The 56,819-nt window shown below is 68.0% G+C and carries 53 protein-coding genes (2 of these 53 running past the window's edge); 32 read left to right on the top strand and 21 right to left on the bottom strand.

Annotated features, from left to right (window positions below; all coding sequences use genetic code 11):
- On the top strand, window positions 1-100 hold the 3' end of the coding sequence (locus tag IE302_RS04350; protein ID WP_191251931.1) for a hypothetical protein. It extends 185 nt beyond the left edge of the window; only the last 100 of its 285 coding nucleotides appear in the window; the start codon falls outside the window, past its left edge; its stop codon occupies window positions 98-100.
- Window positions 101-112: 12 nt separating this feature from the next.
- Here IE302_RS04350 and IE302_RS04355 read toward each other — a convergent pair whose 3' ends face one another.
- Window positions 113-271 carry a hypothetical protein gene (locus tag IE302_RS04355; RefSeq protein ID WP_191251932.1) on the bottom strand — a complete coding sequence of 53 codons (159 nt, stop codon included), beginning with the start codon at window positions 269-271 and terminating at the stop codon, window positions 113-115.
- Between the two features lie 30 nt (window positions 272-301).
- A complete protein-coding gene (locus IE302_RS04360; RefSeq protein WP_191251934.1) occupies window positions 302-499 on the bottom strand; it encodes a hypothetical protein in 198 nt (65 codons plus the stop codon).
- Window positions 500-619: 120 nt separating this feature from the next.
- Between IE302_RS04360 and IE302_RS04365 the strand changes: the two genes are divergently transcribed.
- Window positions 620-1,567 (top strand): methylenetetrahydrofolate reductase, encoded by a 948-nt coding sequence (locus tag IE302_RS04365; RefSeq protein WP_191251936.1) that lies wholly within the window; start codon window positions 620-622, stop codon window positions 1,565-1,567.
- 45 nt (window positions 1,568-1,612) lie between these two features.
- Here IE302_RS04365 and IE302_RS04370 read toward each other — a convergent pair whose 3' ends face one another.
- Window positions 1,613-2,452, bottom strand: a complete 840-nt coding sequence (locus IE302_RS04370) for an alpha/beta fold hydrolase (protein WP_191251938.1) — start codon at window positions 2,450-2,452, stop codon at window positions 1,613-1,615.
- A gap of 128 nt (window positions 2,453-2,580) precedes the next feature.
- Between IE302_RS04370 and IE302_RS04375 the strand changes: the two genes are divergently transcribed.
- Window positions 2,581-2,979: a winged helix-turn-helix transcriptional regulator gene (locus IE302_RS04375; protein WP_191251940.1), complete on the top strand. Its 399-nt coding sequence runs from the start codon at window positions 2,581-2,583 to the stop codon at window positions 2,977-2,979.
- Window positions 2,980-3,107: 128 nt separating this feature from the next.
- Here the strand turns inward: IE302_RS04375 and IE302_RS04380 are convergent, their stop codons facing one another.
- The gene (locus tag IE302_RS04380) at window positions 3,108-3,758 is read right to left on the bottom strand and encodes a lamin tail domain-containing protein (protein WP_191251942.1); all 651 of its coding nucleotides are present in this window, start codon (window positions 3,756-3,758) and stop codon (window positions 3,108-3,110) included.
- Window positions 3,759-4,017: 259 nt separating this feature from the next.
- On the opposite strand from IE302_RS04380, the gene IE302_RS04385 reads away from it, so the two are divergent.
- From IE302_RS04385 to IE302_RS04395, 3 genes are read left to right on the top strand one after another with little or no spacing between them, the layout of a single operon-like run.
- Window positions 4,018-5,358: an MFS transporter gene (locus tag IE302_RS04385; RefSeq protein WP_229907586.1), complete on the top strand. Its 1,341-nt coding sequence runs from the start codon at window positions 4,018-4,020 to the stop codon at window positions 5,356-5,358.
- 2 nt (window positions 5,359-5,360) lie between these two features.
- Window positions 5,361-6,503, top strand: coding sequence for an ROK family transcriptional regulator (locus IE302_RS04390; RefSeq protein WP_229907587.1), 1,143 nt, complete (start codon window positions 5,361-5,363; stop codon window positions 6,501-6,503).
- Entirely contained in the window at window positions 6,500-7,216 is a 717-nt protein-coding gene (locus IE302_RS04395; RefSeq protein WP_191251946.1) for an SDR family NAD(P)-dependent oxidoreductase, read from the top strand. Before IE302_RS04390 ends, IE302_RS04395 begins: the two co-directional genes overlap by 4 nt.
- Before the next feature lie 12 nt (window positions 7,217-7,228).
- On the opposite strand, the gene IE302_RS04400 is transcribed toward IE302_RS04395, so the two are convergent.
- Window positions 7,229-8,224 (bottom strand): phage baseplate protein, encoded by a 996-nt coding sequence (locus tag IE302_RS04400; protein WP_191251948.1) that lies wholly within the window; start codon window positions 8,222-8,224, stop codon window positions 7,229-7,231.
- Window positions 8,225-8,429: 205 nt separating this feature from the next.
- On the opposite strand from IE302_RS04400, the gene IE302_RS04405 reads away from it, so the two are divergent.
- Complete coding sequence (locus IE302_RS04405) at window positions 8,430-8,972, top strand: DUF4232 domain-containing protein (RefSeq protein ID WP_191251950.1); 543 nt, start codon at window positions 8,430-8,432, stop codon at window positions 8,970-8,972.
- Between the two features lie 105 nt (window positions 8,973-9,077).
- On the opposite strand, the gene IE302_RS04410 is transcribed toward IE302_RS04405, so the two are convergent.
- Window positions 9,078-9,560 carry a hypothetical protein gene (locus IE302_RS04410; RefSeq protein WP_191251952.1) on the bottom strand — a complete coding sequence of 161 codons (483 nt, stop codon included), beginning with the start codon at window positions 9,558-9,560 and terminating at the stop codon, window positions 9,078-9,080.
- Window positions 9,561-9,654: 94 nt separating this feature from the next.
- On the bottom strand, window positions 9,655-10,731 hold the full coding sequence (locus tag IE302_RS04415; protein ID WP_191251953.1) for a hypothetical protein: 1,077 nt from the start codon (window positions 10,729-10,731) through the stop codon (window positions 9,655-9,657).
- Between the two features lie 153 nt (window positions 10,732-10,884).
- Between IE302_RS04415 and IE302_RS04420 the strand changes: the two genes are divergently transcribed.
- From IE302_RS04420 to IE302_RS04430, 3 genes are all read left to right on the top strand, one after another.
- Window positions 10,885-13,593 carry an AfsR/SARP family transcriptional regulator gene (locus IE302_RS04420; protein WP_191251955.1) on the top strand — a complete coding sequence of 903 codons (2,709 nt, stop codon included), beginning with the start codon at window positions 10,885-10,887 and terminating at the stop codon, window positions 13,591-13,593.
- Window positions 13,594-13,643: 50 nt separating this feature from the next.
- Window positions 13,644-14,123, top strand: a complete 480-nt coding sequence (locus IE302_RS04425) for a hypothetical protein (RefSeq protein WP_191251957.1) — start codon at window positions 13,644-13,646, stop codon at window positions 14,121-14,123.
- A 113-nt stretch (window positions 14,124-14,236) separates the two neighbouring features.
- Window positions 14,237-15,586 (top strand): MFS transporter, encoded by a 1,350-nt coding sequence (locus IE302_RS04430; protein WP_191251959.1) that lies wholly within the window; start codon window positions 14,237-14,239, stop codon window positions 15,584-15,586.
- Window positions 15,587-16,110: 524 nt separating this feature from the next.
- On the opposite strand, the gene IE302_RS04435 is transcribed toward IE302_RS04430, so the two are convergent.
- The 3 genes from IE302_RS04435 to IE302_RS04445 all read right to left on the bottom strand — a co-directional run bounded on the left by IE302_RS04435 (window position 16,111) and on the right by IE302_RS04445 (window position 22,363).
- Window positions 16,111-20,268, bottom strand: coding sequence for an NACHT domain-containing protein (locus tag IE302_RS04435; RefSeq protein ID WP_191251961.1), 4,158 nt, complete (start codon window positions 20,266-20,268; stop codon window positions 16,111-16,113).
- The gene (locus IE302_RS04440) at window positions 20,265-21,143 is read right to left on the bottom strand and encodes an antibiotic ABC transporter ATP-binding protein (RefSeq protein ID WP_191251963.1); all 879 of its coding nucleotides are present in this window, start codon (window positions 21,141-21,143) and stop codon (window positions 20,265-20,267) included. Before IE302_RS04440 ends, IE302_RS04435 begins: the two co-directional genes overlap by 4 nt.
- Before the next feature lie 71 nt (window positions 21,144-21,214).
- On the bottom strand, window positions 21,215-22,363 hold the full coding sequence (locus IE302_RS04445; RefSeq protein ID WP_191251965.1) for an FAD-dependent monooxygenase: 1,149 nt from the start codon (window positions 22,361-22,363) through the stop codon (window positions 21,215-21,217).
- 167 nt (window positions 22,364-22,530) lie between these two features.
- Between IE302_RS04445 and IE302_RS04450 the strand changes: the two genes are divergently transcribed.
- Window positions 22,531-22,863 carry an ArsR/SmtB family transcription factor gene (locus IE302_RS04450; protein WP_191251967.1) on the top strand — a complete coding sequence of 111 codons (333 nt, stop codon included), beginning with the start codon at window positions 22,531-22,533 and terminating at the stop codon, window positions 22,861-22,863.
- 90 nt (window positions 22,864-22,953) lie between these two features.
- Here IE302_RS04450 and IE302_RS04455 read toward each other — a convergent pair whose 3' ends face one another.
- Window positions 22,954-23,598 (bottom strand): lytic polysaccharide monooxygenase auxiliary activity family 9 protein, encoded by a 645-nt coding sequence (locus IE302_RS04455; protein WP_191251969.1) that lies wholly within the window; start codon window positions 23,596-23,598, stop codon window positions 22,954-22,956.
- A 147-nt stretch (window positions 23,599-23,745) separates the two neighbouring features.
- Between IE302_RS04455 and IE302_RS04460 the strand changes: the two genes are divergently transcribed.
- Window positions 23,746-25,185, top strand: coding sequence for a HEAT repeat domain-containing protein (locus tag IE302_RS04460; RefSeq protein WP_191251971.1), 1,440 nt, complete (start codon window positions 23,746-23,748; stop codon window positions 25,183-25,185).
- A gap of 210 nt (window positions 25,186-25,395) precedes the next feature.
- Window positions 25,396-26,331, top strand: coding sequence for an alpha/beta fold hydrolase (locus IE302_RS04465; protein ID WP_229907588.1), 936 nt, complete (start codon window positions 25,396-25,398; stop codon window positions 26,329-26,331).
- 666 nt (window positions 26,332-26,997) lie between these two features.
- Here IE302_RS04465 and IE302_RS04470 read toward each other — a convergent pair.
- Window positions 26,998-27,315 (bottom strand): hypothetical protein, encoded by a 318-nt coding sequence (locus IE302_RS04470; protein ID WP_191251975.1) that lies wholly within the window; start codon window positions 27,313-27,315, stop codon window positions 26,998-27,000.
- A 301-nt stretch (window positions 27,316-27,616) separates the two neighbouring features.
- The gene (locus IE302_RS04475) at window positions 27,617-28,480 is read right to left on the bottom strand and encodes an enoyl-CoA hydratase/isomerase family protein (RefSeq protein ID WP_229907589.1); all 864 of its coding nucleotides are present in this window, start codon (window positions 28,478-28,480) and stop codon (window positions 27,617-27,619) included.
- Window positions 28,481-28,557: 77 nt separating this feature from the next.
- Here IE302_RS04475 and IE302_RS04480 point away from each other — a divergent pair, with 77 nt between their 5' ends.
- From IE302_RS04480 to IE302_RS04510, 7 genes are all read left to right on the top strand, one after another.
- A complete protein-coding gene (locus IE302_RS04480) occupies window positions 28,558-28,965 on the top strand; it encodes a winged helix-turn-helix transcriptional regulator (RefSeq protein WP_229907590.1) in 408 nt (135 codons plus the stop codon).
- 396 nt (window positions 28,966-29,361) lie between these two features.
- Window positions 29,362-30,420: a methyltransferase gene (locus tag IE302_RS04485; RefSeq protein ID WP_191251977.1), complete on the top strand. Its 1,059-nt coding sequence runs from the start codon at window positions 29,362-29,364 to the stop codon at window positions 30,418-30,420.
- A 45-nt stretch (window positions 30,421-30,465) separates the two neighbouring features.
- Window positions 30,466-31,737, top strand: a complete 1,272-nt coding sequence (locus tag IE302_RS04490) for a cytochrome P450 (RefSeq protein WP_229907591.1) — start codon at window positions 30,466-30,468, stop codon at window positions 31,735-31,737.
- Entirely contained in the window at window positions 31,734-32,150 is a 417-nt protein-coding gene (locus tag IE302_RS04495) for an SCP2 sterol-binding domain-containing protein (protein WP_191251978.1), read from the top strand. The genes IE302_RS04490 and IE302_RS04495 overlap by 4 nt, the downstream gene beginning before the upstream one ends.
- 49 nt (window positions 32,151-32,199) lie before the next feature.
- Window positions 32,200-32,520, top strand: coding sequence for a hypothetical protein (locus IE302_RS04500; protein ID WP_191251980.1), 321 nt, complete (start codon window positions 32,200-32,202; stop codon window positions 32,518-32,520).
- 97 nt (window positions 32,521-32,617) lie between these two features.
- Window positions 32,618-33,544: a glucose-1-phosphate thymidylyltransferase RfbA gene (gene rfbA / locus IE302_RS04505; RefSeq protein WP_191251982.1), complete on the top strand. Its 927-nt coding sequence runs from the start codon at window positions 32,618-32,620 to the stop codon at window positions 33,542-33,544.
- On the top strand, window positions 33,544-34,509 hold the full coding sequence (locus tag IE302_RS04510) for an NAD-dependent epimerase/dehydratase family protein (protein WP_191251984.1): 966 nt from the start codon (window positions 33,544-33,546) through the stop codon (window positions 34,507-34,509). The genes rfbA and IE302_RS04510 overlap by 1 nt, the downstream gene beginning before the upstream one ends.
- 29 nt (window positions 34,510-34,538) lie before the next feature.
- Here the strand turns inward: IE302_RS04510 and IE302_RS04515 are convergent, their stop codons facing one another.
- Window positions 34,539-35,117 (bottom strand): TetR/AcrR family transcriptional regulator, encoded by a 579-nt coding sequence (locus IE302_RS04515; protein WP_191251986.1) that lies wholly within the window; start codon window positions 35,115-35,117, stop codon window positions 34,539-34,541.
- Window positions 35,118-35,258: 141 nt separating this feature from the next.
- Here IE302_RS04515 and IE302_RS04520 point away from each other — a divergent pair, with 141 nt between their 5' ends.
- Window positions 35,259-36,131: a sugar phosphate isomerase/epimerase family protein gene (locus IE302_RS04520; protein WP_191251988.1), complete on the top strand. Its 873-nt coding sequence runs from the start codon at window positions 35,259-35,261 to the stop codon at window positions 36,129-36,131.
- A gap of 53 nt (window positions 36,132-36,184) precedes the next feature.
- Here the strand turns inward: IE302_RS04520 and IE302_RS04525 are convergent, their stop codons facing one another.
- A complete protein-coding gene (locus IE302_RS04525; RefSeq protein ID WP_191251990.1) occupies window positions 36,185-37,336 on the bottom strand; it encodes a nucleotide disphospho-sugar-binding domain-containing protein in 1,152 nt (383 codons plus the stop codon).
- Window positions 37,337-37,656: 320 nt separating this feature from the next.
- Between IE302_RS04525 and IE302_RS04530 the strand changes: the two genes are divergently transcribed.
- The gene (locus tag IE302_RS04530; RefSeq protein WP_191251992.1) at window positions 37,657-39,168 is read left to right on the top strand and encodes an MFS transporter; all 1,512 of its coding nucleotides are present in this window, start codon (window positions 37,657-37,659) and stop codon (window positions 39,166-39,168) included.
- 168 nt (window positions 39,169-39,336) lie between these two features.
- Window positions 39,337-40,764, top strand: a complete 1,428-nt coding sequence (locus IE302_RS04535) for an FAD-binding oxidoreductase (RefSeq protein WP_191251994.1) — start codon at window positions 39,337-39,339, stop codon at window positions 40,762-40,764.
- A 38-nt stretch (window positions 40,765-40,802) separates the two neighbouring features.
- Here IE302_RS04535 and IE302_RS04540 read toward each other — a convergent pair whose 3' ends face one another.
- Window positions 40,803-41,225, bottom strand: a complete 423-nt coding sequence (locus IE302_RS04540) for a nuclear transport factor 2 family protein (protein ID WP_191251996.1) — start codon at window positions 41,223-41,225, stop codon at window positions 40,803-40,805.
- A 140-nt stretch (window positions 41,226-41,365) separates the two neighbouring features.
- On the opposite strand from IE302_RS04540, the gene IE302_RS04545 reads away from it, so the two are divergent.
- The 5 genes from IE302_RS04545 (at window position 41,366) to IE302_RS04565 (ending at window position 46,095) form a co-directional block, all read left to right on the top strand.
- A complete protein-coding gene (locus IE302_RS04545; protein ID WP_191251998.1) occupies window positions 41,366-42,283 on the top strand; it encodes an MBL fold metallo-hydrolase in 918 nt (305 codons plus the stop codon).
- 124 nt (window positions 42,284-42,407) lie between these two features.
- Window positions 42,408-43,673 (top strand): beta-ketoacyl-[acyl-carrier-protein] synthase family protein, encoded by a 1,266-nt coding sequence (locus tag IE302_RS04550; protein WP_191252000.1) that lies wholly within the window; start codon window positions 42,408-42,410, stop codon window positions 43,671-43,673.
- Window positions 43,670-44,887 (top strand): ketosynthase chain-length factor, encoded by a 1,218-nt coding sequence (locus IE302_RS04555; RefSeq protein ID WP_191252002.1) that lies wholly within the window; start codon window positions 43,670-43,672, stop codon window positions 44,885-44,887. The genes IE302_RS04550 and IE302_RS04555 overlap by 4 nt, the downstream gene beginning before the upstream one ends.
- Before the next feature lie 2 nt (window positions 44,888-44,889).
- Window positions 44,890-45,141, top strand: a complete 252-nt coding sequence (locus tag IE302_RS04560; RefSeq protein WP_191252003.1) for an acyl carrier protein — start codon at window positions 44,890-44,892, stop codon at window positions 45,139-45,141.
- A gap of 12 nt (window positions 45,142-45,153) precedes the next feature.
- Window positions 45,154-46,095, top strand: coding sequence for an aromatase/cyclase (locus tag IE302_RS04565; protein ID WP_229907592.1), 942 nt, complete (start codon window positions 45,154-45,156; stop codon window positions 46,093-46,095).
- Between the two features lie 115 nt (window positions 46,096-46,210).
- Here the strand turns inward: IE302_RS04565 and IE302_RS04570 are convergent, their stop codons facing one another.
- The 3 genes from IE302_RS04570 to IE302_RS04580 all read right to left on the bottom strand — a co-directional run bounded on the left by IE302_RS04570 (window position 46,211) and on the right by IE302_RS04580 (window position 48,262).
- Window positions 46,211-46,621 carry a lipocalin-like domain-containing protein gene (locus IE302_RS04570; protein WP_191252007.1) on the bottom strand — a complete coding sequence of 137 codons (411 nt, stop codon included), beginning with the start codon at window positions 46,619-46,621 and terminating at the stop codon, window positions 46,211-46,213.
- Between the two features lie 27 nt (window positions 46,622-46,648).
- Window positions 46,649-47,434: an SDR family NAD(P)-dependent oxidoreductase gene (locus IE302_RS04575; protein WP_191252009.1), complete on the bottom strand. Its 786-nt coding sequence runs from the start codon at window positions 47,432-47,434 to the stop codon at window positions 46,649-46,651.
- A gap of 90 nt (window positions 47,435-47,524) precedes the next feature.
- Window positions 47,525-48,262: an AfsR/SARP family transcriptional regulator gene (locus IE302_RS04580; protein WP_191252011.1), complete on the bottom strand. Its 738-nt coding sequence runs from the start codon at window positions 48,260-48,262 to the stop codon at window positions 47,525-47,527.
- A 992-nt stretch (window positions 48,263-49,254) separates the two neighbouring features.
- On the opposite strand from IE302_RS04580, the gene IE302_RS04585 reads away from it, so the two are divergent.
- Both IE302_RS04585 and IE302_RS04590 read left to right on the top strand, forming a co-directional pair.
- Window positions 49,255-50,895: a sensor histidine kinase gene (locus tag IE302_RS04585; protein ID WP_191252013.1), complete on the top strand. Its 1,641-nt coding sequence runs from the start codon at window positions 49,255-49,257 to the stop codon at window positions 50,893-50,895.
- Window positions 50,882-51,589, top strand: coding sequence for a response regulator (locus IE302_RS04590; RefSeq protein WP_229907593.1), 708 nt, complete (start codon window positions 50,882-50,884; stop codon window positions 51,587-51,589). Before IE302_RS04585 ends, IE302_RS04590 begins: the two co-directional genes overlap by 14 nt.
- 322 nt (window positions 51,590-51,911) lie before the next feature.
- Here IE302_RS04590 and IE302_RS04595 read toward each other — a convergent pair whose 3' ends face one another.
- Window positions 51,912-52,391, bottom strand: a complete 480-nt coding sequence (locus IE302_RS04595) for a DUF3592 domain-containing protein (protein ID WP_191252015.1) — start codon at window positions 52,389-52,391, stop codon at window positions 51,912-51,914.
- A gap of 140 nt (window positions 52,392-52,531) precedes the next feature.
- Between IE302_RS04595 and IE302_RS43035 the strand changes: the two genes are divergently transcribed.
- Window positions 52,532-52,696 (top strand): CGNR zinc finger domain-containing protein, encoded by a 165-nt coding sequence (locus IE302_RS43035; protein WP_268246733.1) that lies wholly within the window; start codon window positions 52,532-52,534, stop codon window positions 52,694-52,696.
- A 367-nt stretch (window positions 52,697-53,063) separates the two neighbouring features.
- Entirely contained in the window at window positions 53,064-56,057 is a 2,994-nt protein-coding gene (locus tag IE302_RS04605) for an amino acid adenylation domain-containing protein (protein WP_191252017.1), read from the top strand.
- A 59-nt stretch (window positions 56,058-56,116) separates the two neighbouring features.
- On the opposite strand, the gene IE302_RS04610 is transcribed toward IE302_RS04605, so the two are convergent.
- Window positions 56,117-56,819: the 3' portion of a Glu/Leu/Phe/Val dehydrogenase family protein gene (locus IE302_RS04610; protein WP_268246727.1), read on the bottom strand. 365 nt of this gene lie beyond the right edge of the window; only the last 703 of its 1,068 coding nucleotides appear in the window; its start codon lies beyond the right edge, outside the window — the gene reads right to left on this strand; it ends in the stop codon at window positions 56,117-56,119.

Raw genomic sequence — 56,819 nt, forward strand, 5'->3', positions numbered from 1 at the left:
CCGGCTGGCTCCGCAGACGACGCGGACCACGGCGCATCGCTCCACGACGACCGCGCAGCGCCCGACGCCCCCGCGCCGCACGCCCACCCGGAGACGCTGAGCAGCCGACGGGCTACCCGACCTCGTCCGCGTACTTCGCCAGCTGGTCCAGAACCGAGGCGGGATGCGGCATCGCCGCGATCCGCGCGGCGAGGGACACGTCCACTCTCGGTCCGGCCCCGGTCTCGGCCATCACGGTGACCACGTACGCCAGCTTCTCGTCCGGCGACATCACGGCGAGTTCGGCGGGCGAATACCTGCCTCAGGCCCGACGGGTGGCCGCTTCGTCGGCCTGTCCGTCCACCCCGATCGTCGGCAGGCCGGACGCCCGCGAATGCTCGACCGCGCCCGGTCCGGTCGCGAACACCACGTCGTGCCCGCGATCCCGAGCCGCCACGGCCAACGGCAGCAAGGGGGCGATGTGGCTGTAACCCGCTCCGGCGGAGAAGAACAGACGCATCGCCGAAGGCTACTGCCTGTCGTAGGTCTCACGGGGTAACGAGGGGTGAGGCGAACGGACTGGTAGTCGCCCCTCGGTAACACTCGTCTGCCCGGCGGGCGAACTGCTAGCTTCCGCGTCATGGTGGACGACAGCGACAGCGCGACCTTCCGGACGCTGGTGGCCAATGCCGAGAGCGGCCTTCTCCTGTTCGGCATCACGCCGCCTCGCCTGAGCACGGCTTCAGAGCGGATCCGGGAGATCACCGCGGCCACCCTGGGACGCTTGGCCGCCCTCGACGTGGACGGGCTGGCGCTCTACGACATCGACGACGAAAGCGACCGGAATCCGGCGGAGCGGCCGTTTCCGTACCTGCCGACCATGGATCCCGCCAGCTACCATTCGGAATACCTCGATGGGTGGGACCGCTCCGCGATCATCTACCGGTGCGTCGGCAAGTACGCCGAGGCCGAACTGCGGACCTGGTTGCGGACCGCGGATCCGGACCGTGTGCACGCTGTCTTCGTCGGTTCGTCCTCGAAGGGCAAGCCGGTACTGACCAGCTTGCCGGAGGCACAGGACCTGCGCCGGGAAATCCGTCCGGACCTGCTGCTCGGCGGCGTCGCCATCACCGAACGTCCCGAGGAGCACCTGCGACTGATCACCAAGCAGGAGGCCGGATGCGCGTACTTCATCTCGCAGGTCGTCTACAACGCCGACGCGGCGAAGAGCATGGTCTCCGACTACTTCTACGCCTGCCGCGAGCGACGACTCACGCCGAAGCCCGTTCTGTTCACGCTCTCGGTGTGCGGGTCGATGAAGACGTTGGCATTCCTCAAGTGGCTCGGCGTGGATGTCCCGCGCTGGCTCGAGAACTCCCTGCGTCACGCGGACGACACGCTGGCCGAATCCTACGGGCACTGTGTGGCGACCGCGCGCGACTTGATCGCCTTCTGCCGCAAGCTCGGCATGCCGTTCGGCTTTCTCGTCGAGAGCGTGTCCATCCGCAAGGTCGAGATCGAGGCATCGGTCGCCCTCGCCGACGAGCTGAGCCGGCTGCTCGAACCAGTCCGGACGCGGCGACGCTGACTTCCCGAGGCCCACGCGAAAAGGAAGGCCGCCGAGGCGCCGGGCTCACGTCGAACGTGTTTGCTCGCCCGATGTCCGTGTTTCGGTGAGAAACGCGCTGAGCAAAGGGATCAGCGTGTTCGGGCGGTCGAGAGGGATGATGTGGCCGCAGTCGTCGATGAGGTGCTCGGTCAACTCGTCGGCGATGGGGCGCAGTTGGCGGGCGAGGTTCCGGCCGACGGGGTGCGCGCCGATGGCCATGGTGGGCATGGTCAGCCTGCCACGGGCGGCATCGGCGATCTGACGGGCGCTGACGGGCATCGCCCGATAGTGGGCGAACGCGGCGCGGAGGGCTTCGCGTCCGGCGTACGCGGCGAGGAAGCGTTCCCGGATCTGGGGTGGTATTCCGTCGCCGCGAGTGCCGGTCGTGAGGAACCAGTCGATGTACTCGGTCTCGTGTCCGACCAGGACTGTTTCGGCGAGTTCGGGGACGGCGTGGAAACCGAACCACCAAGGCGGGCCGGTGTCGAGGAACTTTTCGGCGCCGGGCAAGGTACCCAGGACCGCTTCCATGAGCACGAGCCGTCGCACCCGCTCAGGTCGTCGCATGGCCAGCAGGAAGGCGGGCGGTGCGCCCAGGTCGATACCGACGACGGAAGCCGTCGGCTCGTCAAGGGAATCGAGCAGCGCTTCAGCGTCGGAGGCCAGCATGCCCGCGTCGTAGCCGTCGGTGGTGCGTGTGGTGCGGCCGAGGCCGCGCAAGTCCGGCGCGATCACGCGATGGTGCCGCGCTAGCCGGGGGATCACCGCGGTCCAGAGTTCCCAGGTATGCGGAAAGCCGTGCAGCAACAGGACGGCCGGGCCGGTTCCGCTGATCGCGACATTGACGTCGATGCCGTTGGCCATGACCCGATGCCGAGTCGGCTGGGGAGACAAGGGGAACCTCCTGCGGTTACCATTGGTGACCAGCCAACGATAGGTAACCTTTCGGCGGTGGCCAAGACCGCACTTTTCCGTAAGGAGGTGAGCTCCAGGTGACCTCCCGGCAAGCCCGGGGTCTGCGCGGTGATCTGTTCGACCCGCAATGCCCCACTCGACGACTGCTCGACCGCATCGGTACGAAGTGGACTTCGATGGTGGTCAAGGTGCTCGGCGAAGCCGGGAGCGAGGAGATTCGTTTCGCCGATCTGCGACGCCAGATCCCGGGTGTTTCCCAGAAGATGCTGTCGGTGACCCTGCGGAGCCTCACCCGTGACGGCCTGGTCGCCAGGCGGGTCGAGCCCACGGTGCCACCCAAGGTCCACTATCGGCTCACCGATCTGGGGCGCTCCCTCGAAACACCACTCGCGGCCCTCCGCGACTGGGCTGAGACGAACATGGCGGCCATCGACTTGGCCAATTCGACCGCTGAAACCGACGACGGGCCGGCGTGATCGGACACTTCGTTCGAGACCGCCGCAGGGATCCTGCCGGACCGCCGGATCCCTGCCTGAGCTTGCCTGACGGCGCCCGGGCGCAAGCTGTCCCGCGAAGGAGAAGGGTGACCACCGGAGCTACCGGGTCACTCCGTCAGTGGCGGGGGCTTGGAGTGTCGGGCCGCCGCCGGCGGGACCGGCCATTGTGCGCCGGCGGTTTTCGGCGTCGGATTGAAATCGGTGCGATTGTTGTCGGTGTCCCAGCTCAGGTAGTTGCGGGACAGCGACAGCCCGGGTGGCGGTGTGCGTGCGGGCTGTCCTTCCCGTGGGCACGGCGTTCCGGATGCGGACGTCCATGCGACCGCGTCGACCTGACGGAAGGCTGGGTCGAACAAGACCACCGACCCAGCCCCGGCGGGCAGGAGATTGCCGGCTGTCGGGATGACGTTGGTCTGGTCGTAGATGGTGCCGGAGAAGTTCTGCCCTGTCAGGACCACGTATTGCCCGACGAAATTGATCGGTTGCAAGACCAGTTCTGTAAGGAACACGGTGTCGGTGACGACGCAGGACGATGAGTGGAATCGCAACCTGAAGCCGGTGAGGTCCACGGGGACAGTGCTGATGTTGCGGAGTTCGAGGAACTCGTCCAGCTCCCCAAAGATTCCTTTGGTGAAGATCTCGTTGATCACCACCGTGGTCGACACCTGGGGAGCTAGGTCCCTGGCGTCCGACGGGGGAGCGGTGACGAGGGACAGGGCGAGTACGCCGAGCACGCCGCTGATGAGACGTCGAATCATGGTTTCCCCTCTGTTTGTCGATTGCTCGCGTTTCCCATGCTGGGCGGGGGAAAAGTGGCGGACAAGGGGCCAGTTCCGGTTCGCGCCTGGTGCGAAACGGATGCGTCGGACCTTTCCCGACTGTCCGGTCGAGCGATTGCCTGATCGGTCGGTCCCGGCTGGCCGATCGTCCCCAAAACGCATCGGATCCGGGCCGCGGACCCACCCGGCTCGTAGTTTGGTGTTCGTCGCACAAAAAGCGCGGTGGGGAGGAATCCTGATGGTGTCGGGGATAGCGAGCCGGTCGTCGATGTCGCCGAGGCGGGCGCGGTTCGTGCGGAACTGGACCGGCAGGCTGGTCGCGTTCGGCGAGTTCATCGACGGCTACGACCTGCTCGTCATCGGCGCCGCCGTCCTGTTCCTCAAACCGTCGTTCCACCTCACCGCGTCCCAGATCGGGCTCGTGACCGCGGCGGCGTTCGTGGGCACGGCGCTCGGCCTGGTGGTCTTCGGTGATCTGTCCGACCGGTTCGGCCGCCGGGTGATCTTCATGATCAATCTGGTGGTCTTCGTGGTGGCCTCCCTCGCCGCCGCGTTCGTCCAGGACGTGTGGCAACTGGTGGCGGCCAGGTTCGTGCTCGGTGTCGCGGTGGGCATGGACATCCCGACCTCGCACGCCTTTCTCACCGAGATCGCGCCCAAGACCCGTCGAGGCCGGATCGCGGGCAGCTTGCCCAACATGATGTGGCTTTCCGGCGCCATCACGTCGGTGTTGCTGGCGCTGGCACTCCAGCCGGTGTTCGGAAACGAGACCTGGCGGTGGCTGTTCGGCCTGGCCGCGCTGCCCGCGGCAGCGGTGCTGGTGGCGAGGCAGTTCCTGCCGGAGTCGCCCAGGTGGCTGAGCGCGCGCGGTCGCGTGGAGGAGGCGCGGCGGATCTACGACGCGCTCGGGTTGGACCCGCCGAAACGCGAGGTCGCCGAGAAGCGGAGCTACCGGATGCTGGTGTCCGGCGGTGCGTGGCGGCGGCTGGCGACGGTCACGGCGTTCTTCGCCATCCAGGCCTTCGGCGGCGCGGTGGCGACGGTCGCGGGACCGTTGATCATCAGCAGTACCGGCATCGGGGTCTCCAACACCCTGTACTTCTCCCTGCTGGGTTTCGTGGTCGGGTTGATCGCCGTGGTGGCGGGTGCCGCGGTCATCGACCGGATCAACCGGCGCTGGCTGGGCGTGTGGACGTGCCTCGGCGTGTTCGCCGCCGGGCTGGGCATCGCGTTCACCGGTGAGCGGGCAGGCGTCGGCCTGGTGGCCTTCTGGGTCGTGTACGCCATGCTGACCTGGTTCGGCCCGGGCGTGCTGTCCTGGGTGTGGAGCACCGAGGCGTTCCCGACCGCGTTGCGGGGCCTCGGATCCGGGATCGCGCAGTGCGTGACCCGGCTCGCGATCGCGCTCAACGTGTTCCTGGCGCCCATGCTGGCGCAGAAGCACGGCATCACCGTCGTCGCGTGGTACGCGGGCGCGTTCCTGGTCAGCGCGGTGATCGTGCTGGTGTCGCCTTGGCTGGCCACCACCGGCGTCGAACTCGAGGAGACCAACGGTGTCGAGTCCGGAAAGCCGGTGTGAAGATGAACAATCCAGGCCTCAGCGGGACCCGGCCGCGTCAGGCCCGGCAGGCCAACACGGCCGCCGTGCTGCAACTGCTCGTCCAGCGCGGTCCACTGGCGCGCAGCGACATCGCGAAGGAGCTGTCCCTCAACCACGGCAGCGTCAGCAGGATCATCGAGCCTTTGCTGTCCTCCGGCGTCGTCCGTGAACTCGTCGAGCGGTCCACCGGGATCGGCAGGCCCCGGGTGCCGGTGGAACTGGACTCGTCCAGCCGGTACGCGGTCGGTGTGCACCTCGGCCTCGAACGAACCACGGCCGGACTGATCGACCTGGCCGGTCACTGTGTCAGGACGCATGCCGAGGACCGCGATCCGGCGGACAGCGTCGCCACCCTGCGGCACGCCGCGGACCTGGCGGCGGAGCTGGCGGCCTCCGCGCCGGGCCCGGTCCTGGGCATCGGGGTGACCGCCGGCGGTGAAGTGGACCGCGAGAACGGCCGGGTGGTGCGCAACGACGTGCTGGGCTGGACCGACGTCGGGGTCGCAGGCCCTTTGCGGGAGCGGACCGGGCTCGACGTCGTGGTGGACGGCAACGTGTGTGCCCTGCTGGGCGCCGAGCTCACCTTCGGCGCGGGGCTGGGCAGGCACGACGTTTCGTACTTGTTCGTCGGCAACGTCGCGGAGACGGGGTTTCTCAGCCGACCGGCGGGTACGAGCTCGAACGGCATCATCCAGGGCGGCTTCGCCCGCCTCATGGTGCCCGGTCTCACCGATGATGGTTACGCGCGCTTCGGCGAATGCGGGACGGACGTGGCGTTGCTCGCCGCAGCTCGGTCCGCGGGGGTCCCGGTCACCTCGCTGACGGACCTGATCCGCCTGGCGGACACGGATCCGGTGGCGAGCGGCCTTCTCGAGGCGCGCAGCGCGCAGGTGGCTCGGGTGGCCGACACGGTGTTCGACCTGATGCGGCCGGACGTGATCATCCTCGGCGGTAGCGGCGCACCCTCGGACCGATGGCTCGAAGCGGTGCGCGATCGCGTCGAGACGACCCCGCCGCAGGTGCTGGTCCGGCCACGGTCACAAGGCAATCCCTTGGTCACCGCCGCGGCGGGTCTCGTCGTGCGCGCCTTCTTCACCAGGGGGACGGCCGAATGGGTCGCGTGAACGGAGTGGTGGTGCTCGGCGGAGCGGGCGGTATCGGCTCGGCCGTGGTGAGCGCGCTGCTGGCGCAGGGGCGACCGGTGGCGGTGGTGGACATCGAGCCACCGTCATCGGGACAAGCCGGTGTGCCGTGGATCCGTGGCGACGCGACCGATCCGGCCGTGGTCGGCGCCGCGTTCGACGCGCTCGGCGGCGTGACCGGTCTGGTGCATTGCCTGCTGAGTGAGCATCGCGCGCCCTTCGACGAACAGACGACGGACGCGCTGCGCAGGGTGCTGGACATCGGCGCGGTGTCCGCGCTGGAACCCCTGCAGCAACTGGTCGCCCGGGCAGAGGGAAGGCCGTGTGCCGCAGTGCTGGTCAGCTCGATCCACGCGGGCCTGGCCTGGGGCGGGCAGGCACCGTACGCGATGGCCAAGGCCGCGTTGGAGGCGCTCGGCCGCGCGGCCGCCGTGGAACTCGGACCGCGCGGGCTGCGGTGCAACGTCGTCCGGCCGGGGTTCGTCATGGTGCCGCGTAACGCGCGTCGCTGGCGGGACGCGGCCACCCGCGACGCGCTGACCGGACTACAGCCACTCGGCGAGCTCGCCGAGCCGGACGACATCGCGCACGTGATCGCCTTCCTGCTCGGCGATCAGGCCAGGTTCGTATCCGGCGAGACCGTCACCGTCGACGGCGCGATGACCGCCGAACTGCCCGAGCCGCCGTCACCGTGACCCGCCGCGCTCTCAGTCGATGAGGACGTTCTTGTAGAACAGGTTCGCGTAGCGGTTGATATCGCCCATACTGCTGCGTGACCCGAATCCCAGGTACAACCGGGTTTCCCCGGCCAGGCTTCGGTAGATCCCGAGGCCTTCCGGTTCGCGGTACACCAGGGACTGTCCCGCCTTGGTCAGCGCGCGGCTCTTCACCTTGCCGGTGTTCATGTCGATGCACGTGAGGTAGGAGTTGATGTCGGCGGGGTTCTCGTGGCCGGTACCGTCCAATGTGTACAGATATTGGCCGTAGATGGTGTAGCCCTGGAACGTCACCTGGGTCGGGGCCAGCGCGGGCTGTGCGAAACGCACCAGCGGCGTGCTGAAGTCGCCGGCCGCGGCGGACGCGAGCGGGTAGACGCTGATGAACATCTTGCCGCTCTCCTTGCGGCGTACCGCGATCCGCTTGTTGATCGGATCGGTCGCGCAGGTGATCGTGTCGCTGCCGGTGAGGAACTTCTTCACCGACGGCTTGCCGCCGTTGACGAACTTGAACCTGGCCAGTGCCGTTCCGCGGCCGTCACCGGTGGGGCCGTTCGAGTCGCATTCCATCCAGATGTAGGAGTCGTTGCCCACCGGTTCGACACCGATCGACACGCCGTGCCCGGCGTTGTCCAGGTGCATCGAGCCCTGGATCTCGCCGGAGAAGTTGACCTGGGTGACGCAGAGGTCGTCCCCGGACCCGCCGTTGCGGGCGTTCACGATGAAGATCCGCACGTTCTGGTTGTCGAACGCGAAGCCCTGCATCACGTGGTGCGATTCGTGCAGGATCTTGCTGCGGAACTCGTCGTAGGACGGCTCTGTGAGGTCGAAGCGCTTGGACACCGGCATCGCCGCCGAGGCCGGTCCGGCGAACACGGCGCCGGCGCCGAACAACGCCGTCGTCGCGGCGAGACCGCCACCGGTGCGCAGCAATGAACGTCGAGAGAACCGGGATCCGCCGGGATCCGGGTGCACCTGCTCGGACATGGCACTCGCCTTCGTCGGGTTTCGCGGTCCGAACGAAAATTCTTCAAGCTCGTACAAGATCCGTACAAAGGCGCGCCTGTGATCGTGTAGACGCGTCGACCCGGCCGAGGTTGCTTGCGGCTGATCAATCTCACCTCGGCGCATGCCGTGATCACGCGGTGGGCATTTCGATGGCGAGAGCGATTACGGCAGAAGGGAAAGATCGATGACCACTCGCAAGAACATCCGCCGGAGCGCCGTTGTCCTGCTGGTCGCCGGAGCGGCGGCCGGGTTCACCGTCTCGGCCGCCGGTACCGCCGCGGCGATGCCCACGGACTTCGATTGCACCTCCGGTCAGGTGACCAGTCAGCTCGTCTACGGCGGGGCGGGCGCGGGTGGGCGGGACGCTGCCATCCAGTTCACCGCGAAGCAGGGCGAAACCTGCACCTTGCCCGGCACGCTGCCTCTCGACCTCGTCGGGGCCCACGACGTGGTGCTTTCCTCCGACGCCGCTCCGGACGCTCCGCGGGTGGAGATCAGTGACGGCTCCTCGGCCTACATTCCGCTGCACTGGAGCGCGATCGGCTCCCCGCAGCAGGAAACACCGTTGGCGATCACGGTCACCGCACCCCAGGAAACCAGCCCGCGCGGTGACACCAGTGACCCGCGGATCACCCTGCCCTGGGATTTCGGTGCGGTCAACGCCGCCCCGGAGAGCCACACCATCCGCACCGGAGCGGTGACGGCGGGGACCGCGCCCACTGTCTGACCCTGTGGCCACGTGACGTCTGGCACCGGTCCGTGAAGGCCTCCTTGCGGGACCCCGGGTCCCGCAAGGAGGCCTTCACGGACTTGGCACCCGAGGCGATCAGGTTCAGCGCCGGTAGTGGACCTCGCCGCGCAGTGCGGGCGACGTGGGGCTGTAGCAGCGCTGCTCGAACGTCGCGTCGAGGGCGACGAGCCGCCCCTCGGCGTTGCGTTCGATGTGGTCGATCGTGAACGTCGAATAGTCGTCGATGCAGGCCAGGCCGTTGGAGGTGGTCGTGATGTGGGCTCCTTCGACATGGCTGTAGGTACCGGGCTGTAGTTTTCCGGACGGCGCGGTGAAGTCGAGCGCGATGAAGTCGAACCCGTGATCGGTCTCGGCGTCCACCCGCAGGGTCGCGCCGCTTTCCCAGAACCGCACCTCGTTCTCCGGCGAGGCGGTCCAGTGACCGCTTCTGCCGTCGACCGGGTGAGCGCCCTGTTCGGCGGTGAAGTCGAAACTCGCGACGGGCTCGGCGGCCGCGGCCGGCGCGAACGCGGTGGCCAGGCCGGCGGTGACGGCGAGCGTGGTGAAGGCATGGCGGAACTTCATGGAACCCCCAAGGTCAGCCGCTCTCCGCGGAGCGGTCCGTACCGATATTGCCGAGACTCCTGGTGTTTGCCACGAGTAGAACTACTCAACCGGATCACGACACCTTGAACGCGCCGCGCGGCGCGCCGAGATCCGACCCGATGCCCACGAAGGCGTACGTGCCGGTCTTGCCGATCGGGTCATGCTCCCAGCGCCGCACGGTGGGACCGGACTCGTCGTTCCCCACCCACCACTGGTGGGTGACGAACCGGCTGCGGTGCAGCGGCCACGGCGCCGGGATGTCGGCGGTGTCCCGCCGGAACGGTTCCAGCCGGTCCCACGGGAGTGCGGCGGCCACCGCGGCCAGGTCGGTCGCGCGCCGCAGCGCGCTCTCCGGGGTGATCCCGGTGGTGCTCATCGCCGCCGCGACCAGCTGATCCCCGCTGATCGTCCAGAGCAGGTCCAGGTCGTGCGCCGCCCGCAGGAGCTTCGGGACGGACAGGAGCAGGGAGGCGAAGTCCGGGTCGTCGGTATGCCGCAGTTCCGCGGGAACGTCGTCCATCGATTCCTCGAGTTCCGCGAGCATGCCGGGTTCCCAAGCGGCCAGGGAAGACAGGTACGGCAGGGGATAGGGCAGCGTCACGGCGCAGACGGTCAGGTGCACCATCGAGGCTTCGATCGCCCGTTCCGCCTTGCCCATCTTGACGAGGCTCGCGAAATCGGCCTCGTTGATCACGTCGAGGTCGAAGACGGTGACCGGGAAGCCACAGAATCGCATGCTGATCACGCCCTGGGCGACGAGTTCGGCGGCGTGCCGGGCCCGGACGGCCTTCCTCGGATCCACCAGGTCGTCGACGTTCTGGTCGACTCGCCCGAAGCGGGCGGCCACCACGGTCGAACGCTCTTCGAAGGCCGTGTCCGCGAACTGAACCAGTCTTCCGCGGCGAGCGATCAGTTCGTCGTGGACGTGCCGGTCCTCCTCGCGGGCTCGCACCACTTTGGCGAACTCCCGACGGCTGGACGCGAACCCGCCGTATGCCAGGGCCGCCGACCACAGGACGAAGACGACGAGCAGGGCGGTCCACCCCGCGTACAGCAGCACCACGATGAACAAAGCGAGCGAAAGAGCCGCCGCTATCTGGTTGTACGGCGTGCGCGCCAGAATGTGTTTTTCCAGCGTCGTGCGATTCACGGAATTGGCCCCCTTCGTGGCGAGTGGGCTTAGTTTATTTACTCTTCGTGATCCAGTCGCGTGCCGCTGAGCTGGGAATTCAAGGTTTCGGCAAGACCGGAAAGCGCCGTTCGCGCACCCGTCCTAGGATGTGCCCGACGGGGGAGAGTGATCATGCGTTTCGCAGTTCTCGGGGCCATCGAGGCCTACGTGGACGAGCGGCCGGTGGACCTGGGCCACGCGGTGCAGCAAGGTGTGCTGGCCGCCTTGCTGGTCGACGCCGGCCGGGTGGTGCCGGCCGATCAGATCCTCGATCGGGTGTGGAACGACCGCCTCCCGCATCGCGCCGTGGACAACCTCTACACCTACATTTCGCGGCTGCGGCGCATCGAAGGCGTCGACATCGTCCGCCGCCAAGGCGGTTACGTGCTCGACGTCGATCCCGATGACGTCGACCTGCACCGTTTCCGGGCGCTGGTCGAGGAAGCGTACGGCCTGGCGGACGCCGAGGCCGTCGTTCCGCTCGACGAGGCGTTGGCTCTCTGGCGCGGCGAGCCGTTCGGCTCGCTGGGCACCCCGTGGTTCGCGGCCTTGCGCGGCCGGCTGGTGAAGGAACGGTTCGCCGCGTGGTTGCACCGCAACGACATCGTGCTGCGCCTCGGCGGGCACGCGGAGCTCATTCCCGGCCTGCTCGCCGCGACGGCCGAGCACCCGCGGGACGAACGGCTGGCGGGCCAGCTGATGCTCGCGCTCTACCGGGACGGCCGCCAAGCCGAGTCGCTGTCCTTGTACGACCGGCTGCGCCGTCGTCTCGCCGAGGAACAGGGCGTGGATCCGAGCCCGCCTCTGCGACGTCTGCACCTGCAGGTCGTTTCCGCCGACGCGGCGATCGCCGCGCCCGTGGAGCCCGCCGCGCCGTGTCAACTGCCCGCCCGGCCGCCGGTGTTCGTCGGGCGCGCGGGCGAACTGGAGGCGTTGGACGGCAGGTCGTCCGGAGTGGTGGTGATCGGCGGTCCCGGCGGTGTCGGCAAGACGTCGTTCGTGCTGCGCTGGGCCCATGACCGGCTCGACCGGTTCCCTGACGGTCAGCTGTACGTCAATCTCCGGGGTTTCGATCCCACCGCGGCGCCTCTCGAACCTGGTGTGGTGCTGCGCGGCTTCCTGGACGCGCTCCAGGTTTCGCCGGAGCGGATTCCGGACGACGCCGACGGGCGCGGCGCGCTGTTCCGCGGTTTGGTGGCGCGACGACGTCTGCTGGTGGTGCTGGACAACGCGAGGGACGAGAGCCAGGTCCGGCCGTTGCTGCCCGGCGGGAGCGAGTGCCTGGTGGTGGTCACCAGCCGCAGCCGGCTGACCGGGCTCGTCGCGGCCGAACAGGCCCACCCTCTTCGGATGCCGATGCTGGACGTGTCCGAGGCAGCGGCGTTGCTGACCCACCGGATCGACCGGCGCGAGCTCGCCGACGAGGCCGACGTCGAGGAACTGGTCCGGTTCACCGGGGGACTGCCGCTGGCTCTGGCCGTGGTGGCCGCGAGGGCGATCGCGCATCCCGGCTTCCCGTTGCGGGCGCTCGTCGCGGAACTGCGGGACGAACAGGGCCGCCTCGACGCGCTGGACGCGGGTGATCCGGCCTCCAGCGTGCGCGCGGTGACTTCCTGGTCGTACCACGGGCTTTCCGTCGAAGCGGCTCGGCTGTTCCGGCTCCTCGGTGTCCACTCCGGACCGGACATCGGCCTGGCCGCGGCGTCCGCGCTGGCAGGCGTGACGACCGTCCGGGTGCGGCCATTGCTCGCCGAGCTGAACCGGACGCACATGGTCGACGAGCACAGTCCCGGCCGGTTCCGTTCCCACGACCTGCTCCGCGCCTTCGCCCGGGAGCAGGCGTCCGAGGACGAAACGCGGGAGGCGCTCGGGCGGGTGCTGGATCACTATCTCCACACCGGATTCGCCGCGGAACGCAGATTGTCCCCGCACTGGCCGCCGATCACCCTGACCGAACCGCGTGATGGAGCGGCGCCCGGTGTTATCGCGACCTACGACGAGGCGATCGGCTGGTTCAGCGCCGAGCACGCCTCGATACTCGCGGCGATCGAGCTCACCGTCGCTTCCGGGGACTTCGACACGCACGCGTGGCAGCTACCGTGGACGATCTCGACGTTCCTCACCCGCAGCGGCCGCTGGGACCAGCGGGCCGCGACCCAGCGGATCGCTCTGGACGCCGCGAAGCGCCTCGGTGATCGCGCCGCGCAAGCCGCCGCCCTGCACCTGCTCGGCCGGGTGCACAGCATGGCCGGCGATCATGCGCAGGCCTTGGCGGACTTGACCGGCGCGCTGACCCTGTATCAGGAGATCGGCGATCTCACCGGGGAAGCCACGACCCACTTTTCCCTCGGTCTCGCGGGCGGGGGTCGCGAAGACCACGAGACCGCACTGAACCACGCGTACCGGGCGCTGGAGTTGTTCCGTGCCAGGGAGAATCGTCCATGGGAGGCCTTCAGCGTCAGTGCGCTCGGCTGGTACAGCGCCCGGCTCGGGCAGGACGAACCCGCGATCGCCTACAGCTCGGAGGCACTACAGCTGCTGCGCGACGTCGGCGACCGCGACTGCGAAGCCCACGTCCTGCGCACCCTCGGCTACGTGCACCACCGGCGCGGCGAATACCTCCTCGCCGCCGACTATCACGCGCTGGCCGGCGATCTCTTCCACGACCTGGGCGACACGTACAGCGAGGCCGCCACCGCCGATCAGTTGGGCGACGCCCGTCATCACGCGGGAGATGTCGACGCGGCCCGTCAGGCCTGGCAACGGGCGGAAGCGTTGCTCAGCAGCGTTGGGCACCCGGACGCCGTGGCCGTCCGGGCCAAGCTGACGCCGGGGAACTGATGTCGGCGCGGTGATCGTCCGGGTATTGGCGGCCAGGCGAGAATGCCGACATGTATTGCCTGCAAGCGGCCATCGCCGCCGAACCAGTGCTCCGCGCACTGGCCGGCTCTGTCGAGGAGGCACGCATCGTGCCTCTCGGTCAGCGCCTGTTCCTGCTGCCCATGACCGACGAGTTCTTCGACGCGGTGACCGTCGCCGGAGCGGCCGAACTCGCCGGGTTCTGGAAGGCTCCCGCCGGCTTCGACCGTGCGCTGGCGGCCTGTTCGGCCAACGGTCCCGTGGCTTACGCCGAGGCCGAGTTCTTCGGCGGGGCAGGGATGCAGTCCGCGCAGGTATGGGATGGCGGAAAGGTGATTCTCGGACCACTGCATCTGGGCGAGGGCGAGCCATCGGCGGCAGCCGGTAGTCCGATCTCCCAAGCTCTTCGGCACCTCGGGGCGGTCAGGGGCGACCACCACTTCGACGAGTTCGACGCGGTCGGGCTGGGCCGTCATCGGGACACTCGAGACTGGCTGCCACATCCGGGCTGACCACGGTTGATTGCGGGCTCCGGGGTAAGCGACTATCTTCACGGTGCCCGATATCAGGACGTCAGTGTCCGGCTATCGCACGCTGACCGGTCGCCGTTCCGAGGAGAGCGAACATGCCCGACCTGCCCAGCCCGGACGAGGTGGCCGTAGCGAAGCCGACGGCCGGGGTGAGCCGTTCGGCGTTCCGCCGTGTGCTGGCGGGTAGTACCGCCGGGGCTGTCCTGGAGTGGTACGACTTCGCCCTGTACGGCATCCTCGCCGCGACCGTGCTCGGGCCGCTGTTCTTCCCCGGCGGTAACGCCGTCGCGCAGTTGCTGCTGGCTCTGGCCACCCAAGGACTGGGGTTCGTCGCGCGGCCGATCGGCGGCATCGTCTTCGGGCATCTCGGCGACCGCCTCGGCCGCAAACCCATGCTGGTCGTGACGTTCCTGCTGCTCGGACTGTCCACTTCGGCCATCGGGTTGCTGCCCACCTACGCGCAGGCGGGGATCGGGGCGACGATCTCGCTCGTCGTCCTGCGCCTGGTCCAGGGCTTCGCGCTCGGTGGCGAGTTCGGTGCCGCCGTGCTGATGGTCAGCGAGTACGGAAGCCCTCGCCGCCGAGGGTTCTGGTCCGCCTGGCCGCAGGCGGGCGCCCCGCTCGGCACAGTGCTGGCGACCGGGGTCGTGGGGTTGCTGACGATGGCGCTGTCCAGTGGGCAGTTCGCCCAGTGGGGTTGGCGCATCGGCTTCCTGCTCGCCGTTCCGCTGCTGGTCATCGGCTTCTGGATCCGCCGCCGCATCGACGAGTCGCCGGTGTTCCAGCAGGCGCGTTCACGTGCGGACTCCGCCGCGGCCCAACGGTCGCGGTCGAGCATCCTGGAAACACTCGCTCACCCGGGACCGGTCCTGCGCGGCCTCGGCGTGCGACTGGGCGAGAACGTCGCGTTCTACGTCTACACCGTCTTCGTGGTGGCTTATGCCACGACTTCGTTCGGATACACCAAATCCGACGTCCTTCTCGCGGTGACCGTCGGATCCCTGCTGCAGTTCGCGGGCATGCTCGCAGGCGGCCACTGGTCGGATGTGGTCGGACGGCGAATCGCGATGCTGGTCCCCGCCGCGGGACTGGCGGTCTGGGCGCCGTTGTTCTTCCTGATGGTCCAATCCGACAGCCTGCCGCTGCTCTATGTCGGCGTGGGCGTCGGCGCGGCACTGCACGGCCTTCTCGCCGGTCCGGAGGCGGCCTGGATCGCGGAACTCTTCCCGACCGAGCGCCGCTTCGCCGGAGCCTCCCTGGTCTTCCAGGGCTCGTCGATCATCGCCGGCGCTCCGGCTCCCCTCATCGCCGTCTGGCTCGTCAAGAACCATGGAACGACCGCCGTCGTGCTGTACCTGGTCGCCACCATCGTGGTCACCCTCGTCGCCTTGCTGTTCAGCGCCGAAACCAAGGGGGCCGACTTCGGCGCAGAGCGGGCTTATTGAGAGATAAGGCAAATGTGTCCGGCCGCGTGGCAATCCCATGAAGGCCCCTTCTCTCGGCTCAGCCGAGGAACTCGCCCTTCACACACTTGCCTCGTGGACGAGCGCGTGGCGTCGCTGAGCGTGAGGGGTGTGTGGAAACAGGGACGTTCAACGTCCCTGTTTCCACACACCCCTACGCGACCGGTCCGGTCACGCGGGACTGTGTGGATTTCGGTGCATCCAACGCACCAAAATCCACACAGCCAGTGCCCTGAGCCCTACGCCGCGCAGAGCCACCGACCTGACCACGAACACGACACCTCGGCCCTACCCCTCAAGAGAACACGAATCGCCACTCACGACCACCCAACCCAGCGCACTCCGGCGACGCCTGCCTGGACGCACCGCACCGAACAACAGGACAGCACGTCCCGAGCGCCACGTTCAAGACGGTGAAGGCCCCATATGGACTCTCGGGGCGAGCATGACCGGTATCCCTACGACGACCGGCTCACCCTCGCCGAAGGGGAGTAGCCGCCGCGAAGTCAGCCGTCTTTCTGCTCCAGCACAACGAGATCCGTCCCCGTGGCCACGGCGAGGCAGCCGTCCCGGACGAAATGCCGTACCGCGTTGACCGGACCGGCGAAGTCGAACACAGCCAGCTCCTTACCGGTACCCATGTCCCACAGCCGTACCGTGTCGTCGCTTCCCAGGCTGACGACCGCCGGCCTGCCCTTGATCACCGAGCAGCCCACCTGGCGTATCCGCCCGACGTGGCCGCGCAACGTGATTCGGTGCTCGTCATGGATCAGATTCCAGATCTGGACGGTGTCGTCGAGGCAGGCGAGCACGACTACCGGGTCGCCGCCGCGGATCGGGTCGTGAACGGCCAGCGCACGCGCCGGTGGGGCGGCCAGGTTCGTTCGGGTCAGGCTTGTCAGATCCCAGACACCAGTGCTGTTGTCGCGCCTGCTGTTGACGACGGCCACCGGAAGTCCGCCGATCGTGGTGGTGGCGATGGCGCCTCCTCCGGACGAATCGGTCAAGGTGCCGCGCAGATCGCCGGTCGCCAGATTCCAGATCCGCACCGGACCGAAGTGCCCGCCGGTCAGCAGTACGGGTTCGCCCCCGACGGTCGACGTCGCGACGGTGCGCACCGCGCCCTCGTGCCCGTCGAGAATCCAGGTGGGTTCACCTGTGGCGAGATCCCATACCCGGATCGTGCGGTCGCTGCTCGCGGTGATCGCCGTGGGCTTGCCGTGCACCTCGGCGCAGGTGACGAGGTGCACGAGCCCGGAGTGACCGCGTAGGGCGTAGCGCGCTTCGCCGGTGTCGAGATCCCACACGCCGACCGTGCCGTCCGCCGCTCCGGTGACGGCCAGGGAGCGGCCGTCGAGGTGGGTGGTGGCCACGTCGTGAAGGGCCGTGCCCGGGTCGCCCAGGACCGCGCGTGTCTCGCCGGTCGTCACGTCCCACACCCGCGCGGTGCGATCTTCGCCGGCGCTGACCAGCACAGCGCGCTCGGAAACGATGGCTCCGCTGATGGCCGTGATCTCGGCCGTGTGGCTCGGAGCGGGGGACCCGGCGGTCGCCGCCGTCGTGAGGTCCCAGCTGCGAAGGGTCCCGTCGCCGCTCGCAGTCACCGCGAAAGGGCGCCCGTCCACGTCCACGTGAGAGACCGCGCTGACCCAGCTTCGGTGTCCGGGGAGCTCAGCGCGCAATTCGCCGGTCGAGAGGTCGCGAACACGGACTGTTCCCTGGTCTCCGCCGAGAACGGCGACCGGATGACCGTCCACGGTGGTACAGGCGACGGCGTTGATCCAGCCGTCCCCGAGACCCGTCTCCAGGCGAACGGCGCCAGTGCGGAGATCCCATACCTTGGTCGAGTCGCCGGCCGTCACCACCACCGGATCACCGTCGAGCTCCGCGAGATCGAGATCCACCACTTGCCGGTGAGGACCGAGCAACCGCAAAAGTGTGCCGTCGACGAGATCCCAGACCTGGATGACGTCGTCGCTGCCGATGGCGGCGGCGGTCGGACGATCACCGACGGTCCGGCAGGCCACCGCCGTGATCCGTCCCCGGCGTCCGTTCAGCACGCGGTGCTCGAGGGTGACGAGATCCCGGACGAGCAGAGTGCCGTCCTCGCCGCCGGTGACCGCGATGGGATGGCCGCGAAGAGTCCCGCAGGCCACGGCGTGAACCCTGCCGTGATCGCTGGGTGATTCGGTGTGGACGCCGGTGATGAGGTCCCACAGCCACAATGTCCCCGCACTGTCGCCGACGACGGCCAGCGACCGGTCGGGCGCCACAGCGCAAGCGACGGGGTCCGCCATCCCCGCGTCGAGGGTGGCGCCGGGTAGCCCGGTCGTGAGATCCCAGGCGCGTACCGTCCGATCCGTTCCGGTGGTGACTGCCATGGCGTGATCGGACGTCGTCGTGCACGCCATCGACACGATGCTTTCGTCGCCCGAGATGTCCGTGCTCAAGGCGAGGCTGTTCTGCCGTCCGGTGGCCCAGCGCGTGACCCACGTCAGATTCCGCGAAAGAGCACGATGAAGGTCCGGGGCGTCCAAGCGCGCGGCGTCCATGGCGAGAATCTGCCGCCGTCGCCGAGGGGACAGCCGACGATGGGTGGCCGCGGACGCTCGATAGGTCGCTCCATCGAGCCGGGCAGGTAGGTCGTGCAGGGCCGAGAGGAGGCCGTCGGGTTCGGCGTACACAAGGAAATCGGCATCGGCCAGCAAGCGGTCGAGCACCTTGCCCGCGGCGGCATGGGCGGCCAGATGATGGTGGAGATACGGGGGCGCGACCGGCCACTCCCGGTGTCCGGACCGGTCGGCGGGAATCAGGCCGAGGAGAGCGAAGGTGATCGTCCGGTGAGAGTCCGCGTCCGGGAACGATCGGCGGAGATAGTCGGCCATCGTTTCATGGAACAGCCGGTAGACCGGACCGTTCGCCGACGGGTACTCGACGATGTATTCACTCGCCGTTTCAAGCAGCCAGAACACGTCTTCGGCGGTGCATTCCTTGCCTGAAAGCGCGGTGGCCAGGGCAGGCCACACGGTCGACCGGGGCAGGCCCGAACCTTGCGCGTACGCGAGCGGTCGCAGCAGGCGCTCTACTTTCATCCGCTGGTCGCCATACCGCGAGAAATAGGTGGAGTAGGCCTGGTTGATGTCGTTCGGCAGCCGATCCTTCCAGTCGGGTTCCGCGGTGCCGACGGTTATCTGGCCCTTGACGACGGCGCTCGCCGTCACCTGGGCGTACAGGAACATACGAGCGGCTTTCTCGGCGATCACCGCGCCGAGCGCCGCGGCCTCCTCCGGTCGGCCACGATAGGGGGAGAGGCTGTTCGGATCCTGAGTATCGAGGAGGATGCCCAAGGCGTAGAGGGCGATGTCGGCGGTGGCGAGATGGTCTGGTTCATCCAGATCGATCACCGCGATGCCGGTGCCGAGTTCGGGCAGGAGCGCGCGACGCGAGCCGATCACGAGCCGCAGCCCGGGAAGTGTCGTGAACGGCCGCAACAGCCGGGCGAATCGCGTACCTTCCGCGGACTCGTCCAGGCCGTCGATGATCAGCAGAAGCGGAGTTTCGCGCTTGTTCAGCATGAGCTGGAGTTCGGCGTCCGTCGCTTGCGGATGCCCGAGCACGGTGGCCAGTTCGGTGAAGACGTCGTCGGCATGCGCGTGCAGTGCCAGGACGTCCATTTCACGGCTGGGCTCCGCCCGCTGCCGGAGATGATGGCGAGCCGGGTGGCGTGGGTCGGTGAGCATGAGCAACCGGCCCAGCAGGGCGGTCTTGCCCGAACCGGGATCGCCGACGACGACCCGTGCGCGACGGTCGTGTGTGTCGGAGCCCAGCCAGGAGAGGAGTTCGGCGAGTGCCGTCGCGCGGGCGGTGAAATGGTCTCCCGGGTCGGTCACGTCGCGCACACCGCGACCTGAGGTGCCGAAGCGTGCGTTGTCGAGCCGGTGCAACTCGGCGATGCGGGCGTGATCGAGTGCTCCGCTGCCGTTCGTGGCGTGGAAGAAGGGGCTGGTGCCGGGGTTGTCGACGGTGGAATACGTGGCGTGCTGCCGTCGGCCATGTGCGGAGAAGTAGGCGTTGATGCTCTGGACGATCTCCTCGACACCGGGAGTGCGGCCGAGCGACATGAGGGCGTGTTCGAGCGCGTCGACGAACACGTTGTCTTCGGCGGTTTCCTTGCCGCGCGCCGCCGTCAATGTCCAGCGGCCCACCGGCTTCGGCTGTGTCGTCGCCAGATCCGCCGCCATTGCGGCGACCTCGCCGCCGCCGGCCCCCGCGTAGCAGGTGTCGAGCACGACGAGCAGGTTCCGGAAGGCGTGGCCGACCAGTGGTCTTGCCAGCTCCTCACTGGGCAATGCCGTCGTCCACCGCCCCGGCTCGTAGTCGGCGCACAGCAGATGGTGCCGTTCGGCGTTCTTCTCGGCGTGCCCGGCGAAATAGACCACCACGATGTCTTCGGCACCCAGTCGTGTTTCGTGGGCCCAGGTTTCGATTCGGTGGGGAACCTCCCGGCCGGGCACGGACGCCAGATCAGGAAGGACCTCTCGGTACCCGAGGTCGGCGAACACCCGGCGTACGCGGTCGGCGTCGTCGGGAGCCCCTGGAAGGTCCGTTATCCCGCTGTCCCGGTAGACGCCGACGCCGAGCGCGATCAAGAAGCGACGGCTCATGATTCATCGCCGTTCCGGACGCCTCGGGCGATCGCACGTCCGGTCGTGGGCGCTGTCAAGTACCGGAGTAGATCGTGCATGCGGACGCCATTGGCGATCGTTTCGTCCTGCACGTCCGGGAAGCGGTCCGCCAGACGGCCCGGCAGCGCGACGACGTCCCCTTGGTCGGCGATGTTCGTCCAGCGGCGCACGGTGCCCGGCCACAGTCCGACCTCTCCGATCGGCGCCGGGTCGAGCCGGTCGAACACCACCGACCGCAGGCCGAGTGGAGAGCCGAGCGTCACCAGATCGGTGACCGGGAGACTCGGATCGGCGCACAACGTTTCGTAGGCCACGACCGAACCCAGCGAGTGCCCTACCAGCACTCGGGTGTCCGGGTCGATCGCAGCGGCGACCCGAGCACGCACGGCCTCGCGAAGCGGCCGCTCGGTCAAATATCGGCGGACCTGCTTGAGGGCGAAGATCAGCAACCGGTCGGACACCGCGGCGAAGAACCGTGATCCGCTGAGAGCGTCCAATCTCGCCCGGACCGCACGGGACGACAGCGCGCGGGAGACCGCGAATCCTGCGGCACCACGGGTTCCCGCCGGGTCGGCGATGTCCGGGTCGACCGCGACTGCTCCTGCCCACCAAGAGTCCAGCAGGTCGGCTTCCAGCCCGTCGACGTCATGCTCGTCCCATGGCGGCAGGTGCCAGGACCGGACGCCAGGTGGGAAGAACAGGTCGCCGTAGAACGCGCAGGCCACCTCGGCGTCCGGATCCACCTCGCCTGCCAGCCGGATGCCGTCCCGCAGCGCGGGTCCGACCTGATGGCACATCAGTTCCGGCCCGAGGAACTCCTGTCCGACTCCGTGAACGACGACTACCCGTGCCACCAGCCACCTCCGGAAGGTCGATCGTGACCAGCAAGGCGAATAATACTGTGACGGTACGGGCGCACTCGGTCTTAGAGTCGGCTGTTCTGCTTGGCGGGCACGGTGTTTCGGGTGCGGGTGGCGAGGCCGACGGCTCGGCCGGCGAGATTGCGCAGCGCCAGCCCGTGCCGAGTTCGCGGAACGAGCAGCGTGGCGACGAGGCCGACGCGCCGGTGCCTCGGGTCCACCAGCCGCCGGTGCTTCGTCTCGTAGGCCTGAAAGGCTCGCGCATGGTCACCGGGATGCGCTGCGAGCGCTTCGGCCAGCGTGTGTGCACCGGCCATCGCCATGCTCGACCCGTCGCCGAGCAGGGCCACCGCGGATGCCGCGTCGCCGAGCAAGGCAACGCGGCCGCGCGACCACGTGTCCATCCGCACGTTGGCGAGTGGATCGAAGAAGGGCGCGGGGTGGTTCTGGTACGCCTCGACCAGCTCGGGGCTTCGCCAGCCGATCCCCGCGTACGCCTCGGCCACCATGCGCTTGTGGAGCGCGGTGTCGTGGCGGTCGTAGCCGGGCACCCGCCCGCCGCGGAAGGTGAACATCGCGAGTGGCCTCCCGCGGGACGGGTGGATGGTGAGCATCCGGCCGGGCGCGGTCAGCATCACAGCCGCCTCCGGGTCATCAAGTGCGCTGGGCTCCACCGGCACCGTCGCGCCGTACATGCCCAGACCGGTCGTGAACCGCTCCGCCGGTCCGAAGACCAGGCGGCGCACCGGGGAATGGATGCCGTCCGTACCGACGAGCAGGTCGAAACGGCGCGGCGGTGACCGGCGGAAGGTGACTTCGACCCCTGATCGGTCCTGCCGGAGGCCGGTGATCGTGTCGTCGAAGAGGAACTCCGCGTCGTCGCGCGCTGCCTGGTGGAGCACCGCGGACAGGTCGGATCGGGTCACTTCGACCGACTGCGGGGAAGTCGTCGGGACCCGGAGGAGCTGCCGCCCGTCCGGATCGAGGACCGAGAGGACGCTTGAGCCGGTGGCGACTTCGCGCAACCGCGTGAGGATGCCCATGCTCCTGGCGACCGTCAGCGCCGGTTCCTTGACGACGATGGCGCTGCCGCCGGATCTGAGCTCTTTGGCCTGCTCGACGACCGTCGGCCGATACCCGCGCCGGGCCAGCCAGTATGCGAGAGCGGGGCCGGCGATACCGGCACCGTGGATCAGGACGCGGGAAGGCGTCATGGCCGCAACCTTTCCGAGGAGGGAAGCGACGGGCGCCGCAGGCAGGCTTCGTGCGCAAGCGAAGCCCGGCGCGGTTGCCACGCACCTTCAGGTACGTCGTTCGTCGTACCTGAAGTCAAGCACGACCGTGAGGTACGATGCAAGACGTACCTGAAAGAGGTGAGGCGATGACCGGCTCGGGTCCGGCCGAAGATGCCGGGAATGCCGATCTGGGCACGGTGTTCCGCGCGCTCGCCGACGAGCATCGCCGCACCGTGATCGTGGAGCTGGCGGCGGACGGGAGCGACCGCGAGCGCACCTGCAACTCGTTCGATCTCCCGGTGTCCAAGCAGACGCAGACGCACCATTTCCGGGTTTTGCGCGAGGCCGGCCTCATCCACGAGATCAATTACGGGAACCGGAAGGGAATTCGGTTGCGCCGGGCGGAAATCAACCGCCGGCTCCCCGGCCTGCTCGACCTGCTGGCCCTGGAGCGCCGCGACACCAGGACCGGTGAGTGAAGGCCTCCGGTTGCGAAGTGGAGCTGTCCGCGAACCGCTTCACCGACCGGAGGCCTTCGTGTCCCACCGAAATGCAACTGGTCCGCGGAGTCAGTTGAAGATCACGTCCGAGCAGGAGTAGAAGGCCTCGCCGGAGTCGGGCCAGTGGCGCTGCCAGATCGAGTAGATCAGGTGCCTGCCGGTGCGTCCGCCGGGCAGGTTCGCCTTGAGCTGGTAGGCGTTGCCGACGATCGGCGGGTTGTTCTGCTTGTAGAACGGGGTGGCTTCCAGGTCGGACCACTTGAGCGGTTTCGTCGGGTCGTAGCTCGGCTTCGTGACGTACAGCTCGAAGGTGCCCGGGTGCGCGGCGGTCAGCTGGTACTTGAAGGTGTACGGGCCGCTGCCCGGCATCGTGGTCGCCGGCCAGTCCGCGCGGGGCAGGTCGAGCCCCTTGTACTTGCTCCGGCCGGCGCTGCACAGCTTGCCGTCCGGGATGATCTCGCGGCTGTGGCCGCTGGCGTCGCCGATGTTGACCTCGTCCCAGTCGTAGATCGGCCAGCTGTCACCCACCGCGATGGCGGCCTTGCACGCGGCCGACCGCGGGTTCTCCGGACCCTCCTGGAAACATTGCATGATCCGGCTGATCGGGTTGCCCATCGAGCCGTGCGCGAGGGCGGGGACGGCGGTGAACACCGAGACCGTGCCGAGCACGACGGTCAGTATCGCGACTTTGACGGCGGAGCGGGGAAACTTCACAGCGGAGCTCCTCTCCTGATAGGTCTAGACCAAATCACGGTAGGTGTCCAGGCGCACTGGCTTGTAGGCCCGAAAGTCGGGCGCCGCCGATTTCGCGCGTGCTCCACCGGGCGAATTTCGGTGGCGCGGCCGGGCACACTGGACGTCATGCACGAACCTCAGGATTCGGTCATCGGGGACGCGTTGGTCGCCCGGCTGGTCGATCTCGAACCGATCGAGCCGGAAGGCTGGTCGGAGGCGCGCGCCGAGGCGCATAAGGCGCTCTACGAGCACGCGCACGCGGTCGTCTCCGAGCCGGTCGGGTCGGCCTGGGTGGCCGCCCTGGCGGCCCATCCGAACGGCGCGGTCCGCGCCATCGCTGTCAGCGCCCTCGGTTCCGGCCACGACCCCGCCTGTCAATCGATCCTCATGCGGGGCCTGTCCGACCCCGCCGCCAGCGTCGTTCAGGCCGCTCTGGAGGGCCTCACCGCGCAGGCCTCCGAGGAGGTGTTCGACCTGCTGGTGACGCTGCTGAACGAGACGAACCGCGGTCGGATCTGGTTCGGCCGCGGCGCCGCCCAGCGCATCGCCGAGACCAGCGACCCGAAACGGCTGGACGTCCTGGCCGATGCGCTGGGGCGGGTAGATCACGGCGCGGAACATGAAATCACCCGTGCACTGAGCCGGGCCGGTGATCTTCGGGTCGCGCCGGTGCTGATCGAGCACCTGCGCCACCGCCGCCCAGGCCGCTTCGCGGCCGCGGAAGTGCTCGGCAACCTGCGCGTCACCGAGGCGACCGGTCCGCTGATCGACGTACTGCGCGAGTCCGACGGCGTCCCGGCGCTGCCCGTGATGGAGGCACTGGGCAAGCTCGAAGCGCCGGAGGCCGCGCCGGCGATCGTGCCGCTGCTCGACGATGGTTCGCCAGACGTTCGTGAGGGCGCCCTTCTGGCCTTGAACAGGATCGGCGGGCCGCTGGCAACACCCGCCGCCCTCAAAGCGACCGACGACGTCCACCCCGGCGTCCGCGCGCGGGCCTTCCGCGTCCTGGCCAAGCACGGCGACCGCCGCGCTCTCGGCCGGTTGGCTGCCGCTTGCGACAGTTCGCACGTCCACACCGCCCTCCTCGGCCTGGCTCGCCTGGCCGATGACTCGGTCGCGCTCACCGTGGTGCAGGTGCTGCTGACCACCCGCGAGCGGCGTGTCCGCAAGCTCGCCGGGCGAATCCTCGCCCGCATCGGCACGCGGTACCACTTGCCCGGCCACGATCCCGACCCGCTCGTCCGCCGCGCCATCGTCTGGATCATCGGCCAACGAGCCGACGCGTCCTACATCTGGACGCTGACCAACGCGCTCAAGGACGAGGACGAGTTGGTCCGATCCCGCGCCGCCACGGCACTCGGGCGGATCACCCACGAAAAGGCGCTCCCGCTGCTGACCGAAGCCTTGGGTGACCCCAGGCCACGCGTCCGGGCCAACGCCGCGACCGCCCTGGGCCGAACCGCCGCCCCTGACAGTCTGCGTTCCCTCCTCGCCGACGCACTGTCCGACCCCCACCCGGCCGTCCGGTCCGCTGCCGCCGCTGCGCTGCGAGCAACCGCTCACTGACTGTCCTCTGTGGACGACCGGCTCAGCATGCCGGTTTCAGCCGTCACATAGCCCGCCTGCACGCACTGGCCTTCCACCCCGGCGGTAACGAGGCCGGTGGCCGAAACGGTCGTTGTCACGGCTTCCGTGAACGCGGGTAGGGCTTGCCCCAGCGGGACAACGGGGGCGTGCCCGATGGTCCTCGTCCCGGTCGGCCGCCAGGCTGGCCGTATGTCGATCCCTCCCTCTCGCCGTGACTTCATCAAACTGAGCGCCACGGCCGCCGTCGGTGTGGCATCTCTCGGTATCGCGGGCACGGCGTCCGCCGCCGAATCGCCGCGGCTCACCCCGCTGCGGATTCCCACGCCCGCAGGCACTTTCGACGCCGTCGCAGCCGGGCCACGCCATGGCCGGAAAGTGCTCCTGCTGCACGGTTTCCCGGAATTCGGCATCGAGTGGGAGCATCAGCTGCGCGCGCTCGCCGCCGCAGGCTACCGGGTGGTGGCTCCGGACCAGCGGGGTTACTCGCCGGACGTACGGCCCGCCGGAATCGGGAACTATCAGCTGGACCACGCCGTCGAGGACGTCCACGCGATGGCCGACGCGCTGGGGTGGCGCAGGTTCGATCTGGTAGGCCACGACTGGGGCGCCGCGGTCGCCTGGATCGCCGCGGCGGAACACGCCCGCCGGGTGCGGTCGTTGACCGCCGTTTCCGTGCCGCATCTCGGCGCCTTCGCCGAAGCGTTGCGGACCGATCCCGCACAGCGGAAGGCGTCCGAGTACATGGACTTCTTCCGGCAGCCCGCTCCGATCCCGGAGGACTCGATTCTCGCGTCAGGGCCGCCCAAGCTCCCGGGCGTCCCACTGGAAAAGTGTGCGGAGTACTTCCGGCGGCTTTCCGAGCCGGGCGCCCTGACCGCCGCCCTGAACTGGTACCGGGCCAACGACTTCGAAGGCTACGAGCGGCCGGTCACGGTCCCGACGCTCTTCATCGCGAGCACGAAGGACACCATGGTCGCGCCTTCGGGTATCCACGCGACCAAGAACTGGGTCACCGGCCCGTACCGGCTGGAGGTCCTGGAGGGAATCGGGCACAACATCCCCGAGGAAGCCGCCGAGGCCACGACCTCTCTGCTCCTGGCGCACCTCGATTCGGTGTGCGGGTGACGTACTCTGTGCGCCGTGATCGAGTCCGTCATCGACCCTGATCTGGTGCTGGCGCTGGACGAAGCCGTGCGACAGGGTGCGCCGCCCGAGCGGACCGGCATCCGGCTGACCGCACGCGGCTGGGCGGTCGGGAGCTGGACGGGCGAGTCCGTGTATCCCGTCGCGCTGACCGGCGCCGATCTTCCGGACGAGGTGGATTTCGCGGTGGCGAACACGCTGTGCGTCCCGAAGGAGACGGGGCGATCCCACTACGCCGTCCCGGACGAGCAGGGCGATTCGTTCCCCGGCCCGGACGGTGACGCCGTGTTCGTGACCGGCCGTCGGCCGTGGACAGGGGCCTGGTGGTTCGCCCCGGCCACGGCGCGACGGGTCGTGTGTGAGGCGCGGCGTGGTGACGAGGTGGAGTCGCTCTGGCTGACCGAGGGCGATGCCTACGTCGCCGAGCATGATGAGGACGGCTCCACCGATCTGATCCGCGCGGCGCGGCACGCGCGGGACGTCGTGGCGGCGCTGACCGGCGCGATCGCAGGCCTGCCGGGGCGTCTACGAGTTCACCGATCGCGACATCGGCCGCGCCGCCCCTTTCCTCCGGCTGGGCCGCAGCGCCGCCGGGAACCTGATCCAGGAAGGGCTTCAGGCAGACACGTGACGTTGTACCGCGGGCTTTCAGTCGAACTCGCCGTCGGCGTCACCGTCGCTGTCGAAGCCGCTCTCGCGATCGGTGCGCCCGTTGCTGCTGTGTGGCGCCTCGGGGAATCCGGCGATGGCGGCACCCGCACTCGTCAGTCCCAAGACGCCGTAGACCAGCCCGAGCAGTATGCGGTTGAAGACATTGGTGGTGGGCTCACCCGCTCCGTTCAGGAAAACGATGTCGCCTGTCATCGTCAGCACGGCGAAGACTGTCAGGCTGACGCCGAACAGGAACCCGGCCACGCGGCCCAGCAGACCCCAGAAGCTCAAAGCGGGCTTCTGTCCCTTGGACATGGCCACGACGCTACGCGGAGTCCAACACCGGGTGCACCGCTAACCGGAGTCCGAGGACCAGCAGTAGCCGGTGTCGTACGGTGACTCAGATCGGTTCGGGAGCGCGACTCAGATCTCGTTCGGGCACATTCGCTTCGACGCGCTCCATCAGCAGCGCGAACGACATGACCAGCAACGGGATCACCAGCACCATCCACATGATCCTTCAGGTACCCGGATCGGCCGCCGGGCAATCGCTCCCATCAGATGTTTCACTCTGAAGGCGAAACCGGCGAAAGGAGCGCCCAGGGTGCCGCACTGATCAGCCTGCCAGCCTGCGGAGCAAACCCTCCAGATCACGTTCGCCGTCGCGGGTCTGGGCGCCGTGAGCCAGACCGGCTCGGATCAACCGTTCGGCCGCGGGCCGGACGAACTGGTCCGCCCAGGCGTCGTGTTCTCGCCGGTAGCCCTCGGCCAGATCGTCGGGGGTGATGGCGTGTTTCGCGGCGGCGACCACGCCATCGGGCAGTGCGGCGATGTTGCGGGCCAGGCGGTCGACAACGTCGTCGAGCTCGTCGGCGGGGAGTGCCCGGTTGACCCAGCCGTAGCGTTCGGCGGTCTGTGCGTCGTACAGGTCGGCGCTGAGCACCGCCTCCAAAGCGCGATTGCGGCCGATCCGGCCGGCGAGGTACTGGGTGCCTCCGCCGCCGGGCACTATTCCCATGAGGGCCTCGATCTGGCCGATTCCGGTGGGGCCGATCGCCGCGAACGCCATGTCCGCGGCTGTGACGAATTCCGCCCCTCCGCCGCGGGCCAGGCCAGCGAGCTTGACGATCGTCACCTGAGGCTGTTGCCGCAACATTTCCCCCAGCGCTTGGAAGACGTTGAGACCGGCGGGCACCTCGGCCGCGAGTTCGTCGAAGGCGTCCGGCGCGTCGACGAGGGACATGTCGACGTGGGCGATGAAGAACTCCGGGTCGGCACTGTCGAACACGATCACCCGGGCCGAGTCGTCGTCTCGCAATGTAGTCAGCAGCCGCCGGAGGTCCGTCATGAGAGCGACGTCGAGGACGTTGACGGGTGGGTTGTCGAGGGTGACGCGGACGATGCCGGCCTCGCGACTCACTCGCAGGGTCGCGTAGGCGTCGTGGTGCATGCAGATCTCCGATCCGTACCTGGCAGGCATCTAGGTTCCTGATGTATACCTAGATTCCGACGGGGATCGACCAGCGTCAAGAACGCACTTTGGGCATCGTAAGGATCGTGGGGGATACCGGCATGGCCACTTCTGGCACCAACGAGGACGCCGGCGCCGTCTACCGGGCCGACTGCCCCAGCCGTCCGATTCTCGACCAGATCACCGACAAGTGGTCGATGATGGCGATGGCCGTCCTCGAAAAGCCTCGTCGGTTCAACGACATCAAACGTCGCCTCGAAGGTGTGACCCAGCGGGTCCTGACCCAGACCCTGCGCCGTCTGGAACGCAACGGGATGATCGAGCGGCGGGTGCTGCCGACTTCACCGGTCGGGGTGGAGTACTCCCTTACCCCGCTCGGTGAATCCCTTCGGGAGCCGTTCGGTCGGCTGTACGACTGGACGGTCGCTCATACCGACGAAATCCAAAAGTGCCAGCAAGGCTACGACCAGCGTCTCCGCTCTGAACAATCCTAGAAGCGGTCAGCTGCCAAGGAAATCGCGGGAAAACCAGCATCACGTCCATGTCGAATCAGCGGTGACCCTGCAGACGGCTATGGCTGATTTCATAAGCTCACGAGCAAAGTATCGGGTTCGAGTTCCGCTTTTGGCGAAGATAATCGCGTAGCACCACCTGGCTTCGCATCCATATGCCGCCGACACCGGCCTCGCCGGGACCATCGCTTGTACCGCGACCATCGTGACCGGTGGGAACCCTCCACGAGTTAGTCGCGGTCGAGTACCGCTTTACCAGGTCGGCTGAACATTGTCCCCGAACCGCCGACAACGGTCATGGAACCGAATCGCCGGTGATGCCCTCGGTCGGTCGTCACGACGAACCGAAATCCCGCCAGTCACAGGAGAGGTGACCACATGACCATCATCCGGAGCACTCCGCCGGGCGGCGGCGCGATGCCGGACTCGTCGGCGATCACAACGCTGCGCGATATCTCTCTCGCCTCCGCCGCACCGGCCGCGCTGCGGGCCGCCATCCAGGTCGGGCTCCCAGAACACGTCGGGGACGTCCCCGTGACCATCGACGACCTCGCGAAGTCCCTCGACGTCGACGGCGCGATCCTCGAGCGCCTGTTGCGCGCACTGCGCTCCTACGGCGTCTTCCACGAGGATGCCGGCGGGATCGTCCATACCGCGATGTCGCGTCTGCTGCGCGAGGACGACCCGCAGCGGCTCAAGTACTGGGTTCTCTGGGTCACCGAGCCCTGGGTCTGGGAGCTGTGGCCGGACCTTGAAGACGCCGTTCGCACCGGCCGGGGCGATTTCGAGGGGAAGTACGGGGACAGGTTCTTCTCGCACCTGCACGCGCAGTGGCCGGACTCCACGGAGATCTTCAACCGTTCCCAGACCGAGCTCAGCCGCCTGACCTCGGCGGCCATCGCCGAGACGTTCGACTTGAGTGGAGTGCGGACCTTCGTGGACGTCGGCGGCGGCCGCGGCTACACGCTCTCCACGATCCTTGAGGCGAACCCGCATCTGCACGGGACCCTGGTCGACCTGCCCGCGGCGGTAGCCGAGCCGGATCTGCGGCTACGCCCCGGCGGTGCGCTGGCCGAGCGGTCGCAGGTGCTCGCGGGCGACTGTCTGGTGGACATCCCGGTCAAGGGGGCGGACATCTATCAGTTCAAGAGCATCCTCGAGTGGGATGACGAGTGGACGGTGACCGCACTACGCAACGCCGCGCAGGCCGCGCGGCCAGGAAGCCGGGTGCTGATGATCACCAACCTCGTCGACGACAGCCCGGAGATCCGGTACGCCACGGGGATCGACTTGCTGTTCCTGCTCAACACGAATGGGCGCCGTCACACGCGCAAAGGCGTGACGGCGCTGGTGGAGCGCGCCGGCCTGCGGCTCGAAAGTGTCACCCCGGTGCCCCCGCTCCTGCATGTGGTCGAGGCGAGTGTTCCGTCGGCCTGACGGTTGCTCGCGCGCCACAGGCGAGTCCGTTAGAGAGGAGTCCCGATGACCGCAGACGTGACGACGATGCACCCAGCGGCCGAGCACGCTGCCAACGAGGCGTTCGCCGAGCTTCTGTTCTCCCCCGAAGGCAGGGTCGATCCGCATGCGCGCTACCGCCGCCTGCGTGAGGCCGTGCCTGTTCATCGCAGCACGCTGGGAACCTGGGTGGTATCCCGGTATGACGACGCGAACGCGGCTCTGCGTGCCAAGCAAATCGGCAAGGACGTGCACACCTTCATGGCCGGGCGTTTCAGCGACGAGTGGGACCAGCACGCCGCTCTGGTCAAGCTCGGCTCGACGATGCTGTGGGCGAACCCACCAGAGCACACCCGGCTTCGTCGCATCGTCAGTCGGGCTTTCACCTCGAAACGGGTGTCGGCGCACCGCGCCTTCATCGTGCGGCGGGTCGACGAGCTGCTGGAGCCGTTCGTCCGCGACGGCGGCGGCGACGTCTGCAACGACTTCTGCTTCCCGTTGCCTCTCAGCGTCGTCGCCGGCCTGCTCGGTGTTCCTCAGGAGGAGGCCCCGCTGCTGCGGGAACCGATCAGGGACTTCCAGCGTGTGTTCGAGCTGGGAATGACCGCTTCGGAGCTGCAGGCGGCGGACCGGGCCGCGGACTTCCTGGACGAGTACTACGGCCGGCTCGTGGACAGAAAGCAGCGCACGCGCGGGGACGACCTGCTCTCCGCCCTGATCGACACCGACGACGAGGCCGCCCGGCTCAGCCGGGCGGAACTTGTCCAGATGTGCCACATGATCATCGCCGCGGGCAGCGAGACGACGACGTTCTTCCTCACCAACGGCATCCGGCTCTTCATGGAGAACCCGGACCAGGCGGACCTGGTGCGGGGTGACCCGTCGCTCATGGGTTCCGCGATCGACGAGGTACTGCGGATGGATCCGCCTGCTCACATGGTCCCACGCACCACCGACGAGACGACGGAGATCGGGGGAGTCGCGATCCCGCCCGGGTCGCGACTGATGGTGCTCATCGCCGGGGCCAATCGCGACCCGGAGCACTTCACGGACCCCGACCGCTTCGACGTCACCCGCGCGGAAAGCAGCCCGATCTCCTTCGGCGCGGGCATCCATGCGTGCCCAGGATGGCGGCTCGCGAAGCTCCAGGCCGAGATCGTGTTTCCGGAGATCCTGCGCCGGTTTCCACGCCTGGAACTGGCCGAGTCGTTGCGCCACCGGCCGCGGGTCGCGTTCCCCCAGGTCGAAGCCATGATCGTGAGAAATGGGACGCGAGCCGGGAAAGGCGGGGCGTCATGACCGCCGGGACGAACGCAGCGCGGACGGTGCACTACCTGTCCGATGAGTACCTGGCCGAGCTGAGCCGGCTGACCACGGCTGCCCCGGCGCCCCCGGCCCGGGCTGACGTTCGGCTGCAGTTTCACGCGACCGATACCCCGGAAGGCGAGATCGACCACTATTGGGTGGTGCGTCGCGGCACCCTGACGCGGGCCGCACGGGGACGGCTGGAGACCCCCGACCTCACGATCACGGCCACTTACGCAGACCTCGTCGCGTTCCAGACCGGCGAGCTCCATGTCGCCACCGCGTTGGTCACCGGCCGCTTCGCCGTGGAGGGCGACAAGGCGAAGCTGCTGGAGCTGATGTTGGTGCTGCAGACCGGCCACTACGCCCGCGCCGCGGCAGCGCTGTGGGAGAGGACGCAATGGTGACCTGGCAGGGCATCCCGACGACCGGACCAGAGTTCAAGGAGACCACCCGATGCTGACCCACACCCTCGTCTTCTCGTTTCCCGACTCGATGTCCGGATCGGACCGCGAGCGGTTCTTCGGCGAGCTCGCCAACATCATCGGCAGCTCGGGTATCGCCGACTCGTTCGTCTACCGCAAGCACGTCCCGCTCGCAGAGGAGAGCCACGCACCGGTCTTCGTCTCCTCCGCGATCGCAGAAGTGCGCTGCGCGGACCTCGGCACGCTGGAGAAGCTTTCCGTGCACCCGCCCCTTGGAGAGTTCACTCAGCGCTGGATGACCGCGTTCCCCTACCAGGTGGTCTGGGTGAACAGCGAAGACGAGGCGGAATGATCGACGCGCTCGGGTGTCGCCGCCGGGCCTGCGTTCGCCGCGTACGTGGTCCCGAGACACGGGCTGCCCGCCGTGCGGCGCCACGCTGGAGGGAATCGTGAAGGGGATCGTCCTGGCCGGTGGGAACGGAACCCGCCTGCATCCGATCACGCTCGGCACTTCGAAACAGCTCTTGCCCATTTACGACAAACCGATGATCTACTATCCGATCTCGGTGCTCATGCTCGCGGGTATCACCGACATCCTGATCATAACCGCCCCTCAGTACTTGGAATCGTTTCGTCGCCTTCTCGGTGAGGGGTCCCGGCTCGGCGTGCGGTTCAGCTATGCCGCGCAGGACAAGCCGCGAGGACTGGCCGACGCCTTCATCCTGGGCGCCGACCACATCGGCGATGAGCCGGTGGCGCTGGTACTGGGGGACAACATCTTCCACGGTCCCGGGTTCGGCCGGAGGCTCCGTGACGCTGTCCGCGACATCGACGGCTGCGTGCTGTTCGGCTACCCGGTCAGCGACCCGGAGCGTTATGGTGTGGTCGAGGTCGACGCCAACGGCGATCCGGTCACCTTGGAAGAAAAGCCGGCGGCACCACGTTCGAACGTCGCGGTGACCGGGCTCTACCTCTACGACAACGACGTCGTCGACATCGCGGCGCACCTCACGCCTTCGCCGCGCGGCGAGCTGGAGATCACGGACATCAATCGGCACTACCTCGACCGCGGTAAGTGTCGTCTGGTTTCTTTGGGTCGCGGTTTTGCCTGGCTTGACACCGGCACCCACGACGCGCTGATCGACGCGAGCCAGTTCGTGCAGACCCTCGAACACCGCCAAGGAGTCCGGATCGCCTGCCTGGAGGAGATCGCCTGGCGGATGGGCTTCATCGACCGGGAGGCGTGCTACCGCCTCGGTCGCGATCTCTCCCATTCCTCTTACGGTCTTTACATAATGGCAGCGGCCGGCGAACCCCTGGAGAGCATGGCATGGCCGATTCCGCAGGAGGCGGTTGCAGGCAGGGGGTCCGCGTGATGGTGCCTTCGTTCAGTCCTGCGAACGAACCGCTGGCCGCCGTGATCGGTGCCGACGGTTCTCTCGGCGCCCGGCTGGTGCGTGCGCTGTGGTGGAAGGGGGTTCCCACGCTCGGCTACACCGCCGAACACCCGGCGATGCGCGGCTCGATCCCCGATCCGGATCTTCTCGGGGTGGACGTGGTGTTCTTCGTGCCGGATCGGATGAGCCCCGCGGTCGCAGAGCGGGACCCGGACCGGGTCAGCGAGAGTATTGCTGAGCTACGCGTGTTGCTCACCGTGTTGTCCGTGAGCGGTCGGCGTCCTGTCGTCGTGCTCGAGGGATCGGGCGGGACGGTGTACGACGCAACGTGCGAACCGCCCTATGCGGAGCTGACCGCGGTGAACCCGACGACCGCCTACGGCCGGGCCAAGCTGGAGCAGGAGGAGGCGTTGGCCGCGGCGGTGGACGGTATCGCGCCGGTCGTGCTGCGGGTCGCCAACTTCTACGGACCGGGACAGCGGACGAGCGCCGGCTACGGTGTCGTCGGGCACTGGATGGAGGCGGCGCTCGCGGGAGAGCCGCTGCGCATCCTCGGGCACGGGGGCTCGCGGCGCGACTACATCCACATCGCCGACGTCACGAGCGCGATGCTCGCGGTACTGCGTCGGGCACCCGCATTCCGCGCGGACAAGCGACCGGTCGTCCTGAACATCGGTTCGGGGGAGTCCACTTCGCTGAACGAACTGCACCGGCAGTTCGAGGCCGTCGTCGGCCGCACCCTTGTGTCCGAACGGGACAAGGCGCGGTCGTTCGACCGCCAGGACTCTTGGCTTGACGTCCGCCGGGCCGCGGAGGTGCTGGGCTGGCGTCCGCGAATCACACTCGCGGACGGGCTCGCCGACACGTGGCGCTCCTACCTGGCGCGCCACGAGCGAGACGCTCGTGCACGTACCGGGAATCGCGCGGCCGGCCCTGGTGGCTAGCGGTGAACAGGCGCAGGCGGTCGAGTGGGTCAGCGCTCTGGACGGGGCCGTACGCCGTCCAGAACGAGGTCGAGATGACGGCGCCAGTTCGCAGGCTCGCCTCGTGAGAAGTACATCGTCGCCATGATGCTGCTGACGAGCATCCGGAAGTCGTCGAGGCCGAAGTCGGCGCGCACCGCCCCGGCCTGGGCCGCACGCTCGATGATCCGCGCGAGGATCTCGGCGTAGACGTGCTTCTCTTCCTCGATGGCCTCCCAGTCGAAGTCGGTGGAGCCCATGAGCGCGAGCTGGAAGATGGCATCGCCGTCGGCCGCCTCGAGATACGTCCGCAGCATCTCCTCGAACGCCTCTTGCGGATCGGCGAGCTTGTCGGCCACGCGTGCGAGCTCGGCCATTCCCTCGAAGCGTTCGCGGACCAGTGCGGTGAGCAGCGCCTCCTTGTTGGGGAAGTGCCGGTAGAGCGTGCCTATACCGAGACCGCAGTACTCCGCGATCTCATCCATCTGCACCTCTCGTCCGCGGCGCGCGAACAGCTCGCGTGCGCCTTGAGTGATTCGCTCGCGGTTGCGCCGTGCGTCGGCGCGCAGAGGGCGTGAGGTCTCGGTCATCGGTTCCTATCCTAGGCCGCCGATACGACAAGCGGAAGGTTGGTTCCGCATGCTTGGAGGAAATCGAATGATGATCAGTGACACGCGGTTCCCGTGTCCTGGGGCCGCCCGGACAAGTCGGTCGTGTGCAAGGAGCAACCCGTGACGCCCGGGAGCCCACGTCGCGTGGCCACTTGCTGGACGACGGCCGGCGCCACCGTGCCCGGCGACGTCGCCGCCACGAGTCCCGAGGATATCCGTGCCCGGGTCGAGGCCGCCGCCGCGGCGGGTTTCGACGGCATCGGCATCAACGTTCCGGATCTGGCGATCGCACGCGACAGCCACGGCGACGCCGCGATCCGCGCGCTCCTCGACGATCACGGGATCGGCTATCTGGAGCTCGATGCCCTGGGCGGCTGGGCTTCGACCGGCGAGGAGCGCGTGGTCTCGGACGCGCGGCGGCGAATCCTGCTGGATGCGGCCGGGAAACTCGGCGCAGACTTGATCAAGGTGATCCCGCCGATCGGGCCGGTCGCTGACGTCGGGCCCTTGGTGAGCGAGTTCGCGACGCTGGCGGGCCAGGCCGCCGACGTCGGGGCCAGGATCGGCATCGAGCCCATCTCCGTATGCAAGGTGGCGACGCCGGCGCAGGCCCTCGACCTGGTGCGGGGCGCAGGTCACCCCGCCGCCGGGGTCATCCTCGACAATTGGCAGATCTCGCGCGCCGGCCTCGGCGTCGACGTCGTGCGTGGATTCCCGCCGGAGTGGATCGCCTCGGTCGAGCTGTCCGACGGGACGGCGGAGCCCGGCGCGGACTTCTTCGCCGACTGCTTCGAGCACCGCAGGTTGCCGGGCTCGGGCGAGCTGGACGTCGCCGGGTTCGTCGATGCCCTGCGTCGGAGTGGCTACGACAAGGTGTGGGGGGTCGAGGTACTCGATGCCGAGTACCGCCGCCTTCCAGTGGGCCGCGCGACGGAGTTGGCGTACGAGGCGCTGGTGGCCGCCACCACCGGTCGACCGCGCCTCGACGAATGAGGGCGGACTCGACAGCGGGCGAGCCCGCGCGGTCGTACTCGACCGCGCGGAGCTCAGCCCGGCCACGGCACGGCGATCTTCTCCAGGTCCGCGACGATCTGAGGCGGGGCGGGAAGGGCGCGGATCTCGGCGGACAGCGCACGCGCCCGGCGCGCGAACTCGGCGTCGGCCAGTATCGACGCACACGCACCGGCGACGACCGACGGCGTGTTGTCCTCGTCGTGGATCACCAGGCTCGATCCGTGCCGCTCGATCATGTCCGTCGACTTTCGGAGCAGCTTGAACCTGTCGAGGATGACCTGGGGGACTCCGGCGTCCATCGCGTTCATCGCCGTCAGGCCGCCGTTGTGGTGAACGATGACGTCGCAGGTGGGGAGGATGAACTCGAGGGGGAGCCAGTCCGCGCGGATCCCGGGGTGCCGGGCCCGTAGTTCCTCGGCGAGGGACTCGGTCGCGGCCACGACCACGTCCACTTCGAGCGAACCGAGCTGTTCCACCAGCTCGTCCAGGTATTCCCCGCCGCCGCTACCCGCTTCGCGGCGACTGCCCAGGGTGACACAGACCCGGGGGCGCGACGCCTTGGTGTACATCCAAGGTTCGAGCTTGCGCTGTCGGTTGCCGGAAATCCACCGCATCATTCGGGCACCGTTGTGCTCGGGCAGGTGCAGGCTGGGGGGACAGATGTCCACCAGGAGATCCGGCTGGGGGACGTGATCGAGGCCCAGCGCCGCGAGCTCGGGTGCCAGCTCGACGTCGGCATGGGGGTGGGCCTCGTCGAGGGGCATCCAGTCCCAGGCCTGTCGCACGTGCGGCACGTCCAGGGTGGCACCGAGCATGGGCGTCGCGTAGTCGAGCGTGCCGCCGATGACGACGTCGGGACGCCAGCGGCGCGAAAACTCGACCAGACCGGGGAGGCCGACCGCGGCCTGACGGCCGAACCAGGCTCCCAGGAACCAGGCCTCCTCGTCAGGAGCTGTCGGGAAGTTGATGGGACCACCCGGCCGGTCCATCGTCATGATGCTCTTGGTGGTCTCGTCGGTCTCGAAGGAGACCGCTGGGAGCCCGACGGCCGTGATCGTCGGGGTCAGCTCGTCGAACGCGGCCATGACGACTTCGTGGCCGGCGTTGCGCAGGGATGTCGCCAGCGGAGCCAGTGCGAATACCGACGCCGGACTGAATCCAGCGGCGACGAACAAAGTCCTCATAGGGAAGCCCGCCCTTCATCGGCGTGGTGCGGTTGGGGACGGGGGCGAAGCGGCAGGCAGCCCGCGTGGCTGCCATGGCCCGCCGCCGTCAGGACGACCGTGGCGGCAGGCGCTCGACCGGCGCTCTATCGGCGGTGAGTTCCAGGGCATGACCGACGACGCTGTTGACGGCTAAACGGAATCGGAGGTACGGTTCCGCATAGGTCGCCCCGTAGCGGTGCAGGCCCACGTAAGCGCCACCCCGGCGTGCCGCCCCGCGTCCGGGGCAGGCGATGACATCGCGGCGACATCGGAGCCGCATTCCGAGCCCAGAGGGAGTCATGACCACCAACGAGAGAAGCGATCCCGACGCCGTGGTCCTCACGGGCAAGCCCGAACCCAGCGAGACTCCCGCTCGATCGAGCGATCAGGTGAGGGGCCGGACGCTGGTGCTGGTCGTGCTGTGCCTGGCGCAGTTCATGTGCGTTCTCGACGACACGATCGTCAACATCGCGCTGCCGTCCATTCAGACCGAGCTGGGGTTCTCCGGGACCAGCCTGCAGTGGGTGCTCAACGGATATCTGCTGACCTTCGGCGGGCTGCTCCTCTTGGCCGGTCGCGCGTCCGACCTGTTCGTGCGACGCACGGTCTTCCTGACCGGGTTGACCGTGTTCGGTCTGGCCTCGCTCACCTGCGGCCTCGCGGTGAGCCCGGCGATGCTCGTCATCTCCCGGATCGCCCAGGGGATCGGGGCGGCCATGATGTCGGCTTCGGCGCTGGCCATCCTCACCGCGACCTTCACGGGCCCGGCCCGCGCCCGCGCGTTCGGTCTGTGGGGTGGCCTGTCCGGGGCCGCGGGTGCCACCGGCGTGCTGCTCGGTGGGCTGTTGACCAGCACGCTGAACTGGCGCTGGGTGTTCCTCGTCAACGTCCCGGTCCTGGTCGTGGTGGCCGTCCTGACCCTGCGCCGCGTCAGTGCCGTCCGCTCGTCGGCGCGGCCCCCGCTCGATCTCTGGGGAGCGATCACGGTCACGACCGGTCTCGGGCTGCTGATCTTCGGCATCGTCAAATCCGAACAGTCCGGCTGGGGCTCGCCGGTGACGCTCTCGACGCTGGCCGCAGGGGTGGTCCTGCTGGTGGCTTTCCTTCTGGTCGAAAGGAAACACCCCTCGCCGCTCGTCCCGCTCGGGGTCTTCGCCCGGCGCAATGTGACCGGCGGCGCGATCTGCGCGCTGCTGCTGGCCAGCACGATGCTCGGCACGTTCTTCTTCCTTTCCCTGTACCTCCAGCAGGTCCTCGGCTTCAGCGCTCTCCAGAACGGTGTCGCGTTCTTGCCGTTCGCAATCGCGGTCATGTTCTCCGCCGCGGTGTCCTCGCAGCTGGTCACCAAGGTCGGATTCAAGCCGCTGCTGATGGGCGGGTTCGGTCTGCTCGTCGTCGCCCTGCTCTGGCTCGCGCAGATCGGCCTCCACGGCAGCTACTGGGTCGACGTGCTGGGTCCGGCGCTCCTCGCCGGCGTGGGCTTGGGAACGTTGCTGGTCAGCTCCGTGACCGCCACGACCCAGGACCTGAGCGGAGAAGGTGAGCTGGGGCTCGCCTCCGGTCTGGTGACCAGTACGAACCAGGTGGGTGGCGCGCTGGGGCTCGCCATCCTCTCGACGGCGGCCTTCGCCAGGGCCGACAGCCACTCGACCGCGCAGGCCGCCGCGCCGGAGTCTCTGCTCGCCGGTTTCCAGCTCGCGTTCTACGTCGCTGCGGGTTTTGCCCTCCTCGGGCTCGTGGTGTCCGCGGTCGTGACCACACGGGTCGTCGGCCAGCCTCTCAACGAAGCCCAGCAGATGGCACGTCACTGACCACCCGACCGGCCACCGTCGTGGCCCGGCGGCGTCCCTCGAACCCGATCCCCCACCGGGTTTGAGGGACGCACGTCGTCGGAGCGGCACTTGACCGCGCGTGGATCCCGGTCGGTGACCGTGTTGTCCGGCAGCCTTCCCGTCCACCGTGAGAGGAGACGACACACCGTGGAACCGACATCGGGTCGAACCCCGTCGCAGTTCTCTTTCCAGGCCGGCCAGAAGCCGGCGTCGAGGCTGGTGGATCGCCTTCGCGACATCCTCGAATCGCCGGTCATCGGCCCCGGGGATCCCGGCTACGACCGTGCCCGCGCCTCGTTCAACACGCTCACCGATCATCGCCCGCAGGCGGTCGTCAGAGCCGAGTCAGCCGACGACGTGGCCCGGGCGGTCGGGCTCGCGAGGGAGATCCAGATCCCGATCGCGGTCCAGACCACTGGCCACGGCATGGGCACGAGCGCCCCGGACAGTGCCCTGCTCATCGAGCTCCGCCACCTCGACGACGTCGAGGTCGATCCGGACGGTCGGACGGCACGCGTCGGCGGCGGCGCGACCTGGGATCAGGTGGTCGCGGCGACGGCTCCCTGGCAATTGGCCCCGCCGATCGGCTCGACCGGTGACGTCGGGGTCGCCGGCTACGTCACCGGCGGGGGAGTCTCGTTCCTCGGCCGTCAGTACGGGTACGCCGCCGACAACGTCCGGGAGATCGAGCTGATCACTCCGGACGGCTGCCGGAGACGCCTGACTGCGCACGACGAACCGGAGCTGTTCTGGGCCGTGCGCGGAGGCAAGAGCAACTTCGGCGTCGTGACGTCGCTGGTCATCGATCTCATGCCGGTCTCGGAGGTGTACGCGGGCGTGCTGACCTTCGGGGCAGACTCCGTGGAACGCGCTTTCCACGGTTTCCTCGCCTGGACCCGTACCGTCACGGACGCCACGACGTCGGTGGCCGTGTTTCGTCGGCTTCCCAGGGCGAACGAGCCGTCCATGGCCCCACACGACCGGTGCGAGCTGGTGATCAACGTCGTGCACGTCGGATCGGCGTCTTCTGGCCGTCGCGAGCTCGCTGGACTCCGAGAACTGTGTCCTGACGACGACACTGTCACCGCGCACCCCGTCGCGCGGATCAACGCGCTCATCCCGGGCCCCACTCAGCCGGGCACGTTCGTTTCCGCGAGCGGGCTGCTAAGCGGGATCGACACGGCGAGAGCGGATCGGGTCCTGCGGGCCGTGGGTCCGGAGGTGAAGCTGTCGCCAGGGTTGATCGAGGTGCGCCATCTCGGCGGACGCTTCTCGAAGGCACCCGAAACGCCCAATGCGATCGCCCATCGGGATGCCGCTTTCGCCTTGTACGTCACGAATCCCGCCATCTCGGTGGTGCACGCCGCCGCGCTCGCGAGTGAACACCGGGCTCTGCTGGCCACGCTCGGGCCAGGCCTCACCGGCGGCCGGATCCCGACCTTCCTCGGGACGTCGGACGTCGCCCCCGACGCCGTCGCGAGCGCCTACGCCACTGCCGACTGGGCACGCCTGCGTGAGCTCAAGCGCCGCTGGGACCCGGACAACCTGTTCCGGGTCAACCACAACATCCGCTGACGCTCGCGCCCCCGGTGGCCGGGGGCGCGAGCCGTGAATCAGTCGTAGGAGACATGGCGCGAGCGGGTGAACAGTTTCCCCGCGATCTCGACGAGCACGTCGTGGATCACGGTGCTGACGAAGACAGGCTCCTGCTTGGGGCGAACCTTCACCACCAAGCAGTAGGCCGTGGAGACGATCGAGCCGTCTTCGGCCAGCGCCACATCGATCATGTTGACCCAATGGCGGCGCTGCATCGGGTCGTCGGTGAAGCGGTGATGGAAGTCGCGCAGGTCCTCGATGATACCCGCGCGGGTGCGCGACGGCGGCCGCCCGGGAGTGTGTGAGAACTCCGCGGCGTCGGTGAACGTTTCTGCGTACCCCTCGATGTCACGCTCGTCGAGCCGCTGCATCTGCGCGGCGTAGAACCGCTGCACACGGGTGTGCAAGGTGTCCGGGTCGAGCATCGCGGCTGTGGTCATGGCCTCTCCCTGATCGCACGGCAGTGTTGCGCAGGGAGTGTCGCCGCACGCGCTCTACGGGCTATAAAGCGCCGATAGCCCCGGGGCCGAAGGGAGACGCGGTCTAGCGGCGATCGAGCGGCCCCGACGACGGTGCGGGTATGCCTGATTCCTTCGGTCCCACAGCCTCCGGCCTACTGGAGGTCGCTGACGGCGTCCATGCCTACCTGCAGCCTGACGGCGGCTGGTGTCTGAACAACGCCGGCCTGATCACCGCCGGCGACCGCTCGGTGCTCGTCGACACGGCGGCCACCGAAGTCCGCGCCCGGACGCTGCGCCGCGCGGTGCACCGGGTGGCGGGCGGACCGCCGTCCGTCATCGTCAGCACTCACTCGCACGGTGACCATACGTTCGGCAATTTCGTCTTCCCCGAGGCCCTTGTACTCGGCCACGAGCGCACGCGACATGAGGCCGAGGAGGCGGGTCTGCACCTGACCGGTCTGTGGCCGGACGTCGTGTGGGGCGAACTCGAACTGGTCTTGCCGCATCTGACGTTCGCCGGGCCGTTGACCTTGCGCGTCGGTGGGAAGATCGTCGAGTTGCATTCGTTCGGGCCTGCGCACAGCGGCTGCGACACCGTGGCGTGGCTCCCACATGAGCGTGTCCTCTTCGCCGGTGATCTGGTCATGTCCGGGGTGACCCCTTTCGTGCTCACCGGCTCGGTTTCCGGGCTGCGCTCGGCACTCGCGGATCTGCGGGAGTTCGACGCCACGACCATCGTCCCGGGCCACGGGCCGGTCGGTGGCCCGGAACTGCTGGACCAAGGCGAGCGGTACCTGGCCTGGCTCATGGACCTCGCACGCGCGGCGGTCGAGGCGGGCATGTCGCCCCTGGAGGCGGCCCGGGAAGCGGAACTCGGAGAGTTCGAAGACCTGCTCGACCCTGAGCGGCTGGCACCGAACCTGCATCGCGCCTGCGCGGAACTGCGCGACGGCGGGAAGGGCGTGTTCGCCGAGGTCGACCAGATGTTCGCCGACATGGTGGCGCTACACGGCGGCATCCCCGCCTGCCACGCGTGATCCGCGTGCAGCCCGGGTAGAGCGACGGTCGAGGAATCGGCCTTAATTTCGCGACACAGAAAGAAAAGAGCAGCGACACACGAGGAAGGGATGGGGACATGAACGACGAATTCGGTGCGGACTCGTGAACCGCCGGGTCGTCATCACAGGAATTGGCGTTCGCGCCCCCGGAGCATCGGGCCGCGATGCCTTCTGGGAACTGCTTTCTGAAGGCCGGACCGCCACGCGCCGCATCTCGTTCTTCGACCCCGCCCCGTATCGCTCCCAGGTCGCCGCCGAAGTGGACTTCGACGCCGCGGCGGAAGGTCTGAGCCCGCGTGAGGTCCGGCGGATGGACCGCGCGACGCAGTTCGCGGTGGTGTGCTCACGGGACGCGGTCGCCGACAGCGGGCTGGACACGGTCGCGCTCGAGCCGGGCCGAATCGGGGTGAGTCTGGGCAGTGCCGTTGCGGCCGCGACGAGCCTGGAGCAGGAATACCTGGTGCTCTCCGATTCGGGGCGGTGCGAGGTGATGGACACCGAATACCTCTCACCGCACATGTTCGACTACATGATCCCGAGCATCATGCCGGCGGAAATCGCCTGGGCGGTCGGCGCTGAGGGTCCGGTCGGCATGGTGTCGAATGGCTGCACGTCGGGTATCGACGCGGTGGGGCACGCCTCCGCGCTGATTCGCGAGGGCAGCGCCGACGTCATGATCGCCGGTGCGTCGGACACCCCGATCACACCGATCGTGGTCGCCAGCTTCGACGCGATCAGGGCGACGACCACCTACAACGACGAGCCCCGTACGGCGTCGCGCCCCTTCGACGGCACCCGCAACGGCTTCGTGCTCGCGGAGGGCGCCGCGGTCTTCGTGCTGGAGGAGCGCGACGCCGCGCTCCGGCGTGGGGCGCGGATCTACGCCGAGGTTGCCGGGTACGCGACGCGGTGCAACGCCTACCACATGACAGGTCTCAAGTCCGATGGCCGGGAGATGACCGAGGCGATCCGCGTGAGCCTCGACCAGGCGCGGCTCGATCCCACCGCGATCGACTACATCAACGCACACGGTTCCGGGACCAAACAGAACGATCGCCACGAGACCGCGGCCTTCAAACGCAGCCTCGGCGAGCACGCGTACCGGACGCCGGTCAGCTCGATCAAGTCGATGATCGGCCACTCCCTCGGCGCGATCGGCTCGGTCGAGATCGCCGCGTCCCTGCTGGCTGTCGAGAACCAGGTCGTGCCACCGACGGCGAACCTGGAGGCCGCGGATCCGGACTGCGACCTGGACTACGTCCCGAAGGTCGCCCGCGAGCACGGTATCGACACCGTGCTGACCGTCGGCAGCGGTTTCGGAGGTTTCCAGAGTGCGATGGTCCTGGCCAGGGAGAAGGGAGCGGCATGAGTGTGATCACCGGCCTCGGCGTGGTCGCGCCGAACGGTGCCGGGTTGCCCGAATTCTGGGAGGCGACGCTCACCGGACGGAGTGGCATCGGGGAACTGGACCGGTTCGAGCACTCCGGCGACACCCCGCGGTGGGCCGGGCTCGTCGACGGGCTCGACCCGGCCGAGCACCTGCCTGGCCGGCTGATACGCCAGACCGACGTCTCGACGCGGTTCGCGCTCATCGCAGCCCAATGGGCTCTCGACGATGCGAAGGTCGACCCGTCCACGCTGACCGACTACGAGATGGGCGTCGTCACGGCGAACGCCTCAGGTGGATTCGAGTTCACCCACCGCGAGTTCCAGAAGTTGTGGGCGCGGAGCCCGGAGCACGTGAGCGCCTATGAGTCCTTCGCATGGTTCTATGCGGTGAACACCGGGCAGATCTCGATCCGGCACGGTATGCGCGGCCCCGGCTTCGCCCTGGTCGCCGAACAGGCGGGCGGTCTCGACGCACTGGGCCAGGCCCGGCGCGTCGTCCGGTCCGGGGTGCCCTTGGTGGTCAGCGGCGGTGTCGATTCCGCGTTCGACCCGTGGGGATGGGTCTCGCATCTGTCCAGCGGACTGGTGAGCAACGGCTCCGACCGGGCCACCGCATATCGGCCGTTCGACGAGCAAGCGGACGGTTACGTGCCCGGCGAGGGCGGTGCCGTCGCCATCGTCGAGGACGCCGACGCGGCGAGCGCCCGCGGCGTGCCCGGCCTTGCCAGGATCGCGGGCTACGCCAACACCTTCGACCCGGCTCCCGGCTCGGGGCGCCCACCCGGGCTGCGCCGCGCCGCCGAGCTCGCGCTGGCCGACGCCGGGATACGCCCCGACGAGGTCGACGTGGTGTTCGCGGACGCCGCCGGGGTCCCGGAGCTCGACCGGGCCGAAGCCAGGGTGCTGCGCGAGTTGTTCGGCGTGTGTGGCGTCCCGGTCACCGCCCCGAAAGCGCTCACCGGCCGGTTGTTCTCCGGCGGCGGCATGCTCGATGTCGCCGCCGCGCTGATGAGCCTGCGGGAGAGTGTCATCCCGCCGACCTTCGCCACCAGCACGGTGCCCGAAAAGTACGGCATCGACCTGGTGCTCGGCACGCCGCGGGAAGCCGGCCTCGACACCGCCCTCGTCCTCGCCCGTGGCCGCTGGGGATTCAACGCGGCCATCGTCCTCCGCACCCCCGAGAACAGGAGTTGAGCATGACCAAGGCGATGAGCCTGGACAACCTCGGCGCGATCCTGGCCGAATGTTCCGGTGAAGACACCATCCGGCTGGAGGGGGCGGCGCGTACCCCGTTCGACGACCTGGGATACGACTCGCTCGCCCTCATCGAGACCGCCGCCCAGCTCAAGCTTGCTTACGGCGTGGTGATCCGCGATGAGCAGATCCTCGAGGTGACGACCCCCGAAGAGCTGCTCGAACTCATCAATCGCCAGCTCGCGGCGGCGTGAACCATGGAACTCATGACGCATACCCGCGTGATCGCTGCCCCGCCGGACGAGGTCTACCGGGTGGCCGCCGATGTGGCGCTGTGGCCAGTGGTGTTCGGGCCGACCGTCCACGTGCATCACCTGGAGCGCGAAGAGCGCGCGGAGCGATTCCAGCTGTGGGCCGTTGTCGCCGGCGAGGTGGCGACGTGGATCTCCCGGCGCGAACTCGACCCGGTGACCCGGCGCATCGAGTTCCGCCAGGAGCACAGCCGTCCCCCCATCGCGGGGATGAGCGGCACGTGGTCGTTCAAGCCACATCGCGACGGGGGCACCGAGGCCGTGCTCGACCATCGGTTCGCGGTGACCGACACGAGCGCCCGCGAGACCATCCTCGCCGCCGTGGACCGCAACAGCACCGAGGAGCTCGCGGCGCTGGGCCGCATCACCGAGCTCGGCCACCCGGTCGACGAAGTGGTCTCCACGTTCTCCGACACCGTCGTGCTGGACGGCGACATCGATGACGTCTACGACTTCGTCTACCGCAGTGACCTGTGGCCCGAACGACTGCCCCACGTGGCCCGCGTCGAACTGACCGAAGCAGGGGATGGTGTCCAGCACATGGAAATGGACACGGTCACCGCGGACGGTTCGGCCCACACCACTCGCTCGATCCGCATCTGCCAGCCCGGCGAGAGCATTTCCTACACCCAGCTCCTGCCGCCGACGATGCTGCTCGGACACAGCGGCCGGTGGACTTTCCGTCGCGCCGGGCGCGGAGTGGAGGCCACCGCGACGCACACGGTCGCGATCGACCCTGCGGCCGCGCGAGCACAGCTCGGGGAGAACAGCACTCTCGCCGAGGCGCGGGCCTACCTGCGCGAGAACCTGGGCGCCAACGGGCGCGCCACCCTCACCCGCGCGGGAGCCGTTGTCGAATCGGGAGTCCCGGAACGAGCGAGGTCGAACACGGCATGACCTGACCTCCGGTTGACACACTCCGGCCGCGGCGCCGATTCCGCGCGCACGGGCCGGACACACACCGGCGGGCACGGATCTTCCGTGCCCGCCGGTGTCGTCGTCAGAGCGTCCGTCATCCCGCCTCGCGGCACCAGTCCATGACGACGTATCGCGTCGAGCCAGGGGACACCGGCCGGCGCAGGCTGAGCCCGTCGTCGCCGACCTTGGCCTCACGGATCTGGTTCGTTCCGACCACCCGGGGATGGGAGCCGACGGCGACCTCGTGCACGACCTCGTCGCCCGCGACCCGCCACCGCCCGGTGTATCCCAGGTAGAACGACGGCGGCGGACCTGTACCGGTTTCCGCGGTGTCGGTGACGGACTCCGTCCGCATCATGCCTACGCCCATCCAGCCGGTGGCGTCGTAGATCAGCACGCCGTCCGCGGCCTCCCCGAGTGGGCCCTCGGTGACCGAGCCGTCCTCGTGGAGGTAGTAGTGCGCGGTGAGACGCCAGACCCCGATCAGGTCTTTCTCCGACAGCATCGGTCCTCCTCGCCGATCGGTCGCGGATCAGTAGTTGCCGAGCCCGCCGCAGACGTTGAGAGCCTGTGCGGTGACCGAGGCGGCGCCGGGCGAGATCAGGTACTCGACCATCGCGGCCACCTCGCTCGGCTGGACGTAACGCCCGATCGGCACCCGGTCGGTGATGCGGTCGTACGCCTCGGACTCGTCGACACCCCAGACGCCGGCGTAGTGCTCGCGCACCAGTTCTGCCATCGGCGTCTCGACGAAGCCCGGGCAGACCGCGTTGACCGTGATGCCGGTGCGGGCGAGTTCCAGCCCGAGCGCCTTGGTGAACCCGACCACGCCGTGCTTCGAGGCCGAGTACGGCGCCGCGTGCACCACACCCTGCTTCCCGCCGGTGGACGCGATGTTGACGATCTGGCCGCGCCCGCGCTCGAGCATGCCGCCGGTGGACAGGACCTCTTTGGTGACCCGGAAGACGCTGTTCAGGTTCGTCTCCATGACGTCACACCACAGCTCGTCGGTGATCTCGGCGGTCGCCCCGCCACCAGGCCTGCCTGCGTTGTTCACCAGGACGTCGATCGGCCCGAAGCGCTCCACCGCCCGCTCCACGAGCCGGTGGATCTCCTCCGCCGACCGTACGTCGGCGTGGAAGCCGTCGACGGTGTGACCTTGCCCCCGCAGGTCCTTCACGGTGGCCTCCACCGCGTCGGGCTTGCGCGAGCACAAGAACACCGCCATGTCGCGGCGCCCGAGAGCCGTCGCGATCTCCAGGCCGATTCCACTCGTGGCCCCCGTGACCAGGGCGACCGGTTGTGCGCGCTCAGCCATGAATTTCCCCTGTTCTTCGGTCGTAGGTCGCCCGGCGCGTCGTGTACTCGTCGGGCCCTATCACCGTCACAAGCACGCCTCTACCGGAGATCAAGGCGTGCTGCACGCGGTGGCACGGGAACCGGTCAGGATCTCCGCCTGGAACCGCTTGGCCTCGAACGAAGGCTCCAGCCCCAGTTCCTCGTCGAGGACACGACGCAACTCGCCAAAGACCTCGAGGGCTTCGGCCCGCCGCCCCGATCCGTGCAGGGCACGCATCAGCAGGATGTAGAACGATTCGTGCAACTCGTGGTGGGCCACCAGATAACGCAGTTCGCCGATGGTCTCGCGGTGCCGGCCGCTGGCGAGGTAGGCCTCGATGCGCAGCGTCAGAGCCTCCAGGCGCTGTTCCTCCAGATACACCGAGAGGCCCCGCAGCCTCGGCCCGTGATCGACGTCGGCGAGCACAGGTCCACGCCAGAGACCCAATGCGTCTCGCAGCAGGTGACCGGCCAGTTCTGGCTCGTTGCGCGCGAGCGCCTCCTTGCCGCTGTCCGCGAGGTGCTGGAACCGGAAGATGTCGATTTTCGTGCGCGGCAGGGCGAGGACGTACCCACCTGGCCTCGTACCGAGCAGTTCGGAGCCGTTCTCGTTGGCTGAGCCACCGGCGAACAGCTTGCGTAGCTGGTAGATATAGGTCTGCAGGATGGTCCGCACGGTGCGGGGTGGCTCGGCCGGCCACAGTTCGTCGATCAGTTGTTCCGTGCTCACCACCGCGTTCGCGTTCGCGGCCAGCAACGCGATGACCTGACGGAGCTTGGCAGCGGTGATCTTTTCGACATCGGTCACCTCCAGGGACCCCAGTAGGTGGATCAGGACATTTGTATCCGTCATTTTCTCCCCCGGAAAAGCTTGGAATTTAGCCTTGATGAAATTACTGTTGCGACGACGGTCGCGCTACCGTGATGCAAGGACACGGAGTGTGAAATAATGGCGCGACAGAAGTCATAATCGTTCAGAAAACCCCAGATATTGCTTTGTGAACCGTACGTCTCCATCCGACGTGGATACGTGCTTGAATGAAAACGTCAAAGCTGCATGTTCATCGAGTGCCGTGGTGGCGACTCGAAGCGCGCACCCGGACGGCGAAGGCCGGACCCGATCTACCCCAGTGGACAAGCCGTCGAGCCTACGTTCTCATATTGATCGGCGCGAACAGGCGCGATAGCGGTGTTGCTTGCAGCTCTGCTCGCATTGCCCATGGCGCAACCGAATTCGCTCTGGCGTCACGCCAATAATCATCGCTCCGGAAATACGATGAAAGCAGTCTTGCCTGCCGAAAAAGAAATCCTCGATCTCGGTCTTCTTTCGTTGAGTCGGGCTCGACTCAGTGCTTGACATAGCGCACCCCCCATATTCTGCGGCTACCGCGATCAGCGTCTCGCTCGTGGGTTCTTATATGACACCGCCAATCGAGTGATCATCGAGCCGACGTGTTCGAGAATGTCGAATGGTCAAGAAGTTCATTCTGGGCATTTCGGGCTTTCTGGTGACCGGTTCTGTATTCGTAACCATAAGACAGGATATTGATGCTTCCTTCGTGACCGAACACGGCTTCGACGGAAACCGTCACGGGAAGCCGTTGTCTTCCGGTCGTGATGTCGGCAGGCGTCGTCCCCCTGAAGACCCCCGTTCTTCCTGGCCTGCCAGCACTACCGTGACGGGCTGCGTGCGCCGTGGACACCCGGCTGGCTTCGCTTCCGGACTGGAGGTTTGCCTCCATACGCAAGGTGCGGAACAGGGGGTGGCCAGGGCAGGGTCCCAGGCAGGATGATCGATCGGTGGCAGGGGAGAGGGCTCGGGCACCGGGAATGTGGGCGCTGGCCGTGGTGGGGGCGGTGAGTGTGCTCGTCGCGGCCGTGCTCGTACTGACCGCACCGGGGATGCGCAACACGTCGGTGGTCTTCACTGTTCCGCTGCCGCTTTATGTGGTCGGGGCCGTGGTGTGGTGGCGCGCACCGGGGCATCCCTTGACGCGCAGGTTGCTGGTCACCGCGACAGTGATGGCGGTGACCGCTGCCGTCACCAATGATGTTCTCCGGACGTTCTCGGCCGAGGAGCGGGAATCCACATCGCTTCCGCCGTGGTGGGCGCAGATATACATCCAAGGTGTCGGCGTCATGCAATGCGTCGTGGTGGTGCTGGTGGTGAGCCTGGTCGCGCTACTGCCCGATGGGCGCTACCGGTTCCCGCACGAGCGGATTGTGCTGCGCGCGTTGTGGGCGCTCCCCCTGCTGTACCTGCTCAACTACTTCGCCGACCGGCCGCCGCCGGTAACACAGTTCCAGTTGGGGATCTGGCTGCTCCTGCTGATCGCCGCGGTGCTGCAGGCGATCCGGTACACGCGGCTTCCGGTCACCCAGCAGTGGACGTGGCGCTGGCTGCTGGGGATGGGTGCGCTGATCGCCGCGGTGAGCACGGCGCCGCTGATTCTGCTGCGGCGGTGGGATATCTCCATGCGCCCGCCCGACACCCTGGTCACCGGAGCGGCGCTGCTGGCCCTCGCGATCGTGGCGACCGCCTTGCTGGTGGCGATTGTCCGGTACCGGCTGCTGGGGATCAATCTGAAGATGCGGTGGGCCACCCGGTACGGGATGCTCTGGCTCGTCCTCGGCCTCTGGGCGGTCGGGGTCGCCAGCGTCATCGCCACCAAGATGGGAACGCTCCTGCCCGCCGCGCTCGCTGTGCTCGCTCTCGTCGCGGCCTACGCGATGCGCCTGTCGTTCGAACTGGCCGCGCGGGTGGCTCAGATTCGTCTGCAGGCGGGCGAGCTGGCGGCCTCGCGGACCCGCATCGTGCACGCCCAGGACGTCGAACGCCGGCGGATCGAGCGGGATCTGCACGACGGGATCCAGCAGGAACTCGTCGCCCTGGTCGCGAAGCTGCGGCTGGCCCGCAACAAACTGGTGTCAGACGCCGAAAACGCCGACGCGATGCTGAACGAGGTGCAGGACGACGCCCACCGCGCGATCGAGGGCCTGCGGAAACTCGCCCATGGCATACATCCCGCCGAACTGACCGATCAAGGGGTGATCGCCGCGGTACGTTCCCGCGCCCGTCGCGCCCCGATCCCGGTCACTGTCACGGCCGAGCCGCCGGTGGATTCCACGCGATTCTCTGTCGATATCGAGGAGGCGGTGTTCTTCCTCGTCTCCGAGGCGCTGACCAACGTGCTCAAACACGCTGAGGCGTCGCAGGTGACCGTTCGACTCTCGCTGGCCGACGGGTTGTTGCGGGTCGAGATCGCCGACAACGGGATCGGGCTCCCGCAAGACCATCGCGAAGGCGCCGGCCTGATCGGGTTGCGTGACCGGGTCGGAGCCGTCGGCGGTGACCTGGAGGTCACCGCCACCACGCCCGGAGGTACTACTGTGCGCGCCCAGCTGCCTGCCAAGGAGGTCGTCCCCGATGTCAACGCGTGAGCGCCTGCGAATCCTCATCGCCGATGACCACTACCTGGTTCGTGAGGGCACCCGCCGACTCCTCGACGACACCGGCCGGATCACGGTTCTGGGCACCGTGGGCACCGCCGAGGAACTGCTCACCGCCGTCGACTACGAACACCCCGACGCGGTCATCGCCGACATCCGCATGCCTCCCGGCCATCACCTCGAGGGCATCACCGCCGCCCACACGATCCGCACCAAGTACCCCGGCATCGGAGTGGTCGTGTTGTCCCAGCACGCCAGCGAGCACTACGCCTTCGCCCTGTTCCAACACGGCACCGACGGGCTGGCCTATCTGCTCAAGGAGCGCGTCGGCGACCTCGACGAACTCGTCCGCGCGCTCCATGAAGTCGCCGCAGGCGGCTCGGTGATCGACCCACGGATCGTCGAAGTCCTCATGCACAGCCACACTCGCACCGTCACCTCCCCGCTGGCCCAGCTCACCCCTCGCGAAGTCGACGTCCTGCGTCTCATGGCCCAAGGCCGCAACAATCGCACCATCGCCGACACTTTGGCTCTGGCCGAATCCACCATCGAAAAGCACGTCAACTCCACCTTCGCCAAACTCGGCCTCACCGAACTGGCCGGACTCCACCACCGCGTCACAGCCGTACTGGCCTACCTCCGCCACGACGCACCACCCGTCGACAGTCGTGGGTCTGCTCCCTGACCGTCACCGATGGCGCCGAAGCCCGCCAGGGCCACCCGACTGTCCATTGTGGAGTTTATGGGCCGGTCGGCACCCGGTGGCAAGCGGTTCTGAACAGCACAAACAGCTGGTGACCCACGTCGACATCACCACCGGTCAGCTGCCCCTGATCCACGCCAGCGACGACAAGATCATCACCCTGGACAAGGGGGCGATCATGCTCGACGGGGCCTGGGCTCTTGCCCTGGCTGCAGTATGTGCGCGACGCACCGCAGCTGGGCGGCCGCGTAACACACCGTGGGGATGCCGAGCGCGGGATCCTCGTGCATGCGGTCGCGGTGTGTCAGCGCCAGAAGGACACCAGCCAGCACCACCACAGGTGCAGCCGCGCCCGGGGTTTCTCCATTCGTACGCCGTGGTGCCACAGCACCAACGCGACGATGGCGCCCGCGCCGAGCAGGGCCAGCACACTGCCCATGACGATCGCGCCGGTGTGTTTGTCACCTTCGTCGAATTCCGCGCGTTGCTCGTCCGGCCACACCCGGATCTGTACCCAGTCTCCCTCGTGGACTCTGCGGCTGCCCTGGTGGTGTTCGAAGGTTTCGGTCCTCGTGATGCCGTCGGACCCGGTGTATTCGACGTCCGCGGTCACGCTGTCCCGCGACGCGGTCGCCACGACCCGCCCCGGGGTGAGTCCCGCCGACCGGTTGACGTCAACGGCGATGGAAATACCGAGCACCAGCACCACGAGCCCGCAGACCAGCAACGCCAGGGGAAGCCACAGAACAGGCATCCCGCGCAGCCGGGACCTCAACGACGTCATGCGCTCAGTACGCTCAGGACGCTGCCGAGGTTGCCTTAGGCAGGTTCCGACGATCTGTGTTCCAGAGTGCGCGTATGGCCGGAACTCGACGCCACTGGCCGGAAACGACCAGGGCGGACGGGGCAGGCTGATTGGCCGCGGTGATCGCCACGCTCGGCCCGAATCGCCTCGGTGTATGCGCGGGGCTGAGCTGCCGCGGCACCTTCGTGGACCTCTCACGAAACGGCTCGAAGCAGTACTGCACTCGAACCTGCGCACACCGAGCCGGCGTCGCGGCCTACCGGAGCCGGCGCGGTCCGAACTGAGAAACTGCCAGGCCACCACGCCGATCGCGCCTTTGACGGCCGGGGTGGGCTCGTACGCGATGGTGCTGACCGTCGTATGTCGATCGCGAGCCGTCCATTGTCGACGCCCGTCATCTGGCCATTTTAGAATTGCGCTCCACCGAGTCGCTCCGGACATTTCGACGCTTTGCCAGCCATGCTGGTTTGTCTTGTCTTGCGGCACTTGGTGCGCGCTTTGGTCGTGGTCCTGCCGCCCCGGCGGTTACTGAATGTTGCCATGGAATCGATATTCACCGAATCGGCCGCGTTAGGTGATGTTCGGATGCGGGAATCCTATTCTCGAAGGTTCTGATCTCGCACGGATACGACAATTCGAGGAGGATGTTCGATGCGCGACGATCTTGTTCTTGACGGCTTGGAACGGGCTGTGACTGAAGTCCCGGACAAGGCGGCGGTCATCGATCGGCATCGGTCCTTGAGTTATCGTGAGCTCGCGGAGTCCAGCGACAGGGTCGCGGGGTGGCTGGCGAGCCGGGGTGTGGGAACGGGCGATGTGGTGCCGGTCTTGGCGGAGCGGTCTGTCGATCTGGTCACCGCGACGGTGGGCGTCGCTAAAAGCGGTGCAGCGTATGCCCCTGTTGACGCTCGATTCCCCGCCAGGCGCCGTTCGAGCATGATCGATCAGTGCCGGCCCAAGGTGGTACTGGCGGCCACGTCGAGCGACATCGTCGATGTGCCTGCCGATGACGCCGTCAGCACCGCGGACGTCGTCAGCCAGGGTGACGGAGCATCGGCTGAGGCAGCCGTGACAACTGGCAGCGATGCCGTCTATGTGGTGTTCACCTCGGGGACTACCGGAGAGCCGAAAGGCGTTGTCGTCGAACACAATTCGCTCGCCCGGTTGATCGGCTGGCACAACGCGCGGTTCACGATGGGACCGGGCTGCCGCAGTACGTTGATGGCCGGAGTGGGTTTTGACGTTTCACAGTGGGAGATCTGGTCCGCTCTGGCGTCTGGGGCGACGATGCGCGTCGTCGACGACGAGGTTCGCGCGGATCCTGAGGCCTTGCTGGACTTCTATGCCGAACGGGCTCTCACTCACGCCTACGCGCCGACCGCGTTGGTCCCGCGGCTTGCGGGTAGCGCGCAACCGGATTCCTTGCGGTTGCGCTATTTGTTCTGCGCGGGGGAGAAGCTTCATCCGGTGGCGACCGCCGACCTGCCCTACACGGTCGTGGACTACTACGGCCCGACGGAGGCGACGATCTACGCGACCTGCCGGGTCCTGCCGAAGCAACACGAGCACACCCAGCCTTCGATCGGGCACCCTGTCGCCGACACCGAAGCGTTCGTTCTCGACGAGGCTCTGGGCGAGGTGCCGAAGGGCGACGTGGGTGAGTTGTGCCTGGCGGGCGGTGGTCTGGCGAGGGGATATTTGAACAGTCCCAAGCTCACCGCACGGCGCTTCGTGCGCAGTAGTCGGCTCAAGCGGCGGCTGTACCGCACCGGAGACCTGGCTCGATGGCTGGACGATGGCACGCTGCAGTTCCTCGGCCGCCGTGATGAGCAGGTCAAGATCCGTGGCTACCGGGTGGAACCAGGGGATGTGGAAGCGGCGCTGCTGAAACTCCCGGAGGTGCGTTCGGCGGCGGTCGTCGCGGCCAGTACGGCGAGCGCGGATCAGCGGCTGGTCGCGTTCCTCGTGGCCGACGACCCGGAGGTGCGGGAGGACGAGCTTGTCGCGGACGTACGCGTCGCTCTCCGGCGCGAACTGCCCGACTTCATGGTGCCCGCGGTCTACCGTGTCGTCACGGAGCTCCCCGCCGCCGCCACCGGCAAGATCGATCGCATCGCGCTGCGTGAACACGCGGCGATCACACAGCCGGCTCATGCGAACCGGAACGGATTCGGCAACGAGGCCGAGCGGGCCATCGCGGTCGTGTGGGAGGAAATCCTCGGTCACCGGCACTTCGGCCCCGATGACGCCTTCCTCGAGGTTGGCGGGGATTCGATGCTGGCGGCCTCGGCAGTCCAGAAGATCGGCGCGCGTGTCGGTGCGAAGACCCACATCCGCGACGTGTACGAGTTCCCGAGTATCCGGATGCTGGCCACCGAACTCGATCGGCGTGCCAACCGACGCGGCCCCGTCACCGACGGTGAGCCGGTCCGTGAGCTGCGGCGTGACATCACACTCCCGGCCGGGTTCACGGTATCCGGGGAGCCGGAGCCGGACGCGCTGACCAGGCCACGGCACATCCTGCTCACCGGGGCCACCGGCTTCGTCGGTATTCACTTGCTGGACGAACTGCTCGCCACCACCCAGGCACACCTGCACCTTCCGATCCGCGGTGCCGGCACCGCGCTCGCGACCGACCGGCTCCGCCGGCTCGCCGGTCGCCATCGGCTCGAACTCGACTTCGGCCGCGTCTCGGTCTACCCCGCGGATCTGCCGGAACGGGAACTGGGAATCGACGGCGCGGACTATCGGCGCCTCGCCGAACAGGTCGACCTCGTCTACCACTCCGCCAGCGCCGTCAACTTCATCCAGCCGTACTCCTTCATGAAACGCGACAACGTGGACGGACTGCGGCAAGTGATCGCGTTCGCGGCCGAGGGCAAGACGAAACCGCTGATCCTGCTGTCGACCATCTCCGTGTTCAGCTGGGGTCACCTGTTCACCGGCAAGACCTGGATGCGCGAGGACGACGACATCGACCAGAACCTGCCCGCCGTCAGCACCGACATCGGCTACGTGCGCAGCAAATGGGTCATGGAGAAGATCGCGGACCTCGCAGCCGGACAAGGGCTGCCGCTGATGACCTTCCGGCTGGGCTACGCCACCTGTCACAGCCGCACCGGGGCGTGCGCGGACTACCAGTGGTGGGGGCGGCTCGTGCAGACCTGTACCGCTCTGCGTGCCATTCCCGACTTGCGGGAACTGCGTGAGGGCCTGACCACCGTCGACTACATGGCCCAGGCCATCGCCGCGGTGTCTCGCCGCCCGCAGGCCCTGGGACAGCACTTCAACCTCGTCCCCTCACCCGAACGGACCATCACCCTCACCGAGTTCTTCGACCTGCTCACTCGCCATTGCGGCCAGGACTTCACCGCGCTGCCGTTCAAAGAATGGGTGGCGCTGTGGGAACAGAACCCCGCAGCTCCGCTGTATCCGCTGCGCAGCCTGTTCACCGACGACATGCACGAGGGGCAATCCACCGTCGAGCTCTACCAGAACACCTACCGCTGGGACACCGGCAACCTGCGTCGCCACCTTGCCCCGACAGGCGTCCGCGAACCCCGATTCACCCCCGAACTCCTCAACCGCTACCTCGACCATTTACAGCGGCACAGGGAAACCAGCCGTAGCGCGTCCACCGTCTGATCGGCATGATCGACAGCTTTCCAGACGACAACCATCGACTTCACAAACCCTGTAAGCGATCAGGCGCTGTCGAGCCGGGCTTGAGCGAGATCGTTCGCTGCCTGGTTCGTCGAGACTCTGTCGGTTTCCGCGCGCGCGAGCAGTTCGGAGATCGTCGTGCCGACTCCCCGAACCTGGTCTCGGGCCGTTTCCTCACTGTGGCCCCGAAGCTGGGACTGAAGGAAGATCACGCCGCCTGCGTTCACACAGAAATCCGGTGCGTAGATGATGTGCCGTTCTCGTAGTTCGTACGCGAGTTCCGGGGCGGCCAGAACGTTGTTGGCACCGCCGGCGATGATCCGGCAACGCAGTGCGGGCACCACGTCCGGTGTGACCACTCCGCCCAGTGCGCAAGGCGCCAGAACATCCAGCTCGCTCGTGGGCAGGATGTCAGGGTCGACCGCCGTCGCACCGGTCTCGGCGGCGAGCGAGACTGCGCGTTCCTCGTCCACGTCGCTCACCGTGACATTCGCGCCTTCCCGGACGAGCAGTCGTACCAGCGCGCTGCCCACATGCCCGGCACCTTGCACTCCGATTCGTGCGCCTTTCAGGTCGGTGCGGCCGGAAAACCGGGCGCAGGCCTTGATGCCGGCGGCGACGCCCAGCGCGGTCCAGGGTGACGGGTCGTCCTGCGCGCATACCGGCGATGTCACCTTGCCGATCTCGCGCAGGTCGGCTTGATCGGTGCCCACGTCGTTCACCGGGATGAACCGGCCATCGAAC

This window comes from Amycolatopsis oliviviridis, assembly GCF_014654365.1.
In the GTDB taxonomy this organism is placed as follows: Bacteria; Actinomycetota; Actinomycetes; order Mycobacteriales; family Pseudonocardiaceae; genus Amycolatopsis; species Amycolatopsis oliviviridis.

Coding starts and splice junctions, on each gene's coding strand:
- IE302_RS04355 (WP_191251932.1), bottom strand. CDS start 271: ATGTCGCCGGACGAGAAGCTGGCGTACGTGGTCACCGTGATGGCCGAG.
- IE302_RS04360 (WP_191251934.1), bottom strand. CDS start 499: ATGCGTCTGTTCTTCTCCGCCGGAGCGGGTTACAGCCACATCGCCCCC.
- IE302_RS04365 (WP_191251936.1), top strand. CDS start 620: ATGGTGGACGACAGCGACAGCGCGACCTTCCGGACGCTGGTGGCCAAT.
- IE302_RS04370 (WP_191251938.1), bottom strand. CDS start 2,452: ATGGCCAACGGCATCGACGTCAATGTCGCGATCAGCGGAACCGGCCCG.
- IE302_RS04380 (WP_191251942.1), bottom strand. CDS start 3,758: ATGATTCGACGTCTCATCAGCGGCGTGCTCGGCGTACTCGCCCTGTCC.
- IE302_RS04385 (WP_229907586.1), top strand. CDS start 4,018: ATGGTGTCGGGGATAGCGAGCCGGTCGTCGATGTCGCCGAGGCGGGCG.
- IE302_RS04390 (WP_229907587.1), top strand. CDS start 5,361: ATGAACAATCCAGGCCTCAGCGGGACCCGGCCGCGTCAGGCCCGGCAG.
- IE302_RS04400 (WP_191251948.1), bottom strand. CDS start 8,224: ATGTCCGAGCAGGTGCACCCGGATCCCGGCGGATCCCGGTTCTCTCGA.
- IE302_RS04405 (WP_191251950.1), top strand. CDS start 8,430: ATGACCACTCGCAAGAACATCCGCCGGAGCGCCGTTGTCCTGCTGGTC.
- IE302_RS04410 (WP_191251952.1), bottom strand. CDS start 9,560: ATGAAGTTCCGCCATGCCTTCACCACGCTCGCCGTCACCGCCGGCCTG.
- IE302_RS04420 (WP_191251955.1), top strand. CDS start 10,885: ATGCGTTTCGCAGTTCTCGGGGCCATCGAGGCCTACGTGGACGAGCGG.
- IE302_RS04425 (WP_191251957.1), top strand. CDS start 13,644: ATGTATTGCCTGCAAGCGGCCATCGCCGCCGAACCAGTGCTCCGCGCA.
- IE302_RS04430 (WP_191251959.1), top strand. CDS start 14,237: ATGCCCGACCTGCCCAGCCCGGACGAGGTGGCCGTAGCGAAGCCGACG.
- IE302_RS04435 (WP_191251961.1), bottom strand. CDS start 20,268: ATGAGCCGTCGCTTCTTGATCGCGCTCGGCGTCGGCGTCTACCGGGAC.
- IE302_RS04445 (WP_191251965.1), bottom strand. CDS start 22,363: ATGACGCCTTCCCGCGTCCTGATCCACGGTGCCGGTATCGCCGGCCCC.
- IE302_RS04450 (WP_191251967.1), top strand. CDS start 22,531: ATGACCGGCTCGGGTCCGGCCGAAGATGCCGGGAATGCCGATCTGGGC.
- IE302_RS04460 (WP_191251971.1), top strand. CDS start 23,746: ATGCACGAACCTCAGGATTCGGTCATCGGGGACGCGTTGGTCGCCCGG.
- IE302_RS04465 (WP_229907588.1), top strand. CDS start 25,396: ATGTCGATCCCTCCCTCTCGCCGTGACTTCATCAAACTGAGCGCCACG.
- IE302_RS04470 (WP_191251975.1), bottom strand. CDS start 27,315: ATGTCCAAGGGACAGAAGCCCGCTTTGAGCTTCTGGGGTCTGCTGGGC.
- IE302_RS04475 (WP_229907589.1), bottom strand. CDS start 28,480: ATGCCTGCCAGGTACGGATCGGAGATCTGCATGCACCACGACGCCTAC.
- IE302_RS04485 (WP_191251977.1), top strand. CDS start 29,362: ATGACCATCATCCGGAGCACTCCGCCGGGCGGCGGCGCGATGCCGGAC.
- IE302_RS04490 (WP_229907591.1), top strand. CDS start 30,466: ATGACCGCAGACGTGACGACGATGCACCCAGCGGCCGAGCACGCTGCC.
- IE302_RS04495 (WP_191251978.1), top strand. CDS start 31,734: ATGACCGCCGGGACGAACGCAGCGCGGACGGTGCACTACCTGTCCGAT.
- IE302_RS04500 (WP_191251980.1), top strand. CDS start 32,200: ATGCTGACCCACACCCTCGTCTTCTCGTTTCCCGACTCGATGTCCGGA.
- IE302_RS04510 (WP_191251984.1), top strand. CDS start 33,544: ATGGTGCCTTCGTTCAGTCCTGCGAACGAACCGCTGGCCGCCGTGATC.
- IE302_RS04515 (WP_191251986.1), bottom strand. CDS start 35,117: ATGACCGAGACCTCACGCCCTCTGCGCGCCGACGCACGGCGCAACCGC.
- IE302_RS04525 (WP_191251990.1), bottom strand. CDS start 37,336: ATGAGGACTTTGTTCGTCGCCGCTGGATTCAGTCCGGCGTCGGTATTC.
- IE302_RS04530 (WP_191251992.1), top strand. CDS start 37,657: ATGACCACCAACGAGAGAAGCGATCCCGACGCCGTGGTCCTCACGGGC.
- IE302_RS04540 (WP_191251996.1), bottom strand. CDS start 41,225: ATGACCACAGCCGCGATGCTCGACCCGGACACCTTGCACACCCGTGTG.
- IE302_RS04545 (WP_191251998.1), top strand. CDS start 41,366: ATGCCTGATTCCTTCGGTCCCACAGCCTCCGGCCTACTGGAGGTCGCT.
- IE302_RS04555 (WP_191252002.1), top strand. CDS start 43,670: ATGAGTGTGATCACCGGCCTCGGCGTGGTCGCGCCGAACGGTGCCGGG.
- IE302_RS04560 (WP_191252003.1), top strand. CDS start 44,890: ATGACCAAGGCGATGAGCCTGGACAACCTCGGCGCGATCCTGGCCGAA.
- IE302_RS04565 (WP_229907592.1), top strand. CDS start 45,154: ATGACGCATACCCGCGTGATCGCTGCCCCGCCGGACGAGGTCTACCGG.
- IE302_RS04570 (WP_191252007.1), bottom strand. CDS start 46,621: ATGCTGTCGGAGAAAGACCTGATCGGGGTCTGGCGTCTCACCGCGCAC.
- IE302_RS04575 (WP_191252009.1), bottom strand. CDS start 47,434: ATGGCTGAGCGCGCACAACCGGTCGCCCTGGTCACGGGGGCCACGAGT.
- IE302_RS04590 (WP_229907593.1), top strand. CDS start 50,882: ATGTCAACGCGTGAGCGCCTGCGAATCCTCATCGCCGATGACCACTAC.
- IE302_RS04595 (WP_191252015.1), bottom strand. CDS start 52,391: ATGACGTCGTTGAGGTCCCGGCTGCGCGGGATGCCTGTTCTGTGGCTT.
- IE302_RS04605 (WP_191252017.1), top strand. CDS start 53,064: ATGCGCGACGATCTTGTTCTTGACGGCTTGGAACGGGCTGTGACTGAA.